48 protein-coding genes and 1 riboswitch (1 of these 49 running past the window's edge) are annotated in these 57,671 nt (G+C 40.5%); of the genes, 16 read left to right on the top strand and 32 right to left on the bottom strand.

Annotated elements, in window-relative coordinates:
- Positions 1-537: the end of a glutamine--fructose-6-phosphate transaminase (isomerizing) gene (glmS, locus tag CVP05_RS06445; RefSeq protein WP_100288758.1), read on the top strand. 1,296 nt of this gene lie to the left of the window's left edge; the window shows 537 of its 1,833 coding nt (coding positions 1,297-1,833); its start codon lies off the left edge, out of view; its stop codon occupies positions 535-537.
- Positions 538-580: 43 nt separating this feature from the next.
- On the opposite strand, the gene crp is transcribed toward glmS, so the two are convergent.
- The 5 genes from crp to coaBC form a co-directional block, all read right to left on the bottom strand.
- Complete coding sequence (crp, locus tag CVP05_RS06440) at positions 581-1,231, bottom strand: cAMP-activated global transcriptional regulator CRP (protein ID WP_100288757.1); 651 nt, start codon at positions 1,229-1,231, stop codon at positions 581-583.
- An 86-nt stretch (positions 1,232-1,317) separates the two neighbouring features.
- The gene (locus CVP05_RS06435; protein ID WP_100288756.1) at positions 1,318-1,536 is read right to left on the bottom strand and encodes a YheU family protein; all 219 of its coding nucleotides are present in this window, start codon (positions 1,534-1,536) and stop codon (positions 1,318-1,320) included.
- 35 nt (positions 1,537-1,571) lie between these two features.
- On the bottom strand, positions 1,572-2,186 hold the full coding sequence (gene slmA / locus CVP05_RS06430; protein ID WP_100288755.1) for a nucleoid occlusion factor SlmA: 615 nt from the start codon (positions 2,184-2,186) through the stop codon (positions 1,572-1,574).
- Position 2,187: 1 nt separating this feature from the next.
- A complete protein-coding gene (dut, locus tag CVP05_RS06425) occupies positions 2,188-2,643 on the bottom strand; it encodes a dUTP diphosphatase (protein WP_100288754.1) in 456 nt (151 codons plus the stop codon).
- A complete protein-coding gene (coaBC, locus tag CVP05_RS06420) occupies positions 2,630-3,844 on the bottom strand; it encodes a bifunctional phosphopantothenoylcysteine decarboxylase/phosphopantothenate--cysteine ligase CoaBC (RefSeq protein ID WP_100288753.1) in 1,215 nt (404 codons plus the stop codon). The genes dut and coaBC overlap by 14 nt, the downstream gene beginning before the upstream one ends.
- 231 nt (positions 3,845-4,075) lie before the next feature.
- Between coaBC and radC the strand changes: the two genes are divergently transcribed.
- The 6 genes from radC (at position 4,076) to CVP05_RS06390 (ending at position 11,461) form a co-directional block, all read left to right on the top strand.
- Complete coding sequence (gene radC / locus CVP05_RS06415; protein WP_100288752.1) at positions 4,076-4,744, top strand: RadC family protein; 669 nt, start codon at positions 4,076-4,078, stop codon at positions 4,742-4,744.
- A gap of 66 nt (positions 4,745-4,810) precedes the next feature.
- Complete coding sequence (gene ribF, locus CVP05_RS06410; RefSeq protein WP_100288751.1) at positions 4,811-5,752, top strand: bifunctional riboflavin kinase/FAD synthetase; 942 nt, start codon at positions 4,811-4,813, stop codon at positions 5,750-5,752.
- 4 nt (positions 5,753-5,756) lie between these two features.
- Positions 5,757-8,558 (top strand): isoleucine--tRNA ligase, encoded by a 2,802-nt coding sequence (gene ileS, locus CVP05_RS06405; protein ID WP_100288750.1) that lies wholly within the window; start codon positions 5,757-5,759, stop codon positions 8,556-8,558.
- 102 nt (positions 8,559-8,660) lie between these two features.
- Positions 8,661-9,143, top strand: a complete 483-nt coding sequence (gene lspA, locus CVP05_RS06400) for a signal peptidase II (protein WP_100288749.1) — start codon at positions 8,661-8,663, stop codon at positions 9,141-9,143.
- 18 nt (positions 9,144-9,161) lie between these two features.
- Positions 9,162-10,106, top strand: a complete 945-nt coding sequence (ispH, locus tag CVP05_RS06395) for a 4-hydroxy-3-methylbut-2-enyl diphosphate reductase (protein ID WP_100288748.1) — start codon at positions 9,162-9,164, stop codon at positions 10,104-10,106.
- A gap of 134 nt (positions 10,107-10,240) precedes the next feature.
- Entirely contained in the window at positions 10,241-11,461 is a 1,221-nt protein-coding gene (locus CVP05_RS06390; RefSeq protein ID WP_100288747.1) for an MFS transporter, read from the top strand.
- A 75-nt stretch (positions 11,462-11,536) separates the two neighbouring features.
- Here CVP05_RS06390 and CVP05_RS06385 read toward each other — a convergent pair whose 3' ends face one another.
- The 4 genes from CVP05_RS06385 to CVP05_RS06370 form a co-directional block, all read right to left on the bottom strand.
- Positions 11,537-14,272, bottom strand: coding sequence for a M16 family metallopeptidase (locus tag CVP05_RS06385; RefSeq protein WP_207761355.1), 2,736 nt, complete (start codon positions 14,270-14,272; stop codon positions 11,537-11,539).
- 128 nt (positions 14,273-14,400) lie between these two features.
- Positions 14,401-16,989, bottom strand: a complete 2,589-nt coding sequence (locus CVP05_RS06380) for a TonB-dependent receptor (RefSeq protein WP_100288746.1) — start codon at positions 16,987-16,989, stop codon at positions 14,401-14,403.
- An 83-nt stretch (positions 16,990-17,072) separates the two neighbouring features.
- The gene (locus CVP05_RS06375; RefSeq protein WP_100288745.1) at positions 17,073-19,145 is read right to left on the bottom strand and encodes a coiled-coil domain-containing protein; all 2,073 of its coding nucleotides are present in this window, start codon (positions 19,143-19,145) and stop codon (positions 17,073-17,075) included.
- 14 nt (positions 19,146-19,159) lie between these two features.
- Positions 19,160-20,584: a surface lipoprotein assembly modifier gene (locus CVP05_RS06370; RefSeq protein ID WP_100288744.1), complete on the bottom strand. Its 1,425-nt coding sequence runs from the start codon at positions 20,582-20,584 to the stop codon at positions 19,160-19,162.
- Positions 20,585-20,812: 228 nt separating this feature from the next.
- On the opposite strand from CVP05_RS06370, the gene CVP05_RS06365 reads away from it, so the two are divergent.
- Together CVP05_RS06365 and priA are read left to right on the top strand one after the other, a co-directional pair.
- Entirely contained in the window at positions 20,813-22,660 is a 1,848-nt protein-coding gene (locus tag CVP05_RS06365; RefSeq protein ID WP_100288743.1) for an ABC transporter ATP-binding protein, read from the top strand.
- 1 nt (position 22,661) lies between these two features.
- Positions 22,662-24,854: a primosomal protein N' gene (gene priA, locus CVP05_RS06360; protein ID WP_100288742.1), complete on the top strand. Its 2,193-nt coding sequence runs from the start codon at positions 22,662-22,664 to the stop codon at positions 24,852-24,854.
- Positions 24,855-24,899: 45 nt separating this feature from the next.
- Here priA and araA read toward each other — a convergent pair whose 3' ends face one another.
- From araA to CVP05_RS06330, 6 genes are read right to left on the bottom strand one after another with little or no spacing between them, the layout of a single operon-like run.
- Positions 24,900-26,387 (bottom strand): L-arabinose isomerase, encoded by a 1,488-nt coding sequence (araA, locus tag CVP05_RS06355; RefSeq protein ID WP_100288741.1) that lies wholly within the window; start codon positions 26,385-26,387, stop codon positions 24,900-24,902.
- 11 nt (positions 26,388-26,398) lie between these two features.
- Positions 26,399-27,985: a xylulokinase gene (locus tag CVP05_RS06350; protein WP_100288740.1), complete on the bottom strand. Its 1,587-nt coding sequence runs from the start codon at positions 27,983-27,985 to the stop codon at positions 26,399-26,401.
- A gap of 10 nt (positions 27,986-27,995) precedes the next feature.
- A complete protein-coding gene (locus CVP05_RS06345) occupies positions 27,996-28,943 on the bottom strand; it encodes an ABC transporter permease (RefSeq protein WP_100288739.1) in 948 nt (315 codons plus the stop codon).
- Between the two features lies 1 nt (position 28,944).
- Positions 28,945-29,901 (bottom strand): ABC transporter permease, encoded by a 957-nt coding sequence (locus tag CVP05_RS06340; RefSeq protein ID WP_100288738.1) that lies wholly within the window; start codon positions 29,899-29,901, stop codon positions 28,945-28,947.
- Positions 29,885-31,375: a sugar ABC transporter ATP-binding protein gene (locus CVP05_RS06335; RefSeq protein WP_100288737.1), complete on the bottom strand. Its 1,491-nt coding sequence runs from the start codon at positions 31,373-31,375 to the stop codon at positions 29,885-29,887. The genes CVP05_RS06340 and CVP05_RS06335 overlap by 17 nt, the downstream gene beginning before the upstream one ends.
- Before the next feature lie 53 nt (positions 31,376-31,428).
- Complete coding sequence (locus CVP05_RS06330) at positions 31,429-32,403, bottom strand: substrate-binding domain-containing protein (protein WP_100288736.1); 975 nt, start codon at positions 32,401-32,403, stop codon at positions 31,429-31,431.
- A 260-nt stretch (positions 32,404-32,663) separates the two neighbouring features.
- Between CVP05_RS06330 and CVP05_RS06325 the strand changes: the two genes are divergently transcribed.
- Together CVP05_RS06325 and CVP05_RS06320 are read left to right on the top strand one after the other, a co-directional pair.
- Positions 32,664-32,918 carry an antitoxin gene (locus tag CVP05_RS06325; RefSeq protein WP_100288735.1) on the top strand — a complete coding sequence of 85 codons (255 nt, stop codon included), beginning with the start codon at positions 32,664-32,666 and terminating at the stop codon, positions 32,916-32,918.
- Positions 32,915-33,328, top strand: a complete 414-nt coding sequence (locus tag CVP05_RS06320) for a type II toxin-antitoxin system VapC family toxin (protein WP_100288734.1) — start codon at positions 32,915-32,917, stop codon at positions 33,326-33,328. The genes CVP05_RS06325 and CVP05_RS06320 overlap by 4 nt, the downstream gene beginning before the upstream one ends.
- On the opposite strand, the gene araC is transcribed toward CVP05_RS06320, so the two are convergent.
- Entirely contained in the window at positions 33,312-34,166 is an 855-nt protein-coding gene (araC, locus tag CVP05_RS06315) for an arabinose operon transcriptional regulator AraC (protein WP_100288733.1), read from the bottom strand. The two genes, CVP05_RS06320 and araC, sit on opposite strands and share 17 nt — an antisense overlap.
- Before the next feature lie 197 nt (positions 34,167-34,363).
- Between araC and CVP05_RS06310 the strand changes: the two genes are divergently transcribed.
- A complete protein-coding gene (locus CVP05_RS06310; protein ID WP_100288732.1) occupies positions 34,364-35,533 on the top strand; it encodes a multidrug effflux MFS transporter in 1,170 nt (389 codons plus the stop codon).
- Positions 35,534-35,634: 101 nt separating this feature from the next.
- Here the strand turns inward: CVP05_RS06310 and CVP05_RS06305 are convergent, their stop codons facing one another.
- The 10 genes from CVP05_RS06305 to ribB all read right to left on the bottom strand — a co-directional run bounded on the left by CVP05_RS06305 (position 35,635) and on the right by ribB (position 46,542).
- Entirely contained in the window at positions 35,635-37,053 is a 1,419-nt protein-coding gene (locus CVP05_RS06305; protein ID WP_100288731.1) for an L-fucose/L-arabinose isomerase family protein, read from the bottom strand.
- An 18-nt stretch (positions 37,054-37,071) separates the two neighbouring features.
- Positions 37,072-38,550, bottom strand: coding sequence for an FGGY family carbohydrate kinase (locus tag CVP05_RS06300; RefSeq protein WP_100288730.1), 1,479 nt, complete (start codon positions 38,548-38,550; stop codon positions 37,072-37,074).
- Between the two features lie 10 nt (positions 38,551-38,560).
- On the bottom strand, positions 38,561-39,499 hold the full coding sequence (locus tag CVP05_RS06295; protein ID WP_100288729.1) for a transketolase family protein: 939 nt from the start codon (positions 39,497-39,499) through the stop codon (positions 38,561-38,563).
- Positions 39,492-40,322 (bottom strand): transketolase, encoded by an 831-nt coding sequence (locus CVP05_RS06290; RefSeq protein ID WP_100288728.1) that lies wholly within the window; start codon positions 40,320-40,322, stop codon positions 39,492-39,494. Before CVP05_RS06290 ends, CVP05_RS06295 begins: the two co-directional genes overlap by 8 nt.
- 56 nt (positions 40,323-40,378) lie before the next feature.
- Positions 40,379-41,281, bottom strand: coding sequence for an ABC transporter permease (locus CVP05_RS06285; protein ID WP_243389214.1), 903 nt, complete (start codon positions 41,279-41,281; stop codon positions 40,379-40,381).
- A gap of 156 nt (positions 41,282-41,437) precedes the next feature.
- Positions 41,438-42,961 (bottom strand): sugar ABC transporter ATP-binding protein, encoded by a 1,524-nt coding sequence (locus CVP05_RS06280; RefSeq protein WP_100288726.1) that lies wholly within the window; start codon positions 42,959-42,961, stop codon positions 41,438-41,440.
- A gap of 5 nt (positions 42,962-42,966) precedes the next feature.
- On the bottom strand, positions 42,967-43,542 hold the full coding sequence (locus tag CVP05_RS06275) for a DUF2291 family protein (RefSeq protein ID WP_100288725.1): 576 nt from the start codon (positions 43,540-43,542) through the stop codon (positions 42,967-42,969).
- 61 nt (positions 43,543-43,603) lie between these two features.
- Positions 43,604-44,542: a D-ribose ABC transporter substrate-binding protein gene (locus CVP05_RS06270; protein ID WP_165773130.1), complete on the bottom strand. Its 939-nt coding sequence runs from the start codon at positions 44,540-44,542 to the stop codon at positions 43,604-43,606.
- 273 nt (positions 44,543-44,815) lie between these two features.
- Positions 44,816-45,772 carry a sugar-binding transcriptional regulator gene (locus tag CVP05_RS06265; RefSeq protein WP_100288723.1) on the bottom strand — a complete coding sequence of 319 codons (957 nt, stop codon included), beginning with the start codon at positions 45,770-45,772 and terminating at the stop codon, positions 44,816-44,818.
- A gap of 125 nt (positions 45,773-45,897) precedes the next feature.
- The gene (gene ribB, locus CVP05_RS06260; protein ID WP_100288722.1) at positions 45,898-46,542 is read right to left on the bottom strand and encodes a 3,4-dihydroxy-2-butanone-4-phosphate synthase; all 645 of its coding nucleotides are present in this window, start codon (positions 46,540-46,542) and stop codon (positions 45,898-45,900) included.
- A gap of 214 nt (positions 46,543-46,756) precedes the next feature.
- A riboswitch (FMN riboswitch) is annotated at positions 46,757-46,916 on the bottom strand.
- Positions 46,917-47,053: 137 nt separating this feature from the next.
- Between ribB and ubiK the strand changes: the two genes are divergently transcribed.
- The 3 genes from ubiK to CVP05_RS06245 are packed head-to-tail and all read left to right on the top strand — an operon-like array spanning position 47,054 to position 49,320.
- Positions 47,054-47,317: a ubiquinone biosynthesis accessory factor UbiK gene (ubiK, locus tag CVP05_RS06255; RefSeq protein WP_100288721.1), complete on the top strand. Its 264-nt coding sequence runs from the start codon at positions 47,054-47,056 to the stop codon at positions 47,315-47,317.
- Between the two features lie 40 nt (positions 47,318-47,357).
- Positions 47,358-48,638, top strand: a complete 1,281-nt coding sequence (gene nadR / locus CVP05_RS06250; protein ID WP_100288720.1) for a multifunctional transcriptional regulator/nicotinamide-nucleotide adenylyltransferase/ribosylnicotinamide kinase NadR — start codon at positions 47,358-47,360, stop codon at positions 48,636-48,638.
- A 1-nt stretch (position 48,639) separates the two neighbouring features.
- Positions 48,640-49,320 (top strand): metallophosphoesterase family protein, encoded by a 681-nt coding sequence (locus CVP05_RS06245; protein WP_100288719.1) that lies wholly within the window; start codon positions 48,640-48,642, stop codon positions 49,318-49,320.
- 44 nt (positions 49,321-49,364) lie between these two features.
- On the opposite strand, the gene CVP05_RS06240 is transcribed toward CVP05_RS06245, so the two are convergent.
- From CVP05_RS06240 to fdnG, 5 genes are all read right to left on the bottom strand, one after another.
- The gene (locus CVP05_RS06240; protein WP_100288718.1) at positions 49,365-50,177 is read right to left on the bottom strand and encodes a pyridoxal phosphatase; all 813 of its coding nucleotides are present in this window, start codon (positions 50,175-50,177) and stop codon (positions 49,365-49,367) included.
- Between the two features lie 183 nt (positions 50,178-50,360).
- A complete protein-coding gene (fdhE, locus tag CVP05_RS06235; RefSeq protein WP_100288717.1) occupies positions 50,361-51,272 on the bottom strand; it encodes a formate dehydrogenase accessory protein FdhE in 912 nt (303 codons plus the stop codon).
- Positions 51,272-51,961 (bottom strand): formate dehydrogenase subunit gamma, encoded by a 690-nt coding sequence (locus tag CVP05_RS06230; protein ID WP_100288716.1) that lies wholly within the window; start codon positions 51,959-51,961, stop codon positions 51,272-51,274. The genes fdhE and CVP05_RS06230 overlap by 1 nt, the downstream gene beginning before the upstream one ends.
- Complete coding sequence (gene fdxH / locus CVP05_RS06225) at positions 51,954-52,883, bottom strand: formate dehydrogenase subunit beta (protein WP_100288715.1); 930 nt, start codon at positions 52,881-52,883, stop codon at positions 51,954-51,956. Before fdxH ends, CVP05_RS06230 begins: the two co-directional genes overlap by 8 nt.
- 2 nt (positions 52,884-52,885) lie before the next feature.
- Positions 52,886-55,951 (bottom strand): formate dehydrogenase-N subunit alpha, encoded by a 3,066-nt coding sequence (fdnG, locus tag CVP05_RS06220; RefSeq protein ID WP_165773129.1) that lies wholly within the window; start codon positions 55,949-55,951, stop codon positions 52,886-52,888.
- Positions 55,952-56,130: 179 nt separating this feature from the next.
- On the opposite strand from fdnG, the gene fdhD reads away from it, so the two are divergent.
- Positions 56,131-56,973: a formate dehydrogenase accessory sulfurtransferase FdhD gene (gene fdhD, locus CVP05_RS06210; protein WP_100288712.1), complete on the top strand. Its 843-nt coding sequence runs from the start codon at positions 56,131-56,133 to the stop codon at positions 56,971-56,973.
- Between the two features lie 59 nt (positions 56,974-57,032).
- Here fdhD and CVP05_RS12625 read toward each other — a convergent pair.
- The coding region (locus tag CVP05_RS12625; RefSeq protein ID WP_243389213.1) for a DUF6396 domain-containing protein at positions 57,033-57,671 on the bottom strand (639 nt) is incomplete at its 5' end.

Here is a 57,671-nt window from a genome sequence, read left to right as displayed (position 1 = left end):
GCGGATATTGTACATGCATTACAGCGTTTACCTGCGCAAATTGAAAGTGCGTTAGTATTTGATAAAGCGATTGAGAAATTATCAGAAGATTTTGCAGATAAACACCATACATTATTCTTAGGGCGTGGTGAGTATTATCCAATTGCGATGGAATCGGCATTGAAATTAAAAGAAATTTCTTATATTCATGCAGAAGCTTACGCGGCGGGTGAATTAAAACACGGACCATTGGCTTTAATTGATAATGATATGCCTGTCGTGGTAGTGGCGCCGGAAAATGATTTATTAGAAAAAGTGAAATCTAATATTGAAGAAGTGCGCGCTCGTGGTGGGCAACTTTATGTTTTTGCTGATGATGAAGCAGGCTTTAGCGAGGCTGATGGCTTTAAGATTGTTGTTTTACCGAAAGTCGATCAAGTCACAGCACCTATTTTTTATACGGTACCGTTACAATTATTGTCTTATCATATTGCGTTAATTAAAGGAACCGATGTGGATCAACCGCGTAATTTGGCGAAAGCTGTAACGGTTGAATAAGATTAAGGAAGAGTTAGGGCGTATATTATACGCCCTAAATACATTAACGAGCACCGTAAACGACAATCGTTTTTCCGTGTGCAGAAATCAGATTTTGATCTTCTAGCATTTTTAAAATGCGTCCAACCGTCTCACGTGAACAGCCCACAATCTGTCCAATTTCTTGACGAGTGATTTTTATTTGCATACCTTCAGGGTGAGTCATCGCCTCTGGCATTCTTGCTAAATTGAGTAATGTTTGTGCAATTCGCCCCGTAACATCTAAAAATGCTAAGTTAGTGACCTGTTTTGATGTTTTTTGTAAACGATTAGCCAGTTGACGACTTAAGTAAACTAAAATATCCGGATTAACTTGGATAAGTTGACGAAATTTCTTATATGAAATTTCAGCAATTTCACAAGCTGTTTTTGCTTTGACCCAAGCGCTACGTGTTGTTACTCGGTCTTCAAACACGCCTAGTTCTCCAAAAAACTGCCCTTGGCTAAGATAAGATAAAATCATTTCTTTGCCATCATCGTCTTTAACCAAAACAGCAACAGAGCCTTTGATTAAATAATAAAGGGTGTCCGCTTTTTCTCCTGCGTGAATTAAAGTGCTTTTTGCGGGATATTTATGAATATGGCAATGGGTTAAAAACCAATCCACCGTAGGATCAATTGGAGGATTGGCTGCTGGGTTTTGTTCTTGCTGCATAAAATACCTCGAATACCGTTCGATAAATGATACATCTTGTATCGCTAAATTATAAAGTTAAGGAATTACTTAAGATTGAATGTGGCCTAACCTAAAAATTCCGTTTTATCTTTTATGTCAATTGATTCATGTAATTCTGACCAAACAATGACCGCGCTTCCTTGCTTTATTTGGTTCAATAGGTTGTTTCTTTTTTCTGTCAGAGACAGTTCGTTTATACCGTAGTCTGTTCCTTCGCGTAATATCACGCTATCAACAATGTTTTCTAAGGTATGCTCGTCAAGTTTTTGCCAGGGAATGATCATTATCTCTTAACTTTTTGATTTTGCAAAGGTTATATTTATAAAAATAAAGGTTCAATAAAACGCCATTGTTGTTCAAAGTGTTGGTTTGACATTTGTCTGAAATTTGCCCTGACATAACGCATAAATTGCCCTTCACAGATGGTCACAAGATGTGAAGCGATAATTCGTTCATCAACAGCAAATGCTTTACCTTCGCGGAGTTTTCTCATCTGTAGAATATTGGTAAATTGAAATTCAAGACGATCAAAAAACTGGGCGACCCGCATTTGAAGTTCAGCATCTTCAAACATCAGTGCATGACCTGTTAATACTCGTGTAATACCGGGGTTTTTGCGTGCAAAATCTAAAACCATTTGCAGCATATTATGCACTCGGTTCATCGTATTTGTTTCAGATTTGATTGATTGTGTAATTCGATTGAATAACGTGATTTCAATGGATTCAATCAAGGCTTCAAACATTTTCGTTTTACTCGGAAAGTAGCGATATAACGCAGCTTCCGATACACCGACTTCTGCAGCGAGACGAGCTGTTGTTACACGCTCCATTCCTCGTTCTGAATGTAACATGTGTGTCAACACGGTCAAGACCTGTTGACGACGTTCTTGTTTACTACGTTTTATGATTTGATTATGGGTTTGTTCAGCCATGTTATTGTTTTCCAGAATGTCCAAAACCGCCTTCTCCGCGTTCAGTTTCGGTAAATTCAGTGACAATATTGAATTCAGTTTGGACAACAGGGACAAAGACCAGTTGGGCAATACGATCGCCGACTTCAATTTTAAATGGAACTTGGCTACGATTCCAAGCAGAAACCATGAGCGGACCTTGATAATCGGAATCAATTAATCCCACTAAATTTCCTAGTACAATACCGTGTTTATGTCCTAAGCCTGAGCGGGGTAAGATCATGGCACATAAATTAGGATCTGCAATATAGATTGATAATCCCGTTGGGATCAACTGAGTTTCCCCTGGTTGTAAGATAAGTTCTTCTGTTAGACAAGCTCGCAAATCAAGGCCCGCAGAACCTTCAGTTGCATATTGAGGTAAAGGGAATTGAGTGCCAATGCGAGAGTCTAGAATTTTTACATCAATCTTTTTCATATTTTACTCTTTTTTGATAATGCTGAATAATTTGCTCAACTAGCTGTTGTGCAAGTTGTGTTTTATTGGCTAATGGTAACATTTTTGAGCCGTTTTTCCAGAATAGCTGTAAGGCGTTCTGTTCGGCATTAAAACCTTGATGAGGCGATGAAACGTCATTAGCACATATCAGATCTAAATTTTTTTTGCTCAATTTGTCTTGGGCATATAACTCGATATTTTGTGTTTCTGCGGCAAAACCTACCGTGAAAGGGCGATGTTCATTTAAATGTCCAACATCGGCAATAATATCTGGGTTTTTAATGAGATTGAGTGTGATGGTATCGCCTGATTTTTTCAGTTTTTGATCTGCAACTTGGTCGACCCGATAGTCGGCTACAGCGGCACAACCAATAAAAATGTCATTTTTAACCGCACTTTCTAGGCTTGCTTTCCACATATCGTGAGCAGAGACAACATTAATGCGCTGTACTTGCGCAGGGGTAGGTAAATTGACTGGGCCGGCAATTAAGGTGACATTCGCCCCTCGCTCAGCAAAAGCTTGTGCAATAGCAAAACCCATTTTACCAGAGCTATAATTGCTGATATAGCGCACAGGATCGATTGCTTCACGCGTTGGACCGGCGGTAATGGCGATGTTTAACCCCTGTAAATCTTGTTGTGTCGTGGTAGTCTCTAGAAGCGCTGTGAAAATTTCTAACGGTTCAGCCATGCGTCCCGCGCCAATATCACCACAAGCTTGTTCACCACTATTCGGGCCAATTAATTGAACACCACGCTGTTGTAATTGCGCTAAGTTTTGCTGTGTAACGGTTTGTGCGAACATCTGTTGGTTCATGGCTGGCGCAAGTAAAATTGGGGCTTGGGTGGCAAGACAAAGGGTGGATAATAGATCATTGGCCATGCCCGCATTTAAACGCGCAATAAAATCAGCGGAGGCGGGGGCGATGACGATATAATCTGCCCACTTCGCCAATTCAATATGTCCCATTGCTAATTCTGCTTGTGGGTCTAATAAACTTTCAGCGACCGCATTACCTGAAATCGCTTGCAAGGTTAAGGGAGTGACAAAGGCACTGGCTGCAGGGGTGAGTACCACGCGCACTTCAGCCTGATTTTTACGCAATAAGCGAATAAATTCAATTGTTTTATAGGCGGCAATGCCACCCGTAATTCCCACAACAATGCGTTTTCCTTGCATAGACGAAACCGTTTTAAAAGCGAAAAGTGCGGTTATTTTACTGCAAATTTTGGTTGAGAACAAAGGGAATGTGAGTAAGTGCTTTCATATTTTTAATCAAGATAGCATGTTATCGCGCCATATTTTGCGATCGAGCTTCCAAAATTAAAGCCTACTTTGGTTTTTTTGTACTATAAAAAAGCGTTCCATTTTTATACTGCTATGTAATGGAGAGTAAGAAAGAGGAACTGTATGACAAAAGCGATCTTAATGCCACGAGAAAAATTATTAAAATATGGGGTGGGGGCTTTAGACGATGATGAATTATTGGCTATTTTTTTGCGTACGGGCATAAAAAATTGCCCGGTGATGCAATTATCTCAGCAGGTATTGACACATTTCGGTTCGCTACGAGGATTGATCGCTGCGGATAGAAAACAGTTTTGTGCAGTCAAAGGGCTTGGCATTACACAATTTATTCAATTACAAGCTTGTACCGAAATGACTAAGCGCTACCTCGCAGAGCAATTGGCTATGACAGAAGTATTGACTGACTCTACCGCAGTAAGAATGTATTTGCAGGCAGAGCTTGAACACCAAGAGCGAGAGATTTTTGTGGTATTGTTTTTAGATAACCAACATCGTTTAATCAAAAAAGAACACATGTTTCTTGGAACAATTCATCAAGCTTCCGTATACCCAAGAGAGATTATTAAAACGGCGCTCTATTGCAATGCAGCTGCCATTATTTTGGCCCATAATCACCCCTCGGGGGTGGCAGAACCAAGCGCTTCAGATCGCTTGATTACGCAACAAATTCAGCAGGCCTGTGCGCTGATGGAAATTCGAGTATTAGATCATTTTGTCATAGGAAAAGGATGTTATTTTTCTTTTGCGGAGAATAATGCCTTGTCGCTTTAATCTTGTGCTATTTGTGCGTATAATACGGCAATATTCTCTCTTTTTATTTTGCCGTGTGGGAAATTCATGCAATTAATTCGTGGTATGCACAACTTGAAAACACAACTTCCAAATGGTTGTGCATTAACTATTGGCAATTTTGATGGTGTCCATCTTGGCCATCAAGCAGTATTGCAGCATTTGCGTGAAAAAGCCGAACAGCTAAAATTGCCAGCGGTTGTAATGCTGTTTGAGCCTCAACCACGTGAATATTTTATGGGAGACAACGCACCAGCCCGTTTGATGCGTTTGCGTGATAAGTTGCATTATCTCGCCGAAGCGAAAGTAGATTATGTGGTTTGTTTACGTTTTAACCATGCTTTTAGCCAGCAAAGCGCCACAGATTTTATTAATGATTTATTGGTAAAAAAACTGAATGTGAAGTTTTTGAGCGTTGGAGATGATTTTCGTTTTGGTGCTCAAAGAATGGGTGATTTTCATTTGCTACAACAAGCGGGCCTACGCTTTCATTTTGAAGTGGAAGATAATCAGAGTTTTTGTTTAGATGAAAAACGTATTAGCAGTACCGCCATTCGAGAAGCGTTAATGCATGATAATCTTGCATTAGCTGAGCGTTTACTGGGGCGACCTTACCAAATTTTGGGACGGGTAGCGCATGGAAATAAGCTAGGGCGTACCATCGGTTTTCCCACGGCGAATATTATGCTACATCGCCAAGTGAATCCAGTAAAAGGAGTGTATGCGGTGAAAGTGCGGTTGGATTCTGGAGCGTTTTTTTGTGGCGTTGCGAATATTGGCAAGCGTCCTACGATCAACGGTGTAAAGCAATTACTGGAAGTCCATATTTTTGATTTTCATGGTGATATTTATGGACAAACCTTACAAGTCACGTTATGCCATAAAATTCGCAATGAAATTAAATTCCCTTCTTTTGAAGAGTTAAAAGCGCAAATTGCAAGAGATGTGGAAACGGCAAGAACATTTTTTAATTTGAATGAAATGGAATAGATAAATGTCTGAAATCGATTATAAAAATACTTTAAACCTACCTGAAACAGGCTTTCCTATGCGAGGTGATCTTGCAAAACGTGAGCCGGGTATGCTGAAAAGCTGGTATGAACGCAATTTATATCAAAAAGTGCGTGAGGCTTCACGTGGTAAAAAATCGTTTATTTTGCATGATGGCCCTCCTTATGCGAATGGAACGATTCATATTGGTCATGCGGTCAATAAGATTTTAAAAGACATGATTGTGAAATCTAAAACCGCGTTAGGATATGACTCGCCTTATATACCGGGTTGGGATTGCCACGGCTTGCCGATTGAGTTAAAAGTAGAAAGTTTAGTGGGAAAACCGAATCAAAAGGTAACGGCTGCAGAATTTCGAGCCGCTTGTCGACAATATGCCGCCGAACAAGTGGAAGGACAGAAAAAAGATTTTATCCGTTTAGGGGTTCTTGGAGATTGGGATAATCCTTATTTAACAATGAACTTCCATACTGAGGCAAATATTATCCGTGCCTTTGGTAAAGCCGTCGCGAATGGCCATTTATATAAAGGCGCAAAACCAGTCCATTGGTGTTTAGATTGTGGTTCATCCTTATCAGAAGCCGAAGTGGAATACGAGGATAAAACCTCCCCTTCTATTTATGTGCGTTTTCCGGCAGCAGATGAAAAAGCCGTTGAAGATAAATTTAACTTAAGGGAAAAAGGGCATGGCCGTATTTCTGCGGTTATTTGGACAACGACCCCTTGGACATTGCCGTCGAATAAAGCGATTTCTATTCATCCAGAATTAGATTATCAATTGGTTCAACTAGGTGATGAACGTGTGATTTTAGTAAAAGAACTGGTTGAAAGTGTTGCCACAGCAGCTGGGGTGGAGAATCCGGTTGTGCTAGGCGAGGCAAAAGGCGCGGTCCTTGAGTTATTACAATTTAATCACCCTTTCTATTCATATACGGTGCCACTTATTTTAGGTGAGCATGTGACTACAGATGGCGGGACTGGTTTAGTACATACTGCACCTGATCATGGTCAAGATGACTATGTCGTGTCACAAAAATACCATATCGGTATGGCTGGCTTAATTGGCAATGATGGTAAATTTAATAGCCATGCGGAGTTTTTTGCGGGATTAGGCGTTTTTGAAGCAAATGGTAAAGTGATCGAGAAACTCGAAGAAGTGGGAGCGTTATTAAAATTAAGCAAAATTAAACATAGCTACCCACACTGTTGGCGACACAAAACACCGATTATTTTTCGTGCCACACCACAATGGTTTATTGGTATGGATGTAAAAGGTTTGCGTCAACAGGCATTAAGCGAGATTCAAAAAGTGCGTTGGATTCCGGATTGGGGGCAAGCACGTATTGAAAAAATGGTTGAAAATCGCCCAGATTGGTGTATTTCTCGTCAACGTACTTGGGGAGTGCCAGTTGCCTTATTTATCCATAACGAGACCGAAACTCTTCACCCACGCACATTGGAATTAATAGAAGAAGTGGCAACGCGAGTGGAGAAAACGGGTATTCAAGCTTGGTGGGATTTGGATCCAAAAGAATTGCTAGGTGAGGATGCGCAATATTATAGCCGTGTGCCAGATACCCTTGATGTTTGGTTTGACTCAGGTTCCACTTATTCAGCTGTCGTGAAGGATCGCCCTGAATTTAATGGACAAGAGGCGGATATGTATTTAGAAGGCTCGGATCAGCATCGTGGTTGGTTTATGTCTTCATTAATGTTGTCGACTGCGACAGATAATAAAGCGCCGTATAAACAAGTATTGACTCATGGATTTACGGTAGATGGTCAGGGACGAAAAATGTCCAAATCTATTGGAAATATTGTGACACCACAAGAAGTCATGGATAAATTTGGGGGCGATATTTTACGTTTATGGGTGGCTTCGACGGATTATACTGGCGAGATGACGGTGTCTGATGAAATCTTAAAGCGTGCGGCAGACAGCTATCGTCGTATCCGTAATACCGCGCGTTTCTTGCTAGCAAATTTAAATGGTTTTGATCCGAAACGAGATGCGGTAAAACCGGAAGAGATGATCGTATTAGATCGTTGGGCGGTAGATTGTGCATTACAAGCACAAAATGAAATTAAAGATGCCTATGATAATTATCAATTCCATACCGTGATTCAGCGTTTAATGCGTTTTTGTTCAGTTGAAATGGGATCTTTTTATTTAGATATTATTAAAGATCGCCAATATACAACGAAAGCAGATAGCCTCGCTCGTCGTAGCTGCCAAACGGCATTATGGCACATTGTTGAAGCGCTTGTGCGTTGGATTGCGCCAGTACTTTCTTTTACCGCAGATGAAATTTGGCATTACATTCCAGGTGAGCGTGGTGAGTTTGTCTTTACTGAAGAGTTTTATACGGGGCTATTTGCTTTAGACTCTGCAGAAACCATGAATGATAGTTATTGGCAGCAAGTGTTGATTTTGCGTGATGAAGTTAACCGTATTTTAGAGCAGGCTCGTAATGAAAAAACCATAGGTGCCGCATTAGAAGCCGAAGTGACGTTATATGCAAATGATGAATATGCACAAATTTTGAATCAATTAAAAGATGAATTGCGTTTTGTATTAATTACGTCTAAAGCGGAAGTCAAACCATTGGCAGAGTCAGATGTGGCGGAAGGTGAAGTGAAAGGCTTAGCGATTAAAGTGATTCGTTCAGCAAATCATAAATGCCCACGTTGCTGGCATTACTCCGATAGCAAAGATGAACATTCGCTTTGTTCTCGTTGTGTTGACAATGTGGATGGCAATGGCGAAGTGCGCAAGTTTGCCTAATCAATAATGGGAAATATGGCAAGGACAGCTTATCTTTTGTCTACGCCATATTTCTGTGTTTTTTAGGACAGGTATCTCCTGTCCCGACAAATGATAAGAGTAATGCTTAAAAAATCAGGACTTTCATTTTTATGGCTAAGTGCGGTTGCTTTTGTGATAGATTTAGCCAGTAAGTATTTGGTGGTAAAAAACTTTCAACTTTATGAAAGTATTAATCTTTTACCGGTGTTTAACCTGACTTATGTACGCAATTATGGCGCAGCATTTAGTTTTTTAGCTGAGCATTCTGGTTGGCAAAAATTCTTTTTTATTGGGCTGGCGTTAGTGATTTCAGGCGTATTGATATTTTGGTTAGCCAAAAATCCAATCAATAAAAAACTACAAAACACGGCGTATGCGTTAGTGATTGGCGGTGCATTAGGGAACATGGTTGATCGTTCCTATCATGGCTTTGTAGTGGATTTTTTGGATTTTTATTGGGATATTTATCATTATCCTGTGTTTAATTTCGCTGATGTGTTTATTTGTATTGGCGCAGGTTTATTAATTTGGGATAGTTTTAAAAATAAAGAAACATCCGAATAGCATAATGTGGGAATTGTAATGAAAATAATTTTAGCCAATCCGCGTGGTTTTTGTGCCGGCGTAGATCGTGCAATTAGTATTGTTGAATTAGCGTTAGAAATTCATGGCGCGCCAATTTATGTGCGTCATGAAGTGGTACATAACCGATTTGTGGTGAATGGATTGCGAGAACGTGGCGCGATTTTTGTGGAAGAGTTGCATGAAGTGCCGGATGGGGCTATTGTTATTTTCTCTGCACATGGTGTTTCGCAGGCCGTTCGCCAAGAGGCAAAAAATCGGAATTTAAAAGTCTTTGATGCGACGTGTCCACTTGTAACAAAAGTGCATATGCAGGTCGCACGAGCCAGTAAAAAAGGCACTAAAGCAATTTTAATTGGACATGAAGGCCACCCAGAAGTAGAAGGCACAATGGGACAATATGATAATGCCGAAGGGGGAATTTTCTTAGTTGAAAACGTGGAGGATATTGCGAAATTAGGTTTAAAGTCAGATGATAATTTGACTTTTATGACACAAACCACGCTATCCATTGATGATACAGCTGATGTGATTGAAGCATTAAAGGAAAAATATCCTGCTATTCAAGGACCACGTAAAAATGATATTTGTTATGCGACGACAAACCGCCAACAAGCGGTGAGAGAGCTGGCGGAACAATCTGATTTAGTCTTGGTTGTGGGGTCGAAAAATTCATCGAATTCTAATCGTTTGGCCGAGCTGGCTTCTCGTATGGGAGTGCCGGCTAAATTAATTGATGGAGCAGAAGATATCGATCCGGCTTGGTTGCAAAATGTCCAAACAATTGGAATTACAGCAGGGGCATCCGCACCGGAAGTTTTAGTTCAATCCGTAGTGTCTCGTCTGAAAGAATTGGGTGTGACCCAAGTGGAAGAATTAGAAGGCTGTGAAGAAAACACGGTTTTTGAAGTGCCAAGAGAGTTACGTATTACTGAAGTCAATTAATCTTTTCTTTTTCAAGCGGTTAAAACCGCTTGAAAATCTAAACTAACCGCATTACACTACGCCACAATTTCTGCTGAGCAGAAATCTTTCCTCTTACTTTTAATCGTTACCTGCGAGTAGCAAAAGGATTCAAAATGAACAACAATAAAGTTAGCCAATATGGCTGGAAAGCCTTATTAGGTTCCGCTGTGGGTTATGCCATGGACGGATTCGATCTTCTTATTCTGGGTTTTATGTTATCTGCGATTTCTGCAGATTTAAACCTTACTCCTGCGCAAGGAGGCTCACTTGTTACCTGGACATTGATTGGTGCGGTAGTCGGTGGCATAGTTTTTGGTGCATTAAGTGATAAATATGGCCGTGTGCGCGTACTAACTTGGACGATCGTTCTATTTGCCGTGTTTACAGGATTATGCGCCTTTGCTCAAGGTTATTGGGATTTGCTGATTTATCGTACTATTGCCGGCATCGGTCTTGGTGGTGAATTTGGTATTGGAATGGCGCTTGCAGCAGAAGCCTGGCCGGCTCGACATCGTGCGAGAGCCTCATCTTATGTGGCTTTAGGTTGGCAAGTTGGGGTGCTTGGCGCTGCATTATTAACGCCGGCTTTATTGCCTTATATTGGCTGGCGCGGCATGTTTATTGTGGGGATTTTCCCGGCTTTCGTGGCGTGGTATTTACGTGCGAAATTACATGAGCCGGAAGTTTTTGTTGAAAAACAGACCGCACTTCAAAGCCAAAAAAGTAGCAAATTGGAATCATTTAAATTGTTGGTGAAAGATAAGGCCACAGCCAAAATTAGTGCCGGTATTGTGGTGTTGACCTCTGTGCAGAACTTTGGTTATTACGGTATTATGATTTGGATGCCAAACTTCTTATCTAAACAATTGGGTTTCAGTTTAACCAAGTCTGGCCTTTGGACGGCAGTGACTATTTGTGGCATGATGGTGGGAATTTGGGTATTCGGACAGCTTGCGGATCGCATTGGACGTAAACCAAGTTTCCTCTTGTTCCAAGCCGGCGCGGTGATCAGTATTTTCGCTTATTCTCAACTAGAAGACCCAACAACGATGTTAATTGCTGGGGCATTTTTGGGGATGTTTGTTAATGGTATGATGGGAGGATATGGCGCATTAATGTCAGAAGCTTACCCAACCAATGCTCGCGCAACGGCTCAAAATGTATTATTTAATTTAGGTCGTGGTGTCGGTGGGTTTGGCCCTGTTGTGGTAGGAGCCTTAGTATCGGCTTACTCTTTCCAAATCGCAATTGCATTTTTAGCGGCAATTTATGTGATTGATATGATTGCGACTATTTTCTTAATACCCGAATTGAAAGGCAAAGCCCTCGATTAAATTGAAGCTAGCCTCAACATAACATGTGAATGATTGGACTGATTGCGGTATTGCACCGGATCAGTCCATTTATTTTTATTTCGTTTTTTGTGTTGTAACAAACACTTTCACATTGTCGCTGTATAATTTTTCAGCGGTACTTTTTATTGCATCTAAAGTAATGTGGTCAGCAAGATGCTGCATTTCGCCGAGATAGCGGGGATCTTGATATTGCTGTTCGCTCAATATTAGGCGACGGAACCAGGTTTCTGGGGATTTTATCCGTTCTTTTTCTTGGCGTATAAAAGCGTTTTTGGCCTGTTCAATATCCTGTTCTGTAATGTGATCGGCGAGATGTGCTAATACTTGCATGGCTTCTTTAACCAATATTTCGCGCGTTGCTGGATTTGCAGTAAAACTTAATTCACTTTCAATCCGATGCGTTTCAGGGTTAAGAGTGCTGCTAAAACGCAGGCTGTATATGCCTTGCTTCTCATCGCGTAGCGCGAGTTTGAGTTTTTGATTAGCAATATGACTCAATAGTGACACCAATACTGCGTCTTTACCTTGCCATAAGTGCGGTGTAAAAATCCAAATTTTTACGTCATCTTTGGGTTCCGGGTGAAAAGCAAAGGTTTGTACACCTTTGCCTGCCAAAGGTAAAATGCCTTGACTGCTAAAAGCTTGTTGGCGTGGAATGGTGGCCAAATATTGCTTCACTAAGGACTTCATTTCTTTAGAATTTAAATTATTGGCGATGAAATAGGTTGTTGGCGCCGATGTCATTTTTTGCCATGTTTCATTCAAATCCTGTTCAGTGAGATTCTCCAATTCATTTTGTGTAGGTAAATTATCTTGAGACTGTGCGCCATAACGAAATTGCTCTAAGGTTTGCATACGAGTATATTCAAGGTTATTCTCCCTTCTTAAATTAAGTTGACGGGTCAGACTTTGTTTTAGCTGTTCTAAGTCATCTTTTACCTGAGTTTCTCGTATGGTGGCATAATATAAGCGTAATAAATCTGCCACATGGTCATTCGTTGTATTACCTTCTATACGCAGTTGGGTTGCACTTTGTTTAATACTTAAATTCACTTTTTTGTCTTTTTTCCACCCATTGAGTTGCGCAGTTTCCCAAGAAAGCGGTGCGGTTTGATTAATCGTTTGAGTCGCCAGCTGGCTTAGCCAATTGGAGAGGCCTTGAGCTTTATACCCTGCGCTGCTTTGTGCTTCAAAATAGGTGCGATCGTTGCTAAGCGGTAAATGTAGCCAAACCACTTTATCCCCATTAGACAATTGCCAATGGGTGACATTCTGTTCGGGGTAATGCTGCTCATGGATAATATCACCGACTTCTGTTATAGGCTCAAAGGTCACAGGGGCAAGAGTGACTTCCGCTGTTGGTGGATTTAGCGGCTGATTTTGTGCAAAAATTTGCCAGTTTTTGACCGCACTTTGGGTAATCGAGGTGATTTGAGTATCGCGCGGTGGTTGGTATTGTACAATACGATCTTCTGCGCTGAACCATTGATTCAGGCGCTGTTGTGTTTCCTCTAGGGTAATGGATTTTAGTAGGGGTTCTGTCAGGTTAGCCAATTCCGATTGGGTTAAATAAGGCTTATCCATGAGTACGGTACTGACCATAGCCTGCATCCAGCCAGAAAAATCGCGATCATTTTGATGTTGTTTGGCTTTCTCAATTTGGGCAAATAAGGGTTGTTTTTGCTTATCTAATTCTGCTTGGGTAAAAGGGTAGCGTTTTAAGCGTTCGATTTCTTGAAAAATCTGTTGTAAACCTTGTGCGTGGGATTGGCTATCTACGCTAGAAAAAATGCCCAGTATTCCTGTATGGTTCCCCAATTCGGTTTTGCGTACCACAAGAGAATTGATTCCGTCGGGGAGGGATTGTTGCTCATTGCGTAAACGCTGAGTTAACATGGCCAACGTGAGGCGATTAATTAAGCGTTCTCGGCGAGCTTGTTCACTATTATTGCGACTGCCGGCTTCATTAAAACGCCAAATATAGGCAACTTGGCTAACGCCACTACGGGTATCTTGAACTTTATTAATCCGTAATGTATTCGTTAAAGTCGGATCTAAATAATCACGGTTTGGTAATGTTTTTTGTTTTGCCGGGCCAAAATAGTGTTGAATTTGTTGTGTAGCCTGCTCGATAGTAATATCGCCAACAATGAGAATATGCATATTATTTGGCACATACCAAATGTGGTAAAAATCCTGCAATTCTGTCGCTGGCATGGTATTAATGCTGTGTTGTGTGCCGATCACCGGGCTTCGAGTATAGCGAGAATTAGCCCGCACAGAAGCAGTACGCTGTTCATTCATAGTCGCGGCAACGCCTTGATTACCACGCCATTCTTCTAAAATAATTTGTCTTTCTTGGTCTAAATCGCTTTGCTTAAGCGTGGCATGTAGGAGCATTTGGGATAACACATCAAGGGTCTGAGCCAGTCCCGCGCCTTGTGGAGGCGTAAACATATAGGTCGTGTTATCTGATGTGGTGACAGCATTATAATTTCTGCCACGCACCCAGTGATGCTCATGTAAATAAGTCATGATCCCTTGCGGATATTTTTCAGTGGCCTTAAAGGTAAGATGCTCAAGCATATGGGCGACCCCTGCTTGATGATCTTTTTCATCTACCGCCCCCGCATTGACCCGAATTCGCACTTCAAGGCGGTTAGGTTCGTTATGTAAGGGAAGAATGGTATAGCGTAAACCATTGGCTAATTCACCTTGTACCGGCGCGCTAATTTCGCCATAACTGGTTGTTGAAAATAATATGAAAAAAAATAAAAAAATGTACCGCACTTTATACTCCCTTGAACAACTAGAACAGGAATTCTCCTCAGATGAGTGACAAACTTAGCAAGATAATGGGCGTATGTAATACGCCCTGCAATAAATGTCATTATCCATTGAAATTTAAATACTATTTATTACCAGTTATAACTGATCCCAAGCCAATAATTTCGGCCTTGTTTATATTGCGCTCTGGCATTTGAACCGGTAGATTTGGTGCGAGATAACGCTTTACGGTTAAATACGTTATTAATGTCTAAAGTCAGTTCAAGGAACTGGTTTTTAAATGTAGGCTGTTTATACGTAAATCGCCAATCTACGGTTAAATAGCTGCCCGTTTCTGCATCTAAATATTCTGTGGCCTCGCCAACATAATCCCCACAAATTGCACGATAATTTGTTTCGGTATAAATACCGTTACAAGCAACGGAGGATTGACTTGCCTCTAGAAATTTTCGACCTCGAGTATAGTTAATACGTTGGTCCCAATTTAAACGCAGGGTCGGAAAATATAAGTTAATATCTACAAAGGAAGACCATGGTGTATTAAAGTCAGCCGGTGGCAAAGTGATGCTGTCGATAAGCTGGTTATTGTAAATCGCTTTTGCATTATCATCTGTGGAACTTTGGTCATAATAGGTATTATTGGTTTTTGTTCGACTGATACGCAAGCCGGCATCCCAACTGAGTTCCATATATTTAAATTTATAAGGCGATATAGGTGCCATAGCGAGGGTAAAGGTATCATTCTTACTCCAGCCATTATTATTTAATACTCGGAAAGTATCCCCATCAATACGGCGAATATCGCTGGAAAATTGATTACGACTATGACGACCTACCCATTTGAATGTCCAGCGAGTATTCCAAAGTTGTTGGGAAAGCCCAAGCACTTGCTCATCGCTATAAGGCGTTTTTACTTTGGTCATATAGTAATTTGTTGGTGCATCGAAATCACTTCGCATGCTCCAAGCGTTAGGTTGGTTATTCACCAACGCGCGTTCATAGCGGATATGGCTACCAATTCCTTTACGTAACTGGAAAGCTAACATGGAGTTGCCATAGTAACGATTTAACCCACCGAATAGTTGAGTAGAACCATCTCCAAATAGATCATATGAGGCAGAAATACGGTGGGCAAGGCTGGTATTGCCTAAGAATTTATTGTGATCAACACGCGCACCGAGTGTCATTTCTAAACGCTTCCATTTTATTTGATCTTGAATGTATAAGGCATAATTTGTGTCATTGACATTTACATTACGCGCTTGATAGAGATTAGAGCTGAATGCAAATTGAGAGTTATTTATACATTCAGTTGCGTTACCACATTGTACACTTGGGGAGGCTTGGTAAAAATACATCCAGTTGTCATTATCGCGATGGTATTTTGCTTTGGCGATTTCAGTAGACCAACCAAAGCTAAGTTTATGCTCCATGCCCGCCCATTCAAAGCTTGTGGCATCAAAATCTTGCTTTAAGGTATAAATTTCTTTTTCAGTGAAATAGGTTCCATAGCCGCCCCACGCTGCATAAGTGCCACGACTAGCAAGTGTGCCATCAGGATAAAACAAAGGTGAATGCATCCAATCTATTTCAGGCGTGGCCATATAACGATGATAAGTACCTTCTTCATGCTTGATTTCATCACCTGTTTTTTTATAGCCAATGTAGGAAGTCATTTTTCCCCAATCCAACTGATGTTCCCAGTCTAAATTCGCTTGGAAACCGCCACCTGTACTGGTAAATTCGCCATTTTTAATATTGGGTTTAAATACTTTGGATTTGTGAGGAGAATAAATCACTGTACCACGCCACATATCGCCATTATCAGCGAGATAGACCCCTTTAAGCAAATAGGTTTCATTTGTTCGTTTTTGCTGATTCGGCACTGGGGCTGAGGGGTTATCAATATAACGCATCGTTGAATGATAATAGTCAATATCGGATTGCGTACGTTCATAATTAAATAAAATAGCAAAATTTTCACTTAATTTCTCGCTAGCTTCAAGGCCATAAGTTTGCTTTTTAAAGACGGGGTGGAAATCAAGGCGAGAAGCGCGAGTAAATTGGTTTTCATCACGGTTATCAATATAAAAGGTGGTCCAGGCAGAACGCGTTGTACGATAGTAAACACGACCACTACGTTGACGATCGAATGCGGGATCTTTTAACTTGGCGTTAATGACACCACCGGTGAAGTTACCATATTTCGCTGAAATGTTGCTATCAAATGCTTCAACGGACTGAAGTAAATTCGCATTAATCCACATTGACTGGGAATTACCACTTGGCAAATCATAAGGGTTTGAGCCTATTGGAACCCCCTGGCGATCGATATTGCCACTTGGGTTAATGTTGTCGTTATTTGACATGCCATCTAAGACAAAATTATTGTTATAGTATTTCTCACCATGAAATGAGACTTCATTAGGGGCAATCTCGCCAGCATTGCTAGATAACTCCCCTTGATCGGAAAAGCGAACATTTGGGTTGGATTTTAGTAAATCTGTAATTCCCCCATTTTTGCTTGGGAGTCTTTGGATCTGTTGCTCTGTGATTTTTTGTGTGCCGATTTGCTGACTAAAAGGTGTGTCACTTACGATGATTGTTTCAAGCTCTGCATTGTATTCACCAATGGTGTCAACCTGATCATCTGCATAAACAGGCAAGGCAAAAGCAGCAAGCAGGCTACTATAAACTAAACTGTATTGATAATGTTTCATAATGGTTCCTTCAGTTTTATATTTTTATGGATAAAAGTGCGGTAACTATTTAAAAAGTTTTTAAAAACGCACCGCACTTTATCTTATTTGGACGCTGCAAATGCACCTTGAGTGACATTTTCAATGGTTTTTATTTCGTTTGTTTGTGAGTTTTTGACTTCAGTTTGATAGCTCGCTTCAAATGTCCCCACTAGCTCTTGTGCCTCTGGGCCGGCAAAAAACCCTTGATAAGAACCCGTTGGAATGCGTTGTTCTTCTTTTGGTGCGGCAGCACCGTCATATTGCGTATATTGATTTGGTGTATATGGGTGGCCAGAGATTTCAACCTCTCCACGAAATCCAACTGTACCGTCATTCACCGTAATATTGCCCTCTTTGAAGTTGATATAGACAGTTTCTGCTTGGGTTCTTTGATTAATAGCATAGGCTTTGCCTGAAATCTGGTCGTCTTTGACATTGAACGAAACCAAACGGGTCGCAATTGGCGCGCCTCCACCAGTGCTATAAGATACTGTGCCGGCATAATTTGCATCAGTCACCACATTTTTATCTTTTGTTTCATTGATACCGTCTGTAAGGGCGATAAAGGCATTGGCCGTATCTTCTTGGTTAATATAGGTTTCTCTCAAACCCACATAACCAGAATAAGCCTGTGCTTTACTGACAAGGGTTGTACCTCGCGCCGTACCTTGACTTTGATCGCGCACGCTCCAACCTGTTTCAGTATTAGACGGACCCGCATAACAGATAGAGGCTCGGTTGTTTGCACAAATGCCGACATTTTGATCCGGAATCTTATCGGTTTGGATGTCTTTGAGTTTTGCCGCTCGGCTCTCTGCGCTTAAATAATCACGTACCACAGAGTCTTGACGATTAAAAGAATAGGTTGTCGTGGCTTTTTGTAAGCCTTGTTCCGCTTGGATTAAAGTCGCTAAACTTTGTGTCGCTTGTTCATAGGCTGATTGAGCTTGTTCTGCCGCAAGTTGAGCCTGTTCAACCGCTAGTTGGGCATCTTTCATCGCTTGTTGCACGGTTGCTAAAGTGGTTGCTGATACGCTATTGGCGTTATCCGTTAATACATCAGCGGATAATGTGGCTGTCTCTAAGACGGTTTGAGCGGCTTTCAGCGCATTTTGTGCGTTTTCTGCCGCAACTTGTGCTACTGAAACTTGGGTTTGCATATCCCCAGAGCGATTAAATGTAGTGGCTTTATTTGCGGCTTCTGTGGCTTGGGTAACGGCGGTTTGAGCGATTTGTACTTGTGCTTTCGCGGTATTGGCCGCTTCAATAGCTTTATTCTCAGCAAGAGAAATATTTGAGATAATTTCTTGACGAATCAGGGCTGTGACATGATTTTCAGCCTGCCCTAAGGTTGTTTGAGTTTCATCAAGGGCTTTTTGTGCAGCATCAATAGCGCTTTTTGCCTCATTAATCGCAGATACACTGGCTGTCTCATTGCTGAATGCATTTGCTTTCTCTAATTCTCGTTTAGCATTCTCGAGAGCGGATCGCGTTTGTGCTAAGGCTGTCACCGCTTTGGCTACTTCATTTTGGGCCAGATCTGAACCAGTGGCGTTTTGTGCATTCTGAATAGCGGTTTGCGCTTCATTTATCTCCTGATTGGCAGTGGTAACTTGAGCTAACGCCGCTTGAGTAATGGTCTCCACTTCTTTTTGTATACTATTGGTAAATTGTGTATTGCCTTCATTTATCATGCTATCAATTTGTAACATGATGGCTTTGATTTTCGCAGCAGATTCAGAAATCCCACGAGTATAATCATCAATATTACTTAGCACACTAGTCGCTTTTTGTGTATTCGTTTGGCTTTTCTGATAGGCATTTTCCATCGACGTATTAGCTTTTAGTGCTTCTGTTCGTGAGGCGTTTAATTTTAACAGAATCTCTTGAATCGCTGCGGGAGTATTTGCCGATTTTAACTGTTCGTAAGCCGATTGCGCGTCAAGTAGTGCCTTTTGTGCAGCGGTTAATTCCGTATTGGCTGTGTTCATAGCTTCCGTCACAGCCGTAGCAGCGAGTTCGGCTTGATATTCGGATACTGATTGTCCAGGATTTTCACTGCCACCGGAAGAACAGGCGGTAATGCCAAGAGAAAAGAGCAGTGCAAGAGCAACATTAGTTGATTTGGTATACATAAAAGATCCTTAAATTAAAATGTTTTTTCAAAAATAAGTTGAATATTTTTCTCACTATAGGAGTACAAACTATCGAAATTACTGTTTTGTTTACGCCAAGTAAAATTCAGCTTGGGGGTAATGCCCCACAAATGCCAATCCCTTTTCCATAAAGTTGCGTTAATTTGGTAAATATGATCTTGGCGTTTGCGATCAAATATAACAGCCTCGCCTAGGCGTAAATTATCAAGATATTGACGATAAGCAAGGCGGACATTTAAGCGTGAGGAAAGTCCTAGATATTGCCAATCTTGTCCCCAACCTAAGCGAATGGCCGTTAAGTTATAGTCGTAGTGACGAAGTGTGGTACGTTCTTGACTAAAATCAATACCACCATAAAAATAGGAACGAGGCGTAGCACGCCATAATAGGGTCGCGGAAATTAATTTGTTGTGGCCGTTGAGATAGCGATATTGATGATAACGCTGTTTACTGTATTCTAGCGCGGTAGAAAATTGCCATTTTGGTGTAAACCAGCGATTGTATTCCCCCCGTATGCCTTGCGCCCATTTATAGCGATGATTGCCATACCACTGATGTTCATAAAAAGGCAATATTGCCCAACGCTGATTGGCAGATTTATTGGCATATCCTAAGTAAGTGCGATTCGTGATTTCATCGTAATCATGGTTGTCCCAATAATACTTGCCATAGAGGTTATTTTCAAAATGGACATAATGATGATGGGCGAGGTTAAAATCTCGTTCTATATTGAAGAAATAGGCAATACCATGTGCTTTTTGAGGCAACATAGATTCCCCTTTTTGCAAAGGGGTATTTTCAATATAGCGATCTTTGGCGACATTATTCACATTATTATCTTGGGTATAGTTTACGCCGAATGCAATCTGCCACTTTTCCCGTTGTGCAACCGCAGTTAAATACATATTTAATAATTGAGCAATGTCGGGCGGCAATTCAGGGGCCAAGAGGGCTTGTTCAAATTGTGCTTTTGCGGCTTGGTTTTGTTGATCGTGAAAAAGGGTGATAGCTAATTCAATCCGAACGGGATTAAGTGTCGGATTCTCCGCTAAAATGCGTTGATATAATTGAATGGCTTGGGAATAATGTTGCTGATTTCTAGCTATTTTAGCTTGTGCAAACAGCACTAAAGTTGGGTCATGCTGTGGGAAAGTGCGGTAAGCTTCGAGCAAGTTTTGAATGGTTTCAGTTTGATTGGCATTTATAGCATGATTAAGACGTTGTTCGATATGGTCAAAATCGGTTTGTGACATGGTGTGCGCGGAAGAAAGGCTAGCCATAGGCGTGCTATATCCTGGCAGAGTAGGTTCTGCTCTGAGAGGAATCGCCGCAGAGGTCTGTTTTTCCGGCACATTGATGAGATCTACAGCAAAGGCTGAAGAAGCATAAAATGCCACAAGCAATACAAGGTTTTTCATGGTTCCCAAAAATGAATAATTATGTTAAAAAAATGTTATTTAAATAGGAATAGTTATTATTTACTTTTTCGGATATTATCCGAATTCTATAAGATTGTCTATGCTAAAAGCGCGGTAAAAAATCAAAAAGTTTACCGCACTTTATTCCCTTGCTATTTTCACCTATAATATACCGAATATTTAGGTAGCCGTTAGCTTGGCTACCTTTCTTGTTTTAAAGGGGTACAAATGTTTCATAAAATTTTTGCATGGTTTGAAAATCGGTTGAACGCTTATCCAAATAGTGAACCACTCACACCAGAAAAAGGGCTATTTAATTTTATTTGGTCCAGTTTAACGGGAATGAAAGGTTGGATCTTATTGTTGACTTGTATGACCGTTGGCACTGGGATAATGGAAGCCTTATTGTTTCAATTTATGGGCGTTTTGGTGGAATGGTTAGGGGATTATACGCCTGCGACTCTCTGGCAGGAGAAAAAGCATTTATTATTGGGCATGGTGGCGTTATTGCTCATTAGTATTGTGTGGCATTTTGTGGCCTCATTAATTCGCTTGCAAACGTTGCAAGGGGTGTTTCCTATGCGTTTGCGCTGGAATTTCCACCGCTTAATGCTCGGACAAAGCCTCAGTTTTTATCAAGATGAATTTGCAGGGCGTGTTTCTGCAAAAGTGATGCAAACGGCACTAGCAGTACGTGATACCGTGATGACAATTGCGGATATGATGACCTATGTTTTGGTCTATTTTATTACCTCAGGGATTGTACTGGTTGCCCTAGACGGTTGGTTAGTATTGCCTTTTGTATTGTGGCTGGTGAGTTTTGGAACGATTCTCCGCTTTTTGATTCCTAAATTAGCGAAAACCGCAGAGCGCCAAGCAGATGCGCGTTCGTTAATGACTGGGCGTATCACAGATGCATATGCGAATATCGCGACAGTCAAATTGTTTTCTCATGGCGCGCGTGAAGCCAGTTATGCAAAACGTTCGATGGAAGAGTTTATGGTGACAGTGCACGCTCAAATGCGCCTTGCCACGTCATTAGATGGCTTGGTGCATACCGTGAATGTGATGTTAATTTTGGGAACAGCAATACTCGGTGTGGTATTGTGGCAACAAGGTAGTGTAGGAGTAGGCGCAGTGGCGACAGCGACGGCAATGGCATTGCGTGTGAGTGGCTTATCTCAATGGATCATGTGGGAATCCGCTCGCCTATTTGAAAATATCGGGACGGTGAATGACGGTATGAATACCTTGTCTAAACCTCATACTATTGTCGATAAAGCCAATGCTGCGCCTTTAAAAGTGGAGCAAGGCACGATTAAATTTAATGATGTGAGTTTTGCTTATGAAGCGGATAAACATTTGTTAAATGGGTTTAATTTAGAGATTAAGCCAGGTGAGAAAGTGGGATTAATTGGGCGTTCTGGCGCAGGTAAATCGACCATTGTGAATTTATTATTGCGTTTTTATGAGCCTCAACATGGTTCCATTACCATTGACGGACAAGATGTACGCGATGTGCAACAAGAAAGCTTGCGTAGCCAAATTGGTTTAGTGACTCAAGATACGTCGCTTTTACATCGTTCTGTGCGAGATAATATTATTTATGGTCGACCGAATGCCACTGAACAAGAGATGATTTCTGCTGCACAACGTGCAGAAGCAGCGGATTTTATCCCTCTATTAAGTGATGCACAAGGTCGTCGTGGTTATGATGCGCATGTGGGGGAGCGCGGGGTAAAATTATCAGGCGGACAGCGCCAGCGTATCGCCATTGCTCGCGTTATGCTAAAAGACGCGCCTATTTTATTACTTGATGAAGCGACCAGTGCGTTAGATTCTGAAGTGGAAGTCGCGATTCAAGAAAGCCTAGATAAAATGATGGAAAATAAAACTGTGATTGCAATCGCACATCGTTTATCCACAATTGCGGCGATGGATCGCTTAATTGTATTAGATAAAGGCCAAATTATTGAGCAGGGATCCCATACGGAATTACTCGCGAAAAATGGCTTATATGCAAAACTTTGGAAACACCAAAGCGGTGGTTTTTTAAGTGAAGATATAGGGGAGTAATGTGCGTTTTGTTCGCGTAGCCCTGGCGGTGCCGTTAATGCGTTTTTTTGATTACCTCATGCCTGCGGAGATGAATCTACAGGTAGGGTGTCGTGTGCTTGTGCCTTTTGGTTCACAAAAACGTGTGGGAATCGTTGTGGCGCTGCCGAATGAAAGTGAACTCCCTGCTGCGCAATTGAAGCAAGTTATTGCTCAATTAGACAATAAAAGTCTTTTTAGCGAGACATTGTGGAAGCTGTTGCAATGGTCAGCGAGTTATTATCAAAGTCCATTAGGAGAGGCGTTATTTCAAGCCCTACCGGTCAAATTGCGGCAAGGGGAAAGTGCGGTGGAAAAAGCAAAAATCTTGTTAAAACCGACCGCACTTGGGGAGCAAGCGTTAAATGATGGCCACCTCATGCGGGCTAAAAAACAATTGGAAGCTTTACAGGAACTTGGTGCAGCGCCGCAATTAAAAGCAGATTGCGTGATACCTAGTCATATTTTATCCGCGCTGAAAAACAAAGGGTTGATTGAAGAAATTGCGCAACCTACAGAAGCGAAAACCTGGTTGCAGCAAGTGGGAACACAAGCCTTAGTGAATACTGACAACCGCTTAACCCTCAATAAACAACAAGCCCTTGCCATGACCCAATTGCATTTTCATCAAGGTTTTGGTGCATTTTTGCTAGAAGGGGTAACAGGGTCGGGTAAAACAGAAATTTATTTGCAACTGATTGAGGAAACGCTGAAAAAAGGTCGACAGGTATTAGTATTAGTACCAGAGATAGGGCTTACTCCTCAAACCGTACAGCGATTTAAAGCACGTTTTAACGTACCTATTGATGTATTACATTCCAACCTAAATGATACTCAGCGTTTATCGGTTTGGCTGCGTGCGAAATCTGCGCAAAGCGCCATCGTTATCGGCACACGTTCAGCCCTGTTTACCCAATTTGTGGATTTGGGGCTGATTATTCTTGATGAAGAACATGATGCTTCGTTTAAACAGCAAGAAGGGTGGCGTTATCATGCACGGGATTTGGCGGTCGTATATGCCAAAATGTTAGGGATTCCAGTTGTCATGGGATCGGCTACGCCGAGCTTGGAAAGTTTAAATAATGTACAAAATGGCAAGTATCAACATATTCAGCTAACGCAACGAGCCGGCTTAGCTAACGCGGTTCGACAGCAGGTGATCGACTTGAAAAAGCAACGTGTGCATAACGGTTTATCTGATGGATTACTCACGAAAATGGCACATCACTTGCAACAAGGGAATCAAGTGTTATTGTTTTTAAACCGACGTGGATTTGCCCCTGTGTTGCTATGTCATGAATGCGGTTGGATATGTGAATGTCGCCATTGTGAAAAGCCTTATACCTATCACCAACAGCAACAGATATTACGTTGTCATCATTGTCATGGGCAACGCACGATTCCCCAGCAATGTGAGGCTTGTGGCTCCACTCACCTGATGACAACGGGGCTAGGCACCGAGCAATTAGAAGAGACTTTGCGCGAGCGTTTTCCGCAATATCATATTACCCGTATAGATAGAGATAGTACGGCGAGAAAAGGTAAGCTAGAGGCGCATTTACAAGACATTCAATGTGGTAAAAGCCAAATTTTGATTGGGACACAAATGCTAGCAAAAGGACACCATTTCCCCAATGTTACTTTGGTGGCATTAGTCAATGTTGATAGCGCGTTGTTTTCTTTGGATTTTCGAGCAGAAGAACGACTTGCCCAGCTTTATGTACAAGTAGCAGGGCGAGCGGGAAGAGCGGAAAAACAAGGGGAAGTGTTGTTACAAACGCATTATCCTGAACATCCTTTACTGCAATCTTTACTCAGCGGTGGCTATGGAGAATTTGCCAAACAAGCATTGCTTTTGAGACAAAATATGGGATTACCGCCTTTTAGCGCACAAGCCCTATTTAAAGCACAAAGCCGCCACAATGTTGAGGCGGAACAAGCCTTACAAGAGGTCGCTGAGTATTTTTATCAACAGCAGATAGCCGGTTTACAAATTTTAGGCCCAATGCCCGCTCCGCATAGTAAAAAAGCCGGGCAGTTCCGTTGGCAATTGTTATTGCAACATTCCTCCCGTCAAGGATTGCAGCAGGCCTTAACCGCATTTCATCATCAACAATTCAATGCATTAAACAAAGTGCGCTGGAGTTTGGATGTGGATCCTTTGGAGTTAGGTTAACTCCCACAACGGCAAAATGTGGGAGAAAATATTCAATTGACTTGGCTAGCCGTAATGTGCGGCATTCCAACGCAATTCATTTTTTAGCTGGCTGAGTTCGGTATTTTCGTTGATGTGGATAAATTCAATCTCAAAATATTCTGCGAACATTTGGAGCATTTCCGCATCGATGTCTAGGCTTAATGCACTGTGGTGTGCACCACCAGCTAAGATCCACGCTTGGGTGCCGATATCAAAATTAGGTTGGAGTTGCCAGAAAATATGTCCGACTGGGAGATTTGGCATATCTTGCGGTTTTTCGACCGCTTGTATCTCGGCAGCGACCATACGGAAATGGCTTCCCATATCAACAATCGTGGCATTGACTGCCTTACCTGTTTTACCCGTAAAAATTAAACGAGCGGGATCGTCTTTTCCACCAATACCAAGCGGTTTAATATCTAAAATAGGTTGCTTTTGTGCGATAGATGGGCAGACTTCTAGCATATGAGCCCCGAGTACCAGCTCGTTGCCTTCGGTTAAATGATAGGTGTAGTCTTCCATAAAAGAGCTGCCTTTTGGTAAGCCGTAGCCCATTACTTTCACCGCTCGCACAAGGGCAGCCGTTTTCCAATCGCCCTCACCACCAAAGCCGTAGCCGTCAGCCATTAAACGCTGTACTGCCAAGCCCGGTAGCTGTTTCATTCCATTGAGGTTTTCAAAGGTATCGGTAAAGGCTTTAAATCCGCCTTGTTCTAAAAAGGCTCTTAAGCCTAATTCAATTTTAGCTGCATCGAAAAGTGCGGTGCGTTTTTCGCCGTTTTCTTGTAAGCGTTCAACTAATTGATACTCTTGCTCATACTGTTTCACCAATGCAGCCGCGGCTTCATCACTGACTGCATTGATTTTTTCTACCAATTGATACACGCCATAACCATTTACACTATAACCAAATTTAATTTGTGCCTCGACTTTATCCCCTTCCGTTACCGCAACTTCTCGCATATTGTCGCCAAAACGGGCGATTTTCAGGTGTTTTTGGTCATAAATCGCAGCAGTTACCCGTTGCCAACGGTTGATTTTTTTAAGCACAGCGGCACTCTGCCAATGCCCAACCACAATGGTTCTTGGCTTGCGTAAACGAGAGACTAAGAAGCCAAATTCACGGTCGCCGTGGGCGGTTTGGTGCAAGTTCATATAGTCCATATCAATGTCATTCCAAGGAATAAATTGATTGAATTGAGTATGGAACTGCAACAACGGTTTATTCAGGATACTTAGCCCTGCAATCCACATTTTCGCAGGGGAAAAGGTATGTAACCACGCCATCACGCCAACGCAGTGATCTTCGTGATTAGCACGTTGGCAGATAGATAAAATCTCCTCTGGGGTTGTGGCTAGCGGTTGTAATTTAATCTGCAAAAAAGGATGCTGTGCGTTGAGATGACTAACAATCTGCTCTGCATTATTTTTTACTTGCTCTAAGGCTTCTTCACCATATAAATGCTGACTGCCCACCACAAACCATACTTCTAATTTTTTAAGAAATTCCATACACTTTCTCCTTATTCCTGAACGGTTGCTGCTTGTTTTGCGATATTTAATCCTGCCTGATAACGCGTCATAAAGGTTTGATAACCTTGCGAAATAGTCGGATCAGGCGGTTGAATTGTGCGTAATGTTTGCAAGAAAATATGCTGTTCTAAATAATCTTCAAGGGAAATACCTTGTTGAGCGTAACCAAGATAGTTTGCCAATAACGCAATCCCCCACGCTCCGCCTTCGCCAGCGGTATCTTGCACCGCAATCGGTACATTTAATGCGGAAGCTAAAATGGTTTGAGCCACGCCCTGCGTTTTAAAAATGCCACCGTGGGCAAAAATCTGCTCGATTTTCACCTGCTCTTTATTCATCAGAATATCCATTCCCAACTTCATCGCCCCAAAAGCAGTGTAAAGCTGTACTCGCATAAAATTAGCTAAATTGAAATGGGCTTGGGTCGGGTGTAAAAAGAGTGGACAGCCCGAAGATAACCCCACAATATGTTCACCTGAATGAAAGCCGTAAGCCAACAAACCACCGCAATCCGCTTCCCCTGTTAGGGCTTGCTGAAATAGCGTTTGATAGATCTCCTCTGCGGTTTTTTCTACGCCGAATGCCTGTAAACATTCTGCAAACAGATTGACCCAACTGTTGATTTCCGTTGTGCAGTTATTGGAATGAGCCATCGCCACAAGCTGACCTGCTGGAGTAGTTACCATATCCAGTTCCTCATAGACATTGCTTAATGGCTGTTCTAACACAATCATCGCAAAGGCAGACGTGCCTGCTGAAATGTTCCCTGTTTTCGGCTTAATGCTATTAGTCGCCACCATGCCTGTGCCTGCATCGCCCTCTGGTGGGCAACAGCTCACACCGGCTTGTAACCGCCCTGTCGGATCAAGCCGTTTTGCTCCCTGCTCGCTTAATCTACCTGCATTTTCACCAGCACTTTTTACCTGTGGCAAAATATCACGCAACCGCCAAGGGAAAGCATAAGGCTCAACCAGTTGCTCAAACTGTGCCAACATAGCTTGATCAAAATGCCCTGTTACCGTATCAATCGGGAACATACCAGACGCATCGCCCACGCCCAACACTTTTTCCCCCGTTAATTGCCAGTGGACATAGCCTGCTAACGTTGTGAAATAATCCAACTCATTTAAATGGGGTTCATTATTTAAGATCGCTTGATAAAGATGGGCAATACTCCAACGTTGAGGGATATTGTAGTGAAAAAGAGCGGTCAATTTTTGCGAAGAATTTGCCGTGATGTTATTCCGCCAAGTCCGAAATGGCACAAGCAAGTTGCCACTGCGATCAAAAGGCAGATAACCGTGCATCATCGCACTCACGCCGAGATAAGCGATCTGGGTCAGCTCCACATCATATTGTTGCTGCACATTGCGAACCAAATCCGCATACGCCTGTTGCAACCCCGCCCAAATCGCTGTTTCATCATAAGTCCAAATGCCATCAACCAACTGATTTTCCCAATTCACCCCACCGCTGGCAATAATCTGTCCATTTGGGGCAATCAACACCGCTTTAATTCGGGTTGAACCAAGCTCAATTCCCAGTGAGGCTTTGCCGGTTTGGATGATTGATTTCATTTTTCGCTCCTTATCTTAAACTAAATAATTTACCTTTTTGCAGGAAAATAAAAAACAGTAACAATACGCCCCATAACATCACCGTAATATAACTGCTCACACCTATGATATTTAACCCACTTTCAATAATTTGTAATAAAATCAAGGCAATAATAATCCCTGCTATTTTTCCTTTTCCTCCGTCAGGATTTACACAGCCTAATACCGTTGCCAAAATAGAAATTAACAGATAAGAGTCGCCATAAGAGGCTTTTGCTGAATTTAATTTTGACATCATTAACACACCCGCAATGACACAAAGTAGAGATGAAATCACATAGACTAAAATAATTGATTTATTCACATTGATCCCTGAATAATGCGTTGCTCTTTCATTATTCCCAATAAAATAGATCGATTTCCCCAGTGTCGTTTTTTCTAACATAAACCACACAGCAAAAGTTGCTATCAAAAAGATGATCATCGGTAATGGAATACCCACTATTTCTACGGAATGAATAGCAAGAATAGAAGATGGGAAGTTCGCAATGGTTGAGCCATTGGAAAATAAGATATTTAAGCCGTTAATTAACGTCATTGTCCCTAAAGTAGCAAGGATTGGCGATACCTTAATCATCGCAATCAACGCCCCATTTAATAATCCAATGAGAACAGCACAACATACGCCGAATACTAGCCCTAACATTAAATAACCTACACTGTCTTGTTGCGTTACATAATAGGCAAGGATCAGTGAGCAAGCGTTCATTGTCGCAATAATGGATAAGTTTATTCCTCCTGTAATCATTGGAATTGCCATTGCTAAGGTTAATAAACCTAGCACAGGGATCTGTGATGCCATTGATTGAAAATTGCCTAACGACCAAAATATATCTGGTACTAAAATACTAAATACGCATATCGATAAAATAAAAAGAATGAATAAATATTGAATGGAATTATCTATTTTAACTTTCATTTTATACTCCTTGATGTCTTCTTTGCCCAAGAGCAGTTAAGCTGATACTTAAAATAATAATCAAGCCTGTGATGACTGTTTGCCAGTAAGAAGAAACGCCCATCAAATTAAGTCCATTTTGAATAATAGCCAGTAATACAACACCCATTATGGTGCCACTTAATGTGCCTCGACCACCGCTTAAACTTGCCCCACCTAATACTACTGCGGCAAGCACAGTTAATTCATAGCCTAACAAAGAATCTGGAGCAACTGACTGCACTGTGTAAGATTGCACTACGCCAGCTAAACCTGACATTAACCCCATAAAGCCATAAGCTAAAAGTTGTAGGCGAAAGATGTTAAATCCCACCCTTAAACTCGCCTCTTTATTACCGCCTAACGCATAAATTTTACGTCCAATGCTTAACTTGCTAGTTAATATCCACGTTAATAAAACAGCAATGAAAGCAATTAAGGCTTGGAAAGAAAGACCATAATCAAAATTATCATTTGAAATTCTAAAGAAAATAATTTCTTGTTGATAAAATTCTGGGTAGTCATACAGCCATACACCTTTAGTAATATAGAGCAATGCTCCGTAGAAAATATTTAAGGTAGATATGGTAATAATAATGGAGGGGACGTTTAATTTATTCACAAAGAAAGCGTTGATAAAACCTAACACAATACCGACTGCACTAGAAATGATAAATACAGCAAAGAAGCCTAGATCATATTGAGAAATCAATGAAATCATGACATATTGCGAAATAATCGTCATTGCCGGAAAGGAAATATCAATACCGCCTGAAAGTAAAACAACAAATAATCCGCATGCTAAAATCATTAGCATTGCATAGTTATTAACGACATCATAGAGGTTTTCGATAGTCAAAAAGTCTGTCGTAAAAAGACTTAGACCTATCGACATTAACATAATGGTGGCAAGTAAAATTTTATTATGCGTGATGTTCATAGACTTTCTCCATTAGCTCTTGTTCTGTTGTTTGTGTAGCACAAATATGATGAGCAATTTGTCCTTTTTTCATAATAAAAATACGATGGCTATGATAAAATGCCTCTTCTACCTCATCAGTAACAAAAATCACTGAAATACCTTCTTCCGCAAGCGATTTAATAATATTAAAAATACCCTCTTTATTAGCAATATCGACACCAATAGTTGGAGAATCCAAAATAATAATATCAGGACGAATAGATAACCATTTGGCGATTGAAACCCGTTGGGCATTTCCGCCTGATAATGTGTTTACAGGTAAGTCTGAATCCGAAACTTTAATTTTTAAGGCATCAATCAAGGATTGACTATGTTGATAGGCAACTTTGTCTTTAATTACGTTAAATTTGTTACTTATGCGACCTAAAATTGTTGAGATAATATTGTGATGAATAGACTCATTCATCATTAACCCTGTATTCATTCTATCTTCAGAAACATAAGCAATGCCCTGCTGGATTGCCTCACGATTGTTTTTGAATTGAACTGCTTTTCCTTTTAAAGTCATTTCACCTTTGTCAGGTTTAGTTTGACCAAATAAACTTAAACAAAGCTCTGTTCGTCCCGAACCTAATAAACCAATAAATGAAATAATTTCCCCTTTTCTTAATGAGAAACTGACATTTTCGTATTCACCTGACTTCGTTAAATTTTTAACTTCTAAAATAGGTTCATCTGCTTTATTGAAAGGAGGAAGTTGAGAAAGTTGGATATTCAAACCTGTCATTAAAAAGCCTAATTTCTTTTCATCAACTTCATTGATTGGGTATTTACCAATCATATTGCCATCTTTTAATACCAGTACACTATCCGATACCTTCATCACTTCATTTAATTTATGGCTGACAAAGATAATACTGATACCTTTACTTTTGAGCTTATTCACGACATTAAGTAGGTCATTGACCTCTTTTGCTGTTAAGGAGGCGGTTGGCTCGTCCATAATCAGTAACTTCGCATTTTGAGCCAATGCACGACAAATAGCGACTAACTGTTGTTGAGCAATAGGAAGTGTCCCAACTTCTTTATCTAAGGGTAGGTCAGCATGGATACTGTCGATGGCTGATGTCGCAATTTCTTCGACTTCTTTTTGATTAACCCAGCCTAATTTTTGATAGGAATGTATCGCAATATTTTCAGCGACCGTTAAATTAGGGAATAGCGATAAATCTTGGTAGATAACCTGAATACCTTTCTTGATGGATTCTTGTGGTGTTAATTGTGTGTAATGGCTTGCACCAATTTTGATTGTGGCTCCTTTATCCGGTTGATAGACACCTGATAAAATTTTAATTAACGTAGATTTCCCGCAGCCATTTTGCCCTGCTAAACAAAGGGCTTCACCATACTTTAATTCAAGTTCAACATTATTGAGTGCTTTAATGCCATAAAACGTCTTGCTGATGTTTTGCATAGAGATAAAGAATGACATAATTCCTCCTGAATATGATGGGTTCAATATTGAACCCATCACTTAATTACCCATTAGTACAAGTCGTTAATATTTTCTTGAGTTACTCTCAATACTTTATGGAATTGTAATAATTTTTTATCTACATCAACTTTGGCTTTACCCACAGTTGGAATCTCAAGATCTTGAGTAATTGGCTCACCTTTCAACAATTTGGCTGCTACAGTTGCCAACGCATAACCAGCAGTTGCTGGGTCATAAGTAATGCCCATCGTGATATTGCCTGTTTTAATTAAAGAGGCTGCTTGTGATGGGATCATCATGCCAAAGACATTAAGTTTGCCTTTTAAGCGTTTTTCTTTCACTGCCAAACCTGCTCCAATTGGACCTTGTGAACCAAACGAAATCACGGCTTTTAAATCTGGGTGAGCTTTGACAAGATCTAAGGTTGTACGGCGAGAATCATCAATATTCTCCGCAACAGGCATGCGGCTTGTTACTTCAAACATTTCAGGATAACGTTCTTTTTGATGTTTAATAAATAAATCAGCCCATAAATTATGTTGTGGCACAGCTAATCCGCCTACATAAATCACATAGCCACCTTTTCCGCCTAATGATTTAGCGACTTCTTCAACATAATCAATCGCAAATTGTTCATTATCAATAATTTCAATATCCCAATCTGCACTTGGCTGACCAACAGATTCATTTGTTAAAACAATAATGCCATTTTGTTTCGCTTTTTTCAGAACAGGCTCTAATGCACTTGCATCATTAGGTACAATAGAAATTGCACTGACTTTCTTCGCAATTAAATCTTCGATTAATTTAACTTGTTGTGGAGCATCTGTATTAGATGGTCCAACTTGATAGGATTTAATTCCAGTATCTTTACCAGCTTGAACAACTCCTTCCGCCATACGGTTAAACCACGGCATACCATCAATTTTAGAAATATTAACAATTTCTTGTGCATAAGCCGATGTTGCCATCAATATAGAAAAAACACCTGAAAATAAAAGTTTTTTCATACCTGCCTTTTTCATAGCATAATCCTCAATGTAAGTTAATATTGTTTGGATATTCATATCGCCTAATAATATGAACGACCTAATATTACTGATATAGAAGAAAGCCATATATGTATTTTTTTGTTTTTGATATGGATAATTATGCTACCCAAAAAGAACTGTGTATTAGATCACATTTTTTTAACGTATTGCCAACTTACTAGAATGATGATTTGATTTTGGTATATATCATGATATATACTTATGTATTATGAACTATCATATTAGGAGATTTTATGCAAACAGCTAAACTATTTAATAATGGGCGTAGCCAAGCTGTCCGATTGCCGGTGGCATTCCGATTTGAAGGTGATAAAGTCTATATCTATCGAGATGAAGCGACAGGTAATGTTATTCTTTCTAAATATTCTAATAATTGGGACGAGTTTATTGCATTAGCACAATCTCTAGAAATATCTGAAGAGGAAGCGATTATTGAGAGAGATACTAGAGAGCATATTCGTGATCCGTTTGAGGATTGGCAAGAATGAAGAAATATATGCTTGATACAAATATGATCAGCCATATTGTTAAACTAAATCCAAATGTAATATCCCAGTTAAAAAAACATTCAATGCAAAATATATTTATTTCTGCCATCACTTATATGGAAATAAACTATGGTCTTGCTAAAAAGCCACAAGCTCATAAGTTAAAATGTCTTGTAGATAATGTAGTAAAAAATATCACTATCCTACCATTTGATGCTCAAATGAGTAAAAAATGCGGATTATTCAAAGCTGAAATTGAAGCTCAAGGAAAAAATCTTTCTCCATTTGATTTATTGATTGCAGGACATGCCTATCACACAGGATGTACCTTAGTTACTAATGATAAGGCATTTCAACAAATTGCCTTATTAGACATTGAAGATTGGACTGTCCCTACCTCGAATTCCTAAATTCAGAGGGGCTTAACCCTGAATAACGTTTAAAAATACGCGAAAAGTAGAGTTGGTCGTCATAACCAAGTTGACGAGCAATAGCATAAATTGGGGCTACGGAAGAATGCAATAAATGCTTGGCTTTGATCATTCGCTGATCTTCTCGCCATTTTACAATGCTCGTGCCCATCTGTTCACTAAATAAGTGAGTGAGCCTTGACGGGGAAATATGAATATGTGCCGCAATTTCTTCTATTTTATGATTTTTGTCGATATGGGCAGCGATAAAATGGCAGGTTTCTAAAATTCTTGGGTCAAGATGACGTTGGCGATGTGCTGGATCGAGCTTGATACATTTAAGCAAAAGTTGCTCCAAAAGACACATTGACATTGCCTCTGAAAAGGCTTCTTTAGCATTATATTCACGTTCAATTTGTTGAAATAATGCCAGTAGATCTTGGTAGGTCTGTTCATTGGGAATAGTTAAACGCCCAACATTATTTACGCTATCCGACCAATGTAGCGTATCTTGCCAAAATGCTCTTGGGCGAAAGTAGATCCATTGGTGATGCCAACGTTGTGCCGTTTCTGCCCGATGATAGAAATGCACCGCATTAGGCGGAAATAGCAGTAAATCGCCCACATTACATTGAAAGGCTTGCTCGCCTTGAAAAACAGTGCCTTGCCCTTTGGTGGTAAGGTTGATGATATAACCTTTCATGCCGTTTGGGCGGTTAATGGCAAAATCTAAATAGCCGTCTTTTTCAATGGGCGTGCAGCCTGCGACAAGGTAGGCGTTAAAATTATAGCCGGGTAGCAGGGGATTCGGTTGCACAATAGTCTTTTTATCGTTCATGTCTACGGATTATACTGTAAAAGAAAAAATATTTTCCATTAGTTTCTGATTTTGTTTTGTCAATCACGCGAGTTCTTTGGATAAACTGAATGTCATTGCTTTCTTGTTTGCAGCTATCTACAATGCGATACTTGTGAGAAAAATAGAGATATTCTGCACTTTGGGTTTAAAAGTGCGGTCGTTATTTAGGAATTTTTATGGGAAAGAAAGCAAATTCAAAATTCTTTTTAGTGATATTACTCGGCGTTTTGTCTGCCTTTGGGCCTTTTGTGGTGGATTTGTATTTGCCCTCATTGCCAAACCTGGCCGTTTTTTTCGATACTTCAACCTCTATGGTGCAATTGACCCTGACAACGGGGATGTTAGGACTTGCGTTCGGGCAGTTAGTATTCGGGCCACTTAGTGATAAATTCGGGCGACGTATACCATTGTTGGTTTCATTACTGGTGTTTATCGTCAGTACTGTGATGATTATTTTTTCACCGAATATTGAATCGTTGATTACTCTGCGCTTTATTCAAGGCTTAGCCTCTTCGGGGAGTGTGGTGATTTCTCGGGCGATTGTGGCGGATTTATATTCTGGTCGAGAAATGACCCGTTTTTTCGGCGCATTAATGACGATCAACGGATTGGCTCCAATCGTTTCGCCTGTTATCGGTAGTTTGATGATGGAGTTTACCGATTGGCGTGGTATGTTTTGGTTTTTGACTTTTATTGGTTTGTCGGTCACGTTTTTTTCTTTCCGCTTGAATGAATCCTTGCATAAGGAAAAACGATTAACCGTGCCGATTTTATCCACGTTTAGCGCATTAAAACAGGTGGTATTGAATAAGCGTTTTATGACCTTTGTAGCGATTGAATCTTTCGCATTTGCGGGGATGTTCGCTTATATTGCCGGTTCCCCGTTTATTTTTCAACAAGCGTACGGTTTGAGCAGCTTTGTTTTTAGCTTATGCTTTGCCGCAAACGGCGCGGCATTAGTTATTGGGGCGAATATTGGTGGGCGTTGGAATAACGTGTCTGCGATAAAAACGGGCGTGTGGGGCGGTTTAGTGGTTTCCTGTTATGTTGCCTTAATGTTGCTATTAAAAATGAATGTATGGCTTATTGAAATCGGATTTTTCACTTTATTACTGACCATTGGGCTTATGTTGCCAGCTCTTTCTACTTTGGCAATGGAATCCGAACGTAAATATGCGGGAAGCGCTTCCGCCTTAATCGGTTTCGTCACTTTTTTATTTGGTGCGGTTGTCTCGCCATTAGTCGGGATCGGCGATATATTTTATGCCTCCGCCCTTGTTATCGCTGTCAGTGCAATCTTCACACTGCTAAGCTATTGGCGTATTGCGGATAAAATTGAGGGGTAGTCCAAGTTTGACAGGCCTTTATTTGTAGATCGTCATAATTAGATTCTCCTAACGTTACAGCACCGCTTAATGTATTGTTAGGAGTAATCTTTTATGTTTCATTATTTATGTCGATAACATTCTATGCCGAGATATTTGCTCAATGCTTCATGAATCACATTTGCCACAGATGAATGATTCATTGCGACGTGATGTTCAAATCCGTTGTGACAAATATACGCTAAAAGTTCTTCTAGTCCTTTTACTTGGATTACGGCTCGGCAGCCTACGGTATCCAATTCGTCATCAACGAATTTACCTTCACCGACATAAGCTTTGATTTTTCCTTCAAAATCATCTGAAGATAGGCGGAAATAAGTGAGCGGGCCGGATTTCATTCGACCATTAATGGCGCCGCAAGTATTTTCGCAACCAACCGTTGTACCGATAATATCTGCTGTGGTCATAAAAGGATCTTTTAATTCATCAGTGGCATAATTTCCGCAATGGAACATAACGCATTTATCACGCTCGTCGCCAAAATTGTTATTCCAATCGGCAATGGAGGCTGGTTTAAGTGAGGCAAGAGAAAGAGCGTACATTGATAATGACCCCATTACATCCACCTCGCAGGCACTTGGTAATAATTGCCCTGACATTACACTCATGATGGAACAAACGTTAATACCTAAGGTATTTTGTAGCGACGTCCAGCATTGAATGGCGGTCATATCAATGTCGTTTTCGATAATCCAGTGGCTAATTACGGTAAATAGTTTCGCCATCATAAGTAATTTATCTTCAGGAACCCTTGAGGTATCTGCATTGCGTTTAAGCTGCTCTAATTTTTCGGCAATGCGGATATCGTCATCTTTTAAGCTGTTTACAGCGGCAAAGATTTCTGACAGATCAATGGTTTCAACCGAAACGCCTAATCGCTCCAATAATTTTTCGCTATAACGCACAGTATTAAAACTTGTCGGTCTTGCGCCGATTGCACCGATACGCGCGCCTTTAATACCGTTAACTACGCGACAGACTGCTTCAAAATTGACAAGATCTTGCTTAAATATATCGCTTTTGATGGCACAAACATGTTGTGTCGTGAGTGAAAAGGGAATGCCGTATTGGCGTAGATTATTACAAAGTGAAATTTTTCCACAGAAACTATCCCGACGAGTGGCCAATCCCATTTTATTTAATTCGTCTTCTTGAGCCTGAATTAAGACAGGCACATTGACACCTGATAAACGAATGGCTTCTGCTACGGCTTTTTCATCACCGAAGTTGGGTAACAATACGACAATACCGTGAATTTCATCTCGATGCTCTCTGAGCATTTCGGCAGCAATTTTTGCATCCTGATAGGTTTCAATACCACCATAATTTGTTTGTTGTTCAGTCAACATAATTGTGTTGATATTCAGTTCACTAAATACTTCTTGTGCTTCTTTCCGCGCATCTCCAACTAAATAACTTGGAAAGAAACCGCGATTGCCGATGAGTACGGCAAAGGTGAGTTGTTTTAATGGTCTTCTCATTTTAATCACTCCGTTTTGTTAGGCTTGAAATCTGGCGCGTTTAACCGCTTGTTGCCAATTAAGATAATTTTGTTGAATAGCGTTATTATTCGGATTAGGCACAATGATGGTTGTTTCTCTCGGCAACGCAGATAATTGCGCATAACTTTCCCACCAGTTAAGTGCTTTGCCTGCCAAGTAAGCAGCGCCTAATGCCGAAACTTCAGCGATTTGGCTGCATATGATCGTACGTTGTAATATGTCTGCTTGAAGTTGCATTAACCATAAGTTTTTTGTCGGCCCGCCATCAACAGATAGCGTTTCTAATTTTTTGTCTAATGTGTTTTCCATTGCAAAGAATAAATCAGCAACTTGATAACCAATAGACTCCATTGCAGCTCTGGCTAGAATTTGTGGTGTGGCGGCATCAGTTAATCCGCAGATCATTCCACGTGCTTTGACATCCCAATATGGTGCACCTAAACCGGCTAAGGCGGGTACAAAATAAACACCGTTGGTATCTGCAACGGACTGGGCCCATAGACTCAATTGATTAATGTCGGTGACACCTAATAATTGACTCATAAATCCTAATGCAGATCCGGTATGAGTAATGTTACCTTCTAGGGCTAAACTCAGTTGTCCATCATGCCAAGCCACTGTTGTTCCAACACCTAAATTTTGTTTCGGAAAAACAGCTGTTTTTGTCATTAATGAACTCCCTGTTCCGTAGGTGGCTTTGACAATACTGTCATTAAACCCACCTTGCCCGTAAAGTGCGGCGGAAGAATCACCGATTTGCGATAGAATCGGAATACCGTTCGGCAAACCGTCGCAGTTTAATGTTTCCCCACGATATTGAGCGGAAGAAATGATTTCCGGTAAGCATTGCTCAGGGATTTGAAATAATGCCAGCAATTCATCATCCCATTTAGCTTGATGAATATTAAAGAGTTGATATCTTGAAGCATTGGAATAATCTGTAACAAATGATTTTCCGTTAGTCAGTTGCCAAACCAGCCAAGTATCAATTGTACCGACACAAATTTCGCGTTGTGCCGCTCTTTGGAAACCGTTATCAATAGCACCCAATAACCAATTAATTTTAGAGGCCGGATAAAGCGGGTCTAATACCATTCCGCTTAATTGCTGAATTTTATAAGCATCAGGTCGGTCAGCAATTTCTGCACAGAGCGGTTCGGAACGTCGGCATTGCCAACTGATTACCGGCGAAAGCGGTTTACCCGATTTTCTTTCCCAAGCTAACACGGATTCCCGTTGGTTACTGATTGCAATCCCTTTTAAATCATCAATATTTAAAAATTCTAGGCAAATTCTGACCGCACTTTGCGTGGCATGCCAAATTGCCATAGGATCTTGTTCCGCCCAACCGGCTTTAGGGTGAGTAAGCGTTAAGGGTATGCTACCTTTTGATAAAATATTACCTTCAATATCAACCGCAATTGCTTTGGCATTAGTTGTACCTTCATCAATGGCAATAATAAACGGTGTACGCATAACCTGCCCCTTATTTCACTAAGTCGATCACAAGGTTGACAATACTTTGAGCATCGAAGCCGTGATGTTTTCGCATGGCTTTACGATCTGCCGCTAATGCATAACCAGCATCAGGAATGCCCAGACGTTTCAAGCTAATAGCAGCGCCTTGTTCTGCAATGACTTCAGCAACTAAGCTACCTAATCCGCCATTGATATTATGCTCTTCCACAGTAATGACGTGGCTTGCCTGTTTTAAGGCATCAAATAACGCTGTAGTATCGCAAGGGCGGATTGACGGCACATTAATTAAGGTGACATGAATGCCGTTTTCTGCCAATAATTCTGAAGCGGTGACGATTTCATGTACGGTAGAACCCATCGCAACAAGGGCAACGTTGTTACCTCTTTTTAATACATCGATTTTACCCGGTTCAAATTTATAATCCGACGTATGTATTTCCGGTAATTCTTTACCGTCTAAACGGATATAAACTGGCCCCACATGATTGATCGCATAATCAATAATTTGTCGACATTCATTTGGGCTGGATGGTGCATAAATTTCAATGTTGCCGAAACCGCGCATAATGCTAATGTCATCAATACTATGATGGGTACTTGCCAACGGTCCGTAACTGGCTCCGGAATTTAATCCGAATAATTTCACATTGGTGTTGTTATAACAAATATCCACTTTTACCTGTTCATTCGCACGCGCAACAAGGAATGGTGCGGCGTTACAAGTTACGGCAACTTTCCCCCCTAAGGCCAAGCCTGCCGCACAGCCAACAAGCGTTTGTTCGGCAATCCCTACATTTACCAAACGATCCGGAAAGGCTTTGATAAAGGGGGCAATTTTTGCTGTGGACGTTGAATCGGCTACTACAGGTACTAAATCAACGCCGTTTTCGACCGCACTTATAAAACGTTCCACCATAATATTTGTTAAATGTTCTGCGTTACTCATCTTTTAACTCCTCTAATGCCAATTCGACTTCTTCGCCTTTTGGTACACGGTGATGCCATTCCGGTTTCCCTGCAATAAATGAAATACCGGCTCCTTTTGTGGTGTGAGCAATAACTACGTTAGGTTTACCATTAGCTTTTAATCCTTCTAATGTGTCAACTACAGATTGAATATTATTGCCGTTGCATTCGTGTACTTCCATTCCGAATGCTTTCCATTTTTCATCAAGAGGATCCGTATTTAAAATATCTTTGGTAAAACCAGCTAATTGAAGTTTATTTTTATCATTAATAATAATGAGATTATCCAGTTTATATTGTGCAGCCACCATTGCGGCTTCCCAGTTACTGCCTTCTGCGAGTTCGCCGTCACCGGTTAATACGTAAATTTTACGTTTGCTGCCAGATTTTTTGGCAGCCAGCGCTAAACCTACTGCCACAGGTAAGCCGTGCCCAAGCGCACCGGTATTAAGTTCTACACCCGGTGTTTTATGCTTTACAGGATGACCCGGTAATTTAGAATCGGCGTGCTGATAGGTTGGCAGCCAATCTTCAGGAATGTAGCCTGCTTCTGCTAAACAGCAGTAATAGCCACCGGCGGCGTGCCCTTTCGATTGAATATAAATATCTCGCTCAGGATCGTCTAATCTATCAGGAGCACAATTGAGAATACGGAAATACAGTGCAGTAACCAGCTCAACTTGTGATAAGTCTGCCCCTGTGTGTCCGCCAGCTGGACTATTAGCATTTAATACAACGATTTTGCGACGAATGGCCTTTGCTTTTTGTTCAAGTTCGTCATAAGACAAATTATAGGGATTCATTTTTACCTCCATTATGTATTCATGTATGAATATATATTCAAAGCATTTAAAAAAATTTAGGATTTTTGCGATGCAACAGCAGCTTTATACTGCAATTTGTTCTGCATTTGGTCGATGATAACCGCGACAATAATCACAATACCTTTGATTACCATTTGCCAGAATTCACTCACACCCATCATAACCAAACCGTCTGCGAGAATACCGATAACAAACGCACCAATTAATGTCCCGCCAATCGTACCTCGCCCACCGGCAAGTGAAGTACCGCCTAAAACCACTGCTGCAATGGCATTCATTTCAAAAGCATTACCTGTCGCAGGGTGGCTGGCAACGAGTTGAGATGTGACAACAATGCCGGCAAGCGCTGCACACAAGCCTGAAATAACATAAACCCAAATTTTTACATTATTGACTTTGATACCGGATAATTCAGCAGCACGTTCGTTATCACCAATCGCATAAACATGACGGCCGAAGGGTAATTTTTTTGCTGTATAAGCGATAACCGCGGCAACGATAAACATCAGCCAAATAGAATAGGGTATGCCGAAAAAGCTACCAGCACCAATCACTTCAAAGCCTGTATTACCTAATTGTGGATTACCGGATAAACCAGGGAATGTTTCACCATTGGAAGTAAGCATGGCAGCGCCACGAATAATGTACATCGTGCCTAAAGTACAAATAAACGGGGCAACGTTATAGCGGGTAATAATCCAACCGTTCACCGCACCGATAGCACAACCAAGTAACAGAACTAATGGCACAACCACCCAAACACTTGGAAATATTGCAATACCGAACATCGGTAACACAATCCCTTGCGAAATCAAATATCCCGCTACCATTCCGCATAACCCTAGCGTTGCACCGATGGATAGATCAATGCCTGCGGTAATAATGACAAAGGTAATCCCTAGTGCAAGTAATGCATTGATAGATATATGTTTAATCATGATAATCACACTTGATGGATTTAAAAAACCGTCAACAGTGATTGTGAAAAAAGCTAAGATAACAAAAAGCGCAATGAATGTTCTCAGCTTCAAAATTAGTAACATTATGTTGCTGGATGACGTTGCTTTTGACATAACACACCTCATTAATCTTTATTATTGAAATCCTTTGGCGCTTGCCAGTACTAGGCTAGCTTCATCGGTTTCACTCCGTAATACATCTGCAGTTAATTTTCCGTTAGACATAACTAAAATTCGGTCGGAAACTGCCATAATTTCTTTTAAGTCTGAAGTAGAAAATAAGATACCGATACCTTCTTGAGATAATTTCACCATCATTTCAAATACATCAGCTTTTGCACCGATATCAATCCCTCGAGTTGGCTCATCTAACAGCAGTACTTTCGGTTCAGTTAATAAGGAGCGACCAATAACAACTTTTTGTTGATTACCCCCACTGAGTGCTTGAATTTCCACTTCCGGTGATGACACTTTGATGGAAAGCTCTTTGATCGTAGAGTTAATGGCTTGTTGTTCTTCCTCATCAGAAATCACTACACTTTTTTTCAGTCGTTTCCATAAACTCGACATGGTGAGATTATTGCCGACAGAAGTAACAGGAAATATGCCCGATCTTTTTCGATCTTCGGGGACTAAACCAATTCCCATTTTGATTCGGTTAGTGGTAGAGGTATTGCTGTTAATAATAATGCCGTTTAACGAAAACCGGCCGGCATATTCCGCTTTACCTAACAAACACTCAAATAATTCAGTACGGCCAGCCCCCATTAAACCGTAGATACCGACAATTTCGCCAGCCTTAAGGGAAAATGACACATCATTTACCACTTTATTTTCAGATTCATTGATACAAGTGATGTGTTCAGCCTCAAGGATTTTTGCTCCGAAAGTCCGATTTTCAGGTAAGAAATCCGTTATTGGATCACTTCCTAACATTTCTCGCACAATCCAAGGCACATCAATATCTTTTACTGCCGCTTCAGATTGAAATTTACCATCGCGTAAGATGGTGATATAAGTACCAATTTCCATCAATTCTTCAAGACGGTGCGAAATATAAATAATTGATACGCCCTGAGCAGTTAATTCACGAATCACATCAAACAAAATCTGTACTTCGGTTTTGCTTAATGCAGAGGTTGGTTCATCTAAAATTAAAATATCAATTTTTCCGGCTAATGCTTTCGCAATTTCAACTAACTGCTTTTGACCGACTTTTAAATTAGATACGATTTCATTGGGATCAATCTGTTGTTTTAAACGAGCGAGTAACTCTTTTGTTAAGTCATATTGTGTTTGCGTATTGATCGGTGATAATCCGGATTGAATTTCTCGACCAAGAAATATATTTTCAGATACCGTTAAATTTTCAGAAAGATTTAATTCTTGATGAACCATACCGATGCCATGTTCGGCAGCACTTCTCGTACTATCAATCACAATTTTTTTATTATTAATATAGAGCTTGCCTTCAGTGGGCTGCTGAACACCGGCAAGAATCTTCATCAATGTTGATTTACCGGCTCCGTTTTCCCCGATAATCACATTCACTGCGCCGCGATACACGTTATAGCTGACATTATCCAGTGCTTTGGTACCCGGAAATACCATTGAGATATTTTCAGCACGCATGATCACATCTTTATGTTCAATGGACATAATCGCTACCTCTCGTTAATCATTAACGGTACTGCATCTTGAATTTGACCGTTCTTAACCGTAAGTGCGGTCAAGATTTCGACATTTTTTCCTTGCCAAGTGCCATCTGGTTTTGTTATTCCGCCAATGGCTTTTTTATTCAGCTCTTTAGATAAGCGAGCAAATTGAATTTGATTTTTAAATTGGTCAAATCGAATTATTGAGTTGGCATCACGAATAGCATTACCGCGTACAATATTCCCCGCTTGAATCACAATAATTTGATCATCGACTTTTAAAGAAATATTTTGTTTATCATCAACTTGTTCTATAGTACCGACTAAATTAATGAAGTAACTTTGATCATTGGCTAAATTATCACTGAGTTTGGTCGTAGTATTTTGGGCTTCTTGGAATACATCATTCCAAATTTTATCCGCAATTGCTTTCGGTTCCATATTACTCAATGCTGCTTTTTCTTCTTCCGTCATCGGAATGATCGGTTTCCCCGCGCTGTCTAAATCAACCACTTCACAAGCAGATAATGCGGAAAGGGCAAAGACTAACAGAAAACCGGTTTTAAAATTTTTCCAATTCAACATATTTCGCTCCTTAATTGGGACATTTCCCGACAGAAATATCCCAATTTGTCACAACTCGGGATTATTTGCTAAGCGCAAAGTTATTTAATTTTTTCGCATTACTGCTATCAATTAAAATACAATCCATTAATTGTTTCTCATCTTTGCCAGTTGAACCGGTTCTGATGTAAGCATCGGCTTGAATAACAGCTTCTTGCGCTTGATCCCAAGCCGGTTGTAAAACTGTTGCTTTGATATTACCGTTTGCAATAATAGAATCACGAACATAGTTACTGCCATCAAATCCCACCACAATAACATCTGTACGGCCGGCCGCTTTCAATGCCGCTTCCGCACCGAGCGCCATGGTATCATTGCCGGAAATCACACCTTTAATATTCGGGTGAGCTTGTAATAAGGATTCCATACGAGTGAAGCCTTCAGTTTGGCTCCAGTTTGCGGTTTGTTGGGCCACCATTTTCATATTCGGATAATCATCAATAATATCGTGGAAACCTTGAGAACGAACGGAAGCATTGGTATCAGACTCACGACCTAATAACTCAACATAAAGCCCTTCCTCTCCCATTAACTCCACAAATTTTTGGCCTGCTAATTGGGCACCTTGATAGTTATTTGAAACAATTTGTGAAATGGCAACGCCTGTTTTATTAATTTCTCTATCAATTAAAAATGCAGGCACACCAGCAGCTTTAGCTTTTTCTAGCGCGCCAATCGTGACATCTGAACCTGCATTATCCAAGATGATCGCTTTTGCTTTACGGGCAACTGCTGTGGCAATCAGCTGATCTTGTTTATTTGGATCATCATCGTGTGAGGCGACGAGAGTGGTATAACCTAATTCCTCCGCTTTCTGCTTTGCGCCATCGGCCTCCGCTTTAAAGAAAGGGTTATCGTGTGAAGGGGTGATAATTGCAATTAACCCATTGTTTGCAAAAGCAAAACTGGATACAGCTAACGATAATGCAACTACAGTTGATTTTAAGAATTTACGCTTCATTTTGAACTCCTTGAATATTTATTCAATAGTGTTTATATATTCAAAGGTAATTTAAAATACAAAAAAACATCTGTCCAATAAAAGATCTTAAAAATTAGATATGGATCACAAAATTTAGAATGGCTGAAAATTTAGTCAATGTAGGAAAAAGAAAATAAACTTCTTGATTTGTTGATAAACTTGATGAAATAGGAGCATAGATAATACGCTCCTCAAGAAAATAGAATGGCATTTCTAGCGGTAGAAATGGTTTAGAATGCTAATATATTAAAATTACAGCAACAATTTGGCGGTTTCTCGATCAATCACGAGGACATTAATATATTGACCTATAAGTGCGGCTTTAATTGCGTGAATTTTTTCTCGTCCACCCGCTAATGCAACCACTCTAGGACATTTTTTAATTAACTCTAGCCCCATGCCAATAATAGGATCTTCTTGTTCTGATAATACTGGTTTACCTTGTTGATCAAAATAGTGTAAGCAAATATCACCTACAGCACCTTTTTGCGCAAGCACGTGTAGCATGTCTTTTTTATAATAAAGTCCGGAGTTCTTCAATAGCTCAGAAGGCTCTAGCATACCAATACCTACCAATGCTACATCAACTTGTTCAAACATATTAACAACTTGAGAAACTTCATTCATATCAAGTAGTTGTTCTTTATATTCTATATTTCCTATATTGCCATTGAGACTTTGAGAAGGTAGAAGATAAGCAGAACAATTTAACTTTTTGGCCAGTTCATAGGTTAATAAATTTGCTTGTACATTCCCGTTAACTCCCACACCACCTAATAATTGTACAACGCCTTTTGCTTTAACTTGAAATTGTGGCATATGATCTACCATGCGTTGAATGGTTCCACTCCAAGCAGAAACTCCTACCAGTTCATTTGATTGTAGAGCAACTTGTAAATAATATGCAGCAGTTGTGCCAATTGCTGTTTTTAAGCGGTCTTCATCGGTATCATCAACATCAATAACCATAACTAAATCTAGGTTAAATTTTTTTTGTAATTGTTGCTCTAGATCGAGATAAATACCTGCGGGAGGGATAATACTGATTTTAACAATACCTTCCGCAATACATTTAGTTAATGAGCGTGAAACAAAAGGTTGTGACAGATTTAAACGTTTCGCTATTTCAGACTGCTTTAAATTATCTTCATAGTATAAAGTCGCAATTTGCGCTAATAATCTCTTTTCATTAGTGAGAGTGAATGACATAGCCTGATTCCATAGTTTTTTATGATTTTTTATTCTAGTCTATCCAGTTCGCTTTGTGAACAATGTTTTCTTGTTCCTATAAAAAAGCACAGCTTGCACTGTGCTTAAGGATTTAATCTACACACTTAAAGATTATATTTTTTACGGTAGGTAATTAAATCTTCAATTGTCATAATTGCGTAGTTTTTTTCTTTTACGAATTCTACTAATTCTGGTGTTCTTGACATTGAACCGTCATCATTGGTTAATTCACAGATTACGCCTGCGGATTTATAACCGGCTAATTTAGCCAAATCAACGGCGGCTTCTGTGTGTCCGTTGCGGGCGAGTACGCCGCCATTTGCCGCTTTTAATGGAAAAATATGACCAGGTCTATGTAAATCGCTTGGTTTTGCGCCATCTTTAATTGCTGCGCGGATCGTTGTGACGCGATCTGTTGCGGATACGCCAGTAGATACGCCTTCAGCGGCTTCGATTGTGATGGTAAAAGCGGTTTTATTTACGCTAGTATTTTCTTGTACCATTGGAGGTAAATCTAATTGTTTACATAATTCTTCTGTAATACATAAACATACGATGCCACTACCATAACGAATGAGTACGGCCATTTGTTCTGGGGTAATGGTTTCTGCGGGGAAGATGAGATCGCCTTCATTTTCGCGATTTTCATCATCTAATACTAATACGCCGTTGCCTTGTTTAAAGGCTTCGATTGCGTTTTTTACACGGGTTTCGGCATCGCCGAATTGAGCAAGTAATGACTGATTCATTGTAAATTTCCTTTAAGTTATGCTTAATTTAATGAATCAGGGTTGATGGAAGGGTTATTTGTTGCAATATAGCAAATAACAAAAAGCAGATTTTAGGTATCCATTTCTAGACTATTTTGTTTTGTCGATGACGATTTTTGTTCTGATGAACTGAAAAACGACACGACAATATTAAGTAGATTCAGATAGTCTACACTTTAACGCTTAAAACCTGTTTTATTCTCTTTCATCCAGACTATACTGTCGGCTTTGGATTTTCACCAAATCTGCTTGTCATTAACCTAAGATAAATTTGTCTTAAGGTTAACCGCTCGTGGGCTTACGCGGATGCGTTTACCACCGGTTGGGAATTTCACCCCGCCCTGAGAATGCTCGGCCATTATAACGCTAAACTTTCTTGAACAACAACCCTAAAGTGCGGTGAGATTTTACAAAGTTTTTCGTTGGGATTGATTTGCTTATCTATCTATTTGCTCTACAATGAGGATTATTATTCAGAAATGGGGTATTTATGCTAAATCCAAACAAAATAGAGCAGATTATGCAACAAATTCAAAATGTGTTGCCACAGGGACTTAAATCATTAGGACAAGATGCAGAAGAGAAGGTGAAGCAGGTGTTGCAATCTCAACTTTCTAAGTTAGATTTAGTCACTCGTGAGGAGTTTGATGTGCAAACGCAAGTGCTTATGCGAACTCGTGAGAAATTAACGGCGTTAGAAAAACAAGTGGATGCATTGTTAATGCAACAAGAAGAAAAAAATTCAGGAATTTGACCGCACTTTTTTAATCTTTATGCACCATTAGGAAATCAATATGACAAATTTTTCTTATTTACAACAAAAGCGTAAGCAATTGAATTTGCGTGTCAGTGATGTTTGTGAACAAGCAAATGTCACACGAGCTTATTTTAATCAATTGGTCAGTGGCAAAATTAAAAATCCAAGTGCAGCAAAATTAAGTGCGTTGCATAAAGTATTGCAAATTCATGAGCAGGCAGATAAGAAAATAGGGGTCATTTTCGGGAAGTTTTATCCTGTGCATACGGGTCATATTAATATGATTTATGAAGCCTTTAGTAAGGTGGATGAAGTGCATGTTGTGGTGTGTACAGATTCTGAGCGAGATTTGAAGCTGTTCTATGATAGTAAGATGAAGCGTATGCCTACGCCTCAAGACCGTTTACGTTGGATGCAGCAAATTTTTAAATATCAAAAGAATCAAATTTTTATTCATCATTTAATTGAAGATGGTATTCCGAGCTATCCAAATGGCTGGCAGGGCTGGTCTGATCGGGTGAAAGCTTTGCTTGCGGAAAAAAATATTCAACCTAGTGTTGTGTTTAGTAGTGAGGTTCAGGATAAAGCCCCTTATGAAAAATATTTGAATCTTGATGTGGTACTTGTTGATCCTGAGCGACATTTTTTTAATGTGTCAGCGACAAAAATTCGTAATAATCCATTTCATTATTGGAAATTTATTCCTAAAGAAGTGCGGCCATTTTTTGCGAAAACTATTGCCATTTTGGGTGGGGAGAGTAGTGGTAAAAGTGTGTTGGTTAATAAACTTGCTACGGTGTTTAATACGACCTCTGCATGGGAATATGGGCGAGAATTTGTCTTTGAGAAGCTTGGGGGTGATGAACAGGCGATGCAATATTCCGATTATCCGCAGATGGCGCTAGGGCATCAACGATATATTGATTATGCGGTTCGTCATGCTCATAAAGTGGCTATCATTGATACGGATTTTATTACCACTCAGGCTTTTTGTATTCAATATGAAGGGAAGGCGCATCCGTTTTTAGATTCTATGATTAAGGAATACCCTTTTGATATTACAATTTTATTAAATAATAATACGAAGTGGGTTGATGATGGTTTGCGTAGTTTGGGTGATAATAAGCAGCGAATGCGTTTCCAACAATTACTCAAAAAATTATTAGATAAGTATAAAGTGCCTTATATTGAGATTGAATCGCCAAGCTATTTAGAACGCTATAATCAAGCAAAAGCTATCGTGGAAAAAGTGTTGAACGATGAGGAAATTGAAAGTTATTTCTCTGATAATCAATCCAGTATAGGAAGCGAGGAGTAATATGCTTTTATTTGCAGGGGATCCACATGGTGATTTTGAACATCTTTATCCGTTTTTAAAAAATGGTGAAGATATTTCTCTGATTATTTTAGGTGATCTGCAATTAACTTCGCCCAATGAGCTTGAGCAGCTTGCAATATGGAGTGATCTTTGGTTTATTCATGGCAATCATGATAGTAAAACGGTTGCTGCTTTTGAAAGCTTATGGGGATCCCAGTGGAAAACGCGCAATTTACATAATCAAGTTGTGAGTATTCAAGGGAGGCGCGTTGCTGGATTAGGTGGGGTATTTCGCGGGCAAGTTTGGATGCCGCCGAATAAGCCACTGTTTTTTGATCCGATTCATTATTGCCAGTATTGCTCTGCGGATAATTTGTGGCGTGGAGGTATACCATTACGTCATAGAACGTCTATTTTTCCATCAGACATTGAAATATTAGAAACGGAATCTGCGGATATTCTTATTTGTCATGAAGCCCCTAAACCTCATCCTTCGGGGTTTGAGGTGATTAATGAGCTTGCAAGAAAAATGGGGGTTAAGCAACTTTATCATGGGCATCACCATGAAAACTTTGATTATCGTCATTTGCATAATGAAGCATATCAGATTATCAATGTGGGGTTTCGTAGTGTATGTGATGAACAAGGTAATTATCTTTATATCGGGATAGATGATAGGTAGGGTTCTTGATGGCTCCCCTGATTTTAGGCAGGGGAGAGGAGAGGTTATAGATAAGTTGTTAATACATTGGCAATGCCGTCTTCGTTATTACTGAGGGTAATAATTTTGGCGGTTTTTTTAGCTTCTTCTTCAGCATTCCCCATCGCGACACCAAGTCCAACAGCTTTTAACATGCTAATATCATTATGATTATCACCAAAAGCAATCACGTCTTCTGGGCTGACACCCCATTGATTTAAGAGTTCTAATAAACGTTTACCTTTGGTATTGCCATTATTGGAGATATCAACTCGATCGATCCATGACCATTCACAGCTAAATTCTTCAGGTGAAAGCTCGCTAACGGCTTGATTCATGGTGTCTTTATCTGGATGGCTGATAACGAATTTCCAGATGGTTTCTTGTCCTTTTAATAGTTCATGGAAATTATGTACTTCTCTGATTTGAGGGCGAACGTGTTCAGGGCAACTTTGGACCCATTGGGCAAATTTTTGCATATGTGCATTGAGAGAGGAATAATTCATATGATCGCGTGAATACATCAGCAGATGTAAACCATATTTTTCAGCCACTTCAATAATTTTATAGGCTTGTTCAGCGCTCAGAGGATTGGCTAATGGTGTGGTATCATTTTGCACATCATAAAGATAAGTACCGTTACAACAAATGATAGGGGTATCTAAGTTAAGTTCGTAGTGGTAGGGTTTTGCTGCGGTATGGTGGCGACCGGTGACAAAAACAATTTTAAGGCCTTGTTTGATGGCTTCTGCAATGGCTTGTTTGCTAGATGCTAAAATTTGTCCTTGACTGTTTAGTAGGGTGCCATCAAGATCGAAAGCAATCACTTTATATGTCATAAAATCCTCTTCATTGATTAAAAAATAATAGGATTTAGTATAAGGTTTTTAAGACTAAAATGAAAATAAAATGTCGATTGTGCTTTTGGGTTTCGTGACGGAATATGCACATTGAGAGAGGGCGTAGAGTATACGCCCGAATTTTTCGAAGTTGTTCACAATTTGAATTATTGCAAACCTTTATTACTCATTTGGGAATAAGAAAGGATTGATTGCGCTACGAGAGAGATCTTTAGCTTCCATTTCTGCATCTAAAAAGAGACTTGCGAGATCATCAGCAACCGCTTCTACATGAGGATCACGTTCCTGATATAAGATTTTCACATAGCTGCCGCAGCTGCCACAACTTTCTGCTTTTACTGGTGCGAGTTCTTGATCCAATGACCAGTAGTTTAAATCACGGCTTTCGCCACAATTACTACATTTGCTACGCACTAAATTCCATTCACTTTCGCATAAGGAGCAGTGTAAATAGCGTAATCCTTGTGATGTGCCGAAATGCACAACGCTAGAGGTTGGTGCAGAGCGACAAACAGGACACATATGCAGATCATCGCCGGTTTCAGCATTTGCGTTATGTGGAATTTGTTGTGCTAATTGTACCCAATATAATGAAAGGGCAGCCCAAATAAAGATTGCGCGATCGGCAGGTACTTGCGAATAGTTTGCTGCAAGTAGGTTGTCTGCTAATGTTTCGAGTTCACTATGGCTTGCTTTTTCTAGCCATTCAATCGCTTCAAATGCTTTAGGATTATCTTGTGTGTTTTTGATCTCGGCTAAAAGTGCGGTCAAAAATTCACGCCAAATTGGTGAGCGTTTCCACGTTTTATAATCTAAAGGATATTCTGATGGAAGATTATCTTTTGAGATAGTATCTTTGGCTAAGGGCTGAGTTTCTAGCACTTTAAGTTGTGCATCAACTAGCGTTGAAGCAAATAAAAGATAATCTGCAAAAGGGCTGGTTTCTGCTAATTTTTTTAAACGTTCAGCGCGACGTTGATATAGGTTTTTGGGATTCGCAAAAAGTAACGGGGGGGTATAAAACTCCCCCGCTTTTTTTACGATTTCACCTTCAGGTAAAATACGAATACTCATTAGTGATGTTTTTCCTTTTCAGCTTCTTCAGCAATCACTTCTTTTTTCAAGTCAGGTAAAACTTCCTCACGGAACCAACGAGGGTGATGTTTTTTCGCCCAACGCACGGTTACCCAACCTTCAACCATACCTCGAATAGAACCTTTTACCCAGAATGCCATATAAATATGTACCATAATACCGGTAAATAATAGGAAAGCACTCACTGAGTGTAATAAGATTGCAATTCGAATTACTGGAATTGGGAAATTATGGGAGAAATACTGACGCCACATAATAATACCAGTAATCAGTAGGGTGAACATCGCAAGGATTAATGTCCAGAACAAGAGTTTTTGTCCAAGATTATATTTACCATTGTCCGCAACGGCATGTTCATTTCCTTTGAGGACTTCCTTGATATTTTTTAACCAAACCCAGTCATTTTTGTCTGGAATGTTATGTTTCCAATAAATTAAGCTGAGGTTGATAAATGCGACGAACATGACCAATCCTGTAAACGGATGAACAAAACGCGCAATTTGTGGCGTACCAAGAATTTCGGTAAGCCAAGCAAAATCAGGGAAGAAAAATGCTAAGCCAGATAGACCCGTCATGAAAAAGCAGATGACTAATAGCCAGTGACTTAAACGTGCAGGCACTTTGTGGCGTACGATTTTACGATCGTTGCTGATCTTGATCTTACTCATGTTTGCCTCCGTTTGTTGGCTCATCAATGTCATAATATTCATCATTTGGATCTTCGTGAGGCAACTCTTCTGTATTTGGACCAATGCCAACATAGTGGGCAACTTCGCTGAGGAGTAAGCCACCCATTGCAACTGCGGCAACTGGTTTTAATACGTCTTTCCAAAGAGTTACGCTGACATCAATCTTCGGATCTTTTGGTAAGCCTGAATAGAGTTCTGGCTTGTCGGCATGATGTAACACGTAGATAACGTGTGTCCCGCCAACACCTTCAGGATCGTAGATACCCGCATTTTCATAACCACGCGTTTTAAGCTCAGCGACACGTTCTTCACCATACTTAAGCATTTCTTCTTTGCTACCAAAACGGATTGCGCCTGTTGGACAGGTTTTCACACAAGCCGGTTCTTGACCAACGGTAACGCGGTCAACACAAAGAGTACATTTATAAACACGGTTATCTTCCGGATTCATACGCGGAATATTGAACGGACAACCCGCAATACAGTAACCACAGCCAATACATTTGTCTGATTGGAAGTCTACAATACCGTTTGCATATTGAATAATCGCACCTGGCGCTGGACAGGCTTTTAAACAACCCGGTTCAGTACAGTGCATACAACCGTCTTTACGGATTAACCATTCTAAACGATCATTTTCTTCCACTTCGTTGAATTTCATGACTGTCCATGCTTTTGCATTTAAGTCGCGTGGGTTGTCATAAACCCCCACGCAAGTTTCAGGCTCAGCACGAATATCATTCCATTCAGAACAACCAACTTGGCAGCCTTTACAGCCGATACAAGTTGTGACATCAATTAGCTTTGTGACTTCAATTTGGTAATCGCGTGCATGTGGTGCAGGCGTCAATGATGAAGTCGCAGAGGCTTTAATGATGTTTTGAGATTGAACACTTCCCATAATTATGCCCCCACTTTCTCAATATTGACTAACATACATTTCGATTCTGGTGTTTGTGTATTCGCATCACCGGCACGAACACATAAGTTGTTGGCAAAGTAACCTTTTTTGTCAACACCTGTAATTCCCCAGTGAATTGGTACACCAATAGTATGGACTGTTTTACCATCAACCTGTAATGCGCGAATACGTTTTGTTACCACTGCAACGGCTTTTACAAAGCCACGTTTCGAACTTACTTTTACATAATCTCCGTTTTTGATGCCTTTTTCTGCAGCGAGGGCATCACCTACTTCGACGAATTGTTCAGGTTGTGCGATTACGTTGAGCAAGGAATTTTTTGTCCAGTAATGGAAATGCTCTGTCAAACGATAAGTGGTTGCAACATAAGGGAATTCCTCTGATGTACCTAAATCTGCTTTATCGCTTGGTAAAATACGCGCCACTGGGTTTTGTATCACATTTGGATGCAGTGGGTTCGTATTAATTGGCGTTTCCATTGGCTCATAATGTTCTGGGAATGGACCGTCAACCATGCGTGCACGCACGAATAAACATCCGGTTCCTTCCGGCTGCATAATGAATGGTAATGTTGGGCTATTTGGTGGAGCTGTGCCAAAATCTGCAATATCGACATAGTTCCAGTTTTTGCCGTTCCATTTCACTAATTGACGTTTTGGATTCCATGGATTACCCGCTAAGTCAGCAGAAGCACGGTTATAAAGCACACGACGGTTCATTGGCCATGCGAATGCCCAACCTAAGGTATTACCAAGACCAGATGGATCTGAGTTGTCACGGTTTACCATTTGGTTACCTTTTTGTGTCCATTGACCCGCATAAATCCAACATGCGCCAGAAGTTGTACCATCATCACGCATTTGACCAAAGCCAGATAATAATTCACCTTTTTTCAAGACAACATTGCCATTCGCATCAACTAAGTCTTCTAATGCATAGCCATTGTTTTCTTTGGCGATTTCCTCTGCTTTTGGCTCAAGCGGATTAACGTAGTTCCAATTCATTGCTTTAAGTTGTTCAAGCAAAATTGGTTTTGCATTCGCATCATTTTCATATAAATGAATAAGCTCAGCACGAATTTCCGATAAAATATCGACGTCAGGTTTCGCTTCTCCAGGCGCATCAGCCGCTTTCCAGTGCCATTGTAACCAACGGCCAGAGTTAGCGATAGAGCCTTCTTCTTCGGCGAAACAAGTGGTTGGCAAACGGAAAACTTCTGTTTGAATATCTTCAGGTTTAACGTCATTATGATCACCAAAGTTTTGCCAGAATACTGATGTATCTGTAATCAATGGATCAAAAATCACTAAGTATTTTAATCGGCTTAATGCTTTGACGATTTTTCCTGAGTTCGGCCATGAAGCAACAGGGTTCATACCTTGACAGAAGAAACCATTGACTTTCCCGTCATACATTGCTTCAAGGAAACGGAATTTGTCAAATCCGCCTGTCGGCAATTTTGGTAAATAATCGTAACCGAAATCATTACCCGCATTGGCTTTATCTGTAAAGAAAGATTTCAGCATGCTGACCATGAATTTAGGTGTATTTTGCCAATAGTTTGTTTGATTTTGTAACAAGGTTTTTGGCGTAATACGATTTAGGAATCCATCTAGGTTTACATCCGTTTCTGTTGGTAATGGGATATAAGATGGCAACATATGTGGGAATAAACCCAAATCGGTAATACCTTGTACGTTTGAGTGACCACGTAATGCATTAACACCACCACCAGATACACCAATATTCCCTAACAATAATTGAATCATTGCCATTGAGCGAATATTTTGTGATCCCACTGTGTGTTGAGTCCAACCTAACGCATACATAAAGGTCGCTGCTTTATCTGGTGCAGCTGTCTTAGCAATTTCTTCACAGAATTTTAGGTGGTCTTTTTGTGGTGTTCCTGTGATACGTTCAACCATTTCTGGGGTGTAGCGTGCCACATGTGCTTTCAGTAAATTGATAACACAGCGTGGGTCTTGCATAGTCATATCACGTTTTGCAAATCCTTCTTCATCCACTTGATATGCCCAAGTAGAACGATCATATTTGCGTGTCGCTTCATCATACCCTGTGAACAATCCTTCGTTGAAATCAAAATCTTCATTCACTAAGAACGTTGCATTCGTATAATGTTTGACATATTCATGTTGAATTTTGTCATTATCTAATAGGTATTTGATCACGCCTAATAGGAATGCAATATCCGAACCTGGTCGAATAGGCATATAGATATCAGCCACTGCAGCTGAGCGGTTAAAACGTGGATCCACTACCATTAATTTAGCATTATTGCGAGTTTTAGCTTCCATTGCCCAACGGAAACCTACAGGGTGAGCTTCGGCTGCATTCCCCCCCATAATAATGACTAAATCGGAATTTTTAATATCAACCCAATGATTGGTCATCGCACCGCGACCAAATGTTGGAGCAAGACTTGCTACCGTTGGTCCGTGTCAGATAGTCGCTTGGTTGTCGGTATAAATCATACCGAGTGAGCGAACCCATTTTTGAGTAATTAATCCCGTTTCATTACTACAAGCAGAACCTGCAAGGAAACCTGCGGTCATCCAGCGGTTTACGGTTGTGCCTGCTTCATTTTTTTCAATGAAATTGGCATCACGGTCTGCTTTAATATGTTTTGCAATACGTTCAACCGCTTCATGCCATGAAATACGTTTCCATTCCTTAGAGCCTGGTTCACGCACTTCTGGATATTGAACACGGCGTGGGCTGTTAACATAATCTAGTGCGCCAGCACCTTTAGGACAAAGTGCGCCACGGCTTACTGGATGATCTGGGTCGCCCTCGATGTGGAATAACTTTCTTTTTACATTTTTTGCGCCAGAACCAATGCTATACATTAGCATGCCGCAACCTACTGCACAGTAAGTACACGTTTGACGCACTTCTGTGGTGTGCAATAATTTGTATTCACGAGGTGCTGCTAATGCGGCTGTTGGCGCTAAGCCTAAAACAGCAGCAGATGTCCCCGCCATACCACCTGCACAGATCTTGAAGAACTTCCTTCTAGTGACCTGCATAGATACTCCTTAACATTGAGTAGAATTGTTAGGTTAATAAAATTGAGAGTCGATATAGTGTGATATATCTCATTAGTATCATGGATTACTACAAAATAACACACTAAAAATCATTTTGTAGAATACCTACTTATTATACAATAATCTATAACTATTCATATTTAATTAAGGGAATTAATTTGACTTGGATCACAAAAAATAAAATTATTTTTTTCAAAAATTTAACAAAAATGGTACAAAATGATAATGATTTTTCTTTATCTGATTCCCCTTTGCAATATGAAGAAAGAGAAGAGAATTTGGCTGCAGAAGTTCCGGTGGCGTTAATTTATAATGGTATCGCACATACTGTTATGATGTGTTCTCCTCAGGATTTGGAGGATTTTGCTATGGGGTTCTCTTTGGCAGAAGGGATCATTGATAGCCCCTCAGATATTTATGGTATTGATGTAGAAGTAGTTTGTAACGGGATAGAAGTTCAGATTGAAATGTCCAGCCGCACTTTTGCTCGTCTGAAGGAGTATCGTCGGAGTATGGCTGGACGGACGGGATGTGGAATTTGTGGTACCGAGCAGCTTGAACAAGTGACAAAAAAATTACCTATTTTAGACCGCACTTTACAATTTGATTTAACGCAGTTAGATGGTTGTTTAGATAAATTAAACGATGCGCAGCGTTTGGGAAAACAAACCGGATCTACACATGCGGCCGCTTTTTTTGATCCTAAAGGGCAGTTATTAGCCATTCGTGAAGATGTTGGGCGACATGTTGCATTAGATAAATTGCTAGGTTGGCATGCGCTAAATAATAAACCTAAGGGATTTGTGGCGGTCACGAGTCGAGCGAGTTATGAAATGGTACAAAAAACAGTGGCCTGTGGAATAGAGATGCTCGCTGCGATTTCTGCTGGCACGGATCTTGCTGTTCGTATGGCGGAACAAAGCCAGTTAACCTTAATTGGTTTTGCTCGACCAGGCAGAGCAACGATATATAGCGGAAAAGAGCGGTTGGTTTTTGCATAAATCCCCCATAAAATCACCGCACTTTGCTTTATTTTAAGCGAAAGTGCGGTATGTTTTAATTATTTTTTCGGTAATCCTGTGTTTACATCAAGCCCCGCTTGGTCGGCCAGTTTTTGCATTAATTCTTTGCTTGGCTTTGGTGGAGAAGCCCCTTCATACCAACGTTGAAAGGCGATTTTACCGTCCCAAGCCGGCAGTTTAGCCGGCGGAAGGGGAACGATTTCGTCTAAGTCTGGGACTTTGGGGTTGAGGTAGTCGTGATCGGCGAGATAGCGTGCGATCATTTGATAGCGAATACCTCGTTCAGGATCGGGGGATAATGCTAAATAATCAACTTTATTATTTTTATCTATTTTTGATTTAAACGGCCGCATTAACTTTCTAGCAGAAAGCGCATTTCCATTTTTAGTACCTTGATGAAAACTGTTAACGGCTTCATTATATTTTTCCTCAAACTTATATTGGCTCCCCAACACTGCAGACGCTTGGCCAAAGCCTTGTATAGAGGCACAATGTAATAGTTTTTTATAGAGTTCTATTCTAAGTGTAAATGTTTCATCATCATCCAGGCTAGACAGTATCATAGCTAATTCATACTGTGCTTCTCTACTGCCTAAATCGGCAGCTTTTCTTAAATAAGCAAACCGTCCACCTTTTTCGGTTTTGACACCGTATCCATTAGTTAAATAATCGTATAA

It is taken from the genome of Conservatibacter flavescens (assembly GCF_002795425.1).
GTDB lineage: Bacteria > Pseudomonadota > Gammaproteobacteria > Enterobacterales > Pasteurellaceae > Conservatibacter > Conservatibacter flavescens.
The sequence above is the reverse complement of the archived record's forward strand: the minus strand, read 5'-3'. Positions and strand labels throughout refer to the sequence as shown.

Bases quoted from the DNA above. Each gene is read 5' to 3' on its own strand.
- crp (WP_100288757.1), bottom strand. From the start codon at position 1,231: ATGCAGCAAGAACAAAACCCAGCAGCCAATCCTCCAATTGATCCTACG.
- CVP05_RS06435 (WP_100288756.1), bottom strand. From the start codon at position 1,536: ATGATCATTCCCTGGCAAAAACTTGACGAGCATACCTTAGAAAACATT.
- slmA (WP_100288755.1), bottom strand. From the start codon at position 2,186: ATGGCTGAACAAACCCATAATCAAATCATAAAACGTAGTAAACAAGAA.
- dut (WP_100288754.1), bottom strand. From the start codon at position 2,643: ATGAAAAAGATTGATGTAAAAATTCTAGACTCTCGCATTGGCACTCAA.
- coaBC (WP_100288753.1), bottom strand. From the start codon at position 3,844: ATGCAAGGAAAACGCATTGTTGTGGGAATTACGGGTGGCATTGCCGCC.
- radC (WP_100288752.1), top strand. From the start codon at position 4,076: ATGACAAAAGCGATCTTAATGCCACGAGAAAAATTATTAAAATATGGG.
- ribF (WP_100288751.1), top strand. From the start codon at position 4,811: ATGCAATTAATTCGTGGTATGCACAACTTGAAAACACAACTTCCAAAT.
- ileS (WP_100288750.1), top strand. From the start codon at position 5,757: ATGTCTGAAATCGATTATAAAAATACTTTAAACCTACCTGAAACAGGC.
- lspA (WP_100288749.1), top strand. From the start codon at position 8,661: ATGCTTAAAAAATCAGGACTTTCATTTTTATGGCTAAGTGCGGTTGCT.
- ispH (WP_100288748.1), top strand. From the start codon at position 9,162: ATGAAAATAATTTTAGCCAATCCGCGTGGTTTTTGTGCCGGCGTAGAT.
- CVP05_RS06390 (WP_100288747.1), top strand. From the start codon at position 10,241: ATGAACAACAATAAAGTTAGCCAATATGGCTGGAAAGCCTTATTAGGT.
- CVP05_RS06380 (WP_100288746.1), bottom strand. From the start codon at position 16,989: ATGAAACATTATCAATACAGTTTAGTTTATAGTAGCCTGCTTGCTGCT.
- CVP05_RS06375 (WP_100288745.1), bottom strand. From the start codon at position 19,145: ATGTATACCAAATCAACTAATGTTGCTCTTGCACTGCTCTTTTCTCTT.
- CVP05_RS06370 (WP_100288744.1), bottom strand. From the start codon at position 20,584: ATGAAAAACCTTGTATTGCTTGTGGCATTTTATGCTTCTTCAGCCTTT.
- CVP05_RS06365 (WP_100288743.1), top strand. From the start codon at position 20,813: ATGTTTCATAAAATTTTTGCATGGTTTGAAAATCGGTTGAACGCTTAT.
- araA (WP_100288741.1), bottom strand. From the start codon at position 26,387: ATGGAATTTCTTAAAAAATTAGAAGTATGGTTTGTGGTGGGCAGTCAG.
- CVP05_RS06350 (WP_100288740.1), bottom strand. From the start codon at position 27,985: ATGAAATCAATCATCCAAACCGGCAAAGCCTCACTGGGAATTGAGCTT.
- CVP05_RS06345 (WP_100288739.1), bottom strand. From the start codon at position 28,943: ATGAAAGTTAAAATAGATAATTCCATTCAATATTTATTCATTCTTTTT.
- CVP05_RS06340 (WP_100288738.1), bottom strand. From the start codon at position 29,901: ATGAACATCACGCATAATAAAATTTTACTTGCCACCATTATGTTAATG.
- CVP05_RS06335 (WP_100288737.1), bottom strand. From the start codon at position 31,375: ATGTCATTCTTTATCTCTATGCAAAACATCAGCAAGACGTTTTATGGC.
- CVP05_RS06330 (WP_100288736.1), bottom strand. From the start codon at position 32,403: ATGAAAAAGGCAGGTATGAAAAAACTTTTATTTTCAGGTGTTTTTTCT.
- CVP05_RS06325 (WP_100288735.1), top strand. From the start codon at position 32,664: ATGCAAACAGCTAAACTATTTAATAATGGGCGTAGCCAAGCTGTCCGA.
- CVP05_RS06320 (WP_100288734.1), top strand. From the start codon at position 32,915: ATGAAGAAATATATGCTTGATACAAATATGATCAGCCATATTGTTAAA.
- araC (WP_100288733.1), bottom strand. From the start codon at position 34,166: ATGAACGATAAAAAGACTATTGTGCAACCGAATCCCCTGCTACCCGGC.
- CVP05_RS06310 (WP_100288732.1), top strand. From the start codon at position 34,364: ATGGGAAAGAAAGCAAATTCAAAATTCTTTTTAGTGATATTACTCGGC.
- CVP05_RS06305 (WP_100288731.1), bottom strand. From the start codon at position 37,053: ATGAGAAGACCATTAAAACAACTCACCTTTGCCGTACTCATCGGCAAT.
- CVP05_RS06300 (WP_100288730.1), bottom strand. From the start codon at position 38,550: ATGCGTACACCGTTTATTATTGCCATTGATGAAGGTACAACTAATGCC.
- CVP05_RS06295 (WP_100288729.1), bottom strand. From the start codon at position 39,499: ATGAGTAACGCAGAACATTTAACAAATATTATGGTGGAACGTTTTATA.
- CVP05_RS06290 (WP_100288728.1), bottom strand. From the start codon at position 40,322: ATGAATCCCTATAATTTGTCTTATGACGAACTTGAACAAAAAGCAAAG.
- CVP05_RS06285 (WP_243389214.1), bottom strand. From the start codon at position 41,281: ATGATTAAACATATATCTATCAATGCATTACTTGCACTAGGGATTACC.
- CVP05_RS06280 (WP_100288726.1), bottom strand. From the start codon at position 42,961: ATGTCCATTGAACATAAAGATGTGATCATGCGTGCTGAAAATATCTCA.
- CVP05_RS06275 (WP_100288725.1), bottom strand. From the start codon at position 43,542: ATGTTGAATTGGAAAAATTTTAAAACCGGTTTTCTGTTAGTCTTTGCC.
- CVP05_RS06270 (WP_165773130.1), bottom strand. From the start codon at position 44,542: ATGAAGCGTAAATTCTTAAAATCAACTGTAGTTGCATTATCGTTAGCT.
- CVP05_RS06265 (WP_100288723.1), bottom strand. From the start codon at position 45,772: ATGTCATTCACTCTCACTAATGAAAAGAGATTATTAGCGCAAATTGCG.
- ribB (WP_100288722.1), bottom strand. From the start codon at position 46,542: ATGAATCAGTCATTACTTGCTCAATTCGGCGATGCCGAAACCCGTGTA.
- ubiK (WP_100288721.1), top strand. From the start codon at position 47,054: ATGCTAAATCCAAACAAAATAGAGCAGATTATGCAACAAATTCAAAAT.
- nadR (WP_100288720.1), top strand. From the start codon at position 47,358: ATGACAAATTTTTCTTATTTACAACAAAAGCGTAAGCAATTGAATTTG.
- CVP05_RS06245 (WP_100288719.1), top strand. From the start codon at position 48,640: ATGCTTTTATTTGCAGGGGATCCACATGGTGATTTTGAACATCTTTAT.
- CVP05_RS06240 (WP_100288718.1), bottom strand. From the start codon at position 50,177: ATGACATATAAAGTGATTGCTTTCGATCTTGATGGCACCCTACTAAAC.
- fdhE (WP_100288717.1), bottom strand. From the start codon at position 51,272: ATGAGTATTCGTATTTTACCTGAAGGTGAAATCGTAAAAAAAGCGGGG.
- CVP05_RS06230 (WP_100288716.1), bottom strand. From the start codon at position 51,961: ATGAGTAAGATCAAGATCAGCAACGATCGTAAAATCGTACGCCACAAA.
- fdxH (WP_100288715.1), bottom strand. From the start codon at position 52,883: ATGGGAAGTGTTCAATCTCAAAACATCATTAAAGCCTCTGCGACTTCA.